Source organism: Petralouisia sp. (assembly GCF_056822245.1).
Genome location: NZ_JBQIOP010000007.1, coordinates 57,672 through 110,776, shown reverse-complemented (window position 1 = coordinate 110,776; position 53,105 = coordinate 57,672). Strand labels below are relative to the sequence as shown.

The 53,105-nt window shown below is 44.5% G+C and carries 54 protein-coding genes and 2 pseudogenes (1 of these 56 only partly in view); 3 read left to right on the top strand and 53 right to left on the bottom strand.

The window, feature by feature from the left end; genetic code table 11:
* The 19 genes and pseudogenes from ACTO17_RS04640 to ACTO17_RS04550 all read right to left on the bottom strand — a co-directional run.
* A partial coding sequence (locus ACTO17_RS04640; protein ID WP_482557058.1) for a helix-turn-helix domain-containing protein occupies nucleotides 1-107 on the bottom strand: 107 nt, incomplete at its 3' end.
* 42 nt (nucleotides 108-149) lie between these two features.
* Nucleotides 150-539, bottom strand: a pseudogene (locus ACTO17_RS04635) (sigma-70 family RNA polymerase sigma factor); the annotation flags it as partial.
* A gap of 87 nt (nucleotides 540-626) precedes the next feature.
* Nucleotides 627-758 (bottom strand): annotated as a pseudogene (locus tag ACTO17_RS04630) (sigma factor-like helix-turn-helix DNA-binding protein); the annotation flags it as partial.
* Between the two features lie 480 nt (nucleotides 759-1,238).
* On the bottom strand, nucleotides 1,239-1,424 hold the full coding sequence (locus tag ACTO17_RS04625; protein ID WP_482557057.1) for a cysteine-rich KTR domain-containing protein: 186 nt from the start codon (nucleotides 1,422-1,424) through the stop codon (nucleotides 1,239-1,241).
* A gap of 28 nt (nucleotides 1,425-1,452) precedes the next feature.
* Complete coding sequence (ilvN, locus tag ACTO17_RS04620; protein WP_172536625.1) at nucleotides 1,453-1,953, bottom strand: acetolactate synthase small subunit; 501 nt, start codon at nucleotides 1,951-1,953, stop codon at nucleotides 1,453-1,455.
* 97 nt (nucleotides 1,954-2,050) lie between these two features.
* The gene (ilvB, locus tag ACTO17_RS04615; protein WP_482557051.1) at nucleotides 2,051-3,766 is read right to left on the bottom strand and encodes a biosynthetic-type acetolactate synthase large subunit; all 1,716 of its coding nucleotides are present in this window, start codon (nucleotides 3,764-3,766) and stop codon (nucleotides 2,051-2,053) included.
* An 85-nt stretch (nucleotides 3,767-3,851) separates the two neighbouring features.
* Nucleotides 3,852-4,427: a TetR/AcrR family transcriptional regulator gene (locus ACTO17_RS04610; RefSeq protein WP_172536623.1), complete on the bottom strand. Its 576-nt coding sequence runs from the start codon at nucleotides 4,425-4,427 to the stop codon at nucleotides 3,852-3,854.
* A 511-nt stretch (nucleotides 4,428-4,938) separates the two neighbouring features.
* Nucleotides 4,939-5,109 carry a hypothetical protein gene (locus tag ACTO17_RS04605; protein ID WP_482557050.1) on the bottom strand — a complete coding sequence of 57 codons (171 nt, stop codon included), beginning with the start codon at nucleotides 5,107-5,109 and terminating at the stop codon, nucleotides 4,939-4,941.
* 9 nt (nucleotides 5,110-5,118) lie between these two features.
* Complete coding sequence (locus ACTO17_RS04600) at nucleotides 5,119-5,343, bottom strand: DUF6718 family protein (RefSeq protein ID WP_482557049.1); 225 nt, start codon at nucleotides 5,341-5,343, stop codon at nucleotides 5,119-5,121.
* Nucleotides 5,315-5,938: a nucleotidyltransferase family protein gene (locus ACTO17_RS04595; protein ID WP_482557048.1), complete on the bottom strand. Its 624-nt coding sequence runs from the start codon at nucleotides 5,936-5,938 to the stop codon at nucleotides 5,315-5,317. Before ACTO17_RS04595 ends, ACTO17_RS04600 begins: the two co-directional genes overlap by 29 nt.
* Nucleotides 5,939-6,094: 156 nt before the next feature.
* A complete protein-coding gene (locus ACTO17_RS04590; RefSeq protein ID WP_482557047.1) occupies nucleotides 6,095-8,176 on the bottom strand; it encodes a restriction endonuclease in 2,082 nt (693 codons plus the stop codon).
* Nucleotides 8,177-8,578: 402 nt separating this feature from the next.
* A complete protein-coding gene (ppdK, locus tag ACTO17_RS04585; RefSeq protein WP_172536607.1) occupies nucleotides 8,579-11,206 on the bottom strand; it encodes a pyruvate, phosphate dikinase in 2,628 nt (875 codons plus the stop codon).
* Nucleotides 11,207-11,602: 396 nt separating this feature from the next.
* Complete coding sequence (locus ACTO17_RS04580; protein ID WP_172536605.1) at nucleotides 11,603-13,000, bottom strand: glycine--tRNA ligase; 1,398 nt, start codon at nucleotides 12,998-13,000, stop codon at nucleotides 11,603-11,605.
* Between the two features lie 123 nt (nucleotides 13,001-13,123).
* Nucleotides 13,124-13,744 carry a hypothetical protein gene (locus ACTO17_RS04575; RefSeq protein WP_172536604.1) on the bottom strand — a complete coding sequence of 207 codons (621 nt, stop codon included), beginning with the start codon at nucleotides 13,742-13,744 and terminating at the stop codon, nucleotides 13,124-13,126.
* Nucleotides 13,745-13,811: 67 nt separating this feature from the next.
* Nucleotides 13,812-14,600: a DNA repair protein RecO gene (gene recO / locus ACTO17_RS04570; RefSeq protein ID WP_482557046.1), complete on the bottom strand. Its 789-nt coding sequence runs from the start codon at nucleotides 14,598-14,600 to the stop codon at nucleotides 13,812-13,814.
* A complete protein-coding gene (locus tag ACTO17_RS04565; RefSeq protein ID WP_172536602.1) occupies nucleotides 14,539-14,739 on the bottom strand; it encodes a hypothetical protein in 201 nt (66 codons plus the stop codon). Before ACTO17_RS04565 ends, recO begins: the two co-directional genes overlap by 62 nt.
* Before the next feature lie 198 nt (nucleotides 14,740-14,937).
* A complete protein-coding gene (era, locus tag ACTO17_RS04560; RefSeq protein WP_172536601.1) occupies nucleotides 14,938-15,840 on the bottom strand; it encodes a GTPase Era in 903 nt (300 codons plus the stop codon).
* A gap of 8 nt (nucleotides 15,841-15,848) precedes the next feature.
* Nucleotides 15,849-18,761, bottom strand: coding sequence for an insulinase family protein (locus tag ACTO17_RS04555; RefSeq protein ID WP_482557056.1), 2,913 nt, complete (start codon nucleotides 18,759-18,761; stop codon nucleotides 15,849-15,851).
* Nucleotides 18,762-18,838: 77 nt separating this feature from the next.
* Nucleotides 18,839-19,762, bottom strand: a complete 924-nt coding sequence (locus ACTO17_RS04550; protein WP_172536600.1) for a mechanosensitive ion channel family protein — start codon at nucleotides 19,760-19,762, stop codon at nucleotides 18,839-18,841.
* Between the two features lie 145 nt (nucleotides 19,763-19,907).
* Here ACTO17_RS04550 and ACTO17_RS04545 point away from each other — a divergent pair, with 145 nt between their 5' ends.
* A complete protein-coding gene (locus ACTO17_RS04545; RefSeq protein ID WP_172536599.1) occupies nucleotides 19,908-21,179 on the top strand; it encodes an HD domain-containing protein in 1,272 nt (423 codons plus the stop codon).
* 54 nt (nucleotides 21,180-21,233) lie between these two features.
* Here ACTO17_RS04545 and ACTO17_RS04540 read toward each other — a convergent pair whose 3' ends face one another.
* From ACTO17_RS04540 to tgt, 6 genes are all read right to left on the bottom strand, one after another.
* Complete coding sequence (locus ACTO17_RS04540; RefSeq protein WP_482557045.1) at nucleotides 21,234-22,397, bottom strand: phosphoglycerate dehydrogenase; 1,164 nt, start codon at nucleotides 22,395-22,397, stop codon at nucleotides 21,234-21,236.
* 1 nt (nucleotide 22,398) lies between these two features.
* Nucleotides 22,399-23,478 carry a 3-phosphoserine/phosphohydroxythreonine transaminase gene (gene serC / locus ACTO17_RS04535; protein ID WP_482557044.1) on the bottom strand — a complete coding sequence of 360 codons (1,080 nt, stop codon included), beginning with the start codon at nucleotides 23,476-23,478 and terminating at the stop codon, nucleotides 22,399-22,401.
* A gap of 87 nt (nucleotides 23,479-23,565) precedes the next feature.
* Entirely contained in the window at nucleotides 23,566-25,245 is a 1,680-nt protein-coding gene (gene ilvB, locus ACTO17_RS04530; RefSeq protein WP_482557043.1) for a biosynthetic-type acetolactate synthase large subunit, read from the bottom strand.
* Nucleotides 25,246-25,292: 47 nt separating this feature from the next.
* Entirely contained in the window at nucleotides 25,293-26,399 is a 1,107-nt protein-coding gene (gene leuB / locus ACTO17_RS04525; protein ID WP_482557042.1) for a 3-isopropylmalate dehydrogenase, read from the bottom strand.
* Between the two features lie 288 nt (nucleotides 26,400-26,687).
* Nucleotides 26,688-27,005, bottom strand: a complete 318-nt coding sequence (gene yajC, locus ACTO17_RS04520) for a preprotein translocase subunit YajC (RefSeq protein WP_482557041.1) — start codon at nucleotides 27,003-27,005, stop codon at nucleotides 26,688-26,690.
* A gap of 295 nt (nucleotides 27,006-27,300) precedes the next feature.
* On the bottom strand, nucleotides 27,301-28,449 hold the full coding sequence (gene tgt / locus ACTO17_RS04515; protein ID WP_482557040.1) for a tRNA guanosine(34) transglycosylase Tgt: 1,149 nt from the start codon (nucleotides 28,447-28,449) through the stop codon (nucleotides 27,301-27,303).
* Between the two features lie 268 nt (nucleotides 28,450-28,717).
* Here tgt and aroC point away from each other — a divergent pair, with 268 nt between their 5' ends.
* Nucleotides 28,718-29,851, top strand: a complete 1,134-nt coding sequence (gene aroC, locus ACTO17_RS04510) for a chorismate synthase (protein WP_482557039.1) — start codon at nucleotides 28,718-28,720, stop codon at nucleotides 29,849-29,851.
* A gap of 50 nt (nucleotides 29,852-29,901) precedes the next feature.
* Here the strand turns inward: aroC and ACTO17_RS04505 are convergent, their stop codons facing one another.
* From ACTO17_RS04505 to ACTO17_RS04425, 17 genes are all read right to left on the bottom strand, one after another.
* A complete protein-coding gene (locus ACTO17_RS04505) occupies nucleotides 29,902-30,957 on the bottom strand; it encodes a lactonase family protein (protein WP_482557038.1) in 1,056 nt (351 codons plus the stop codon).
* Nucleotides 30,947-32,194 carry a peptidase U32 family protein gene (locus ACTO17_RS04500; RefSeq protein ID WP_482557037.1) on the bottom strand — a complete coding sequence of 416 codons (1,248 nt, stop codon included), beginning with the start codon at nucleotides 32,192-32,194 and terminating at the stop codon, nucleotides 30,947-30,949. Before ACTO17_RS04500 ends, ACTO17_RS04505 begins: the two co-directional genes overlap by 11 nt.
* Before the next feature lie 47 nt (nucleotides 32,195-32,241).
* Nucleotides 32,242-32,889: an O-methyltransferase gene (locus ACTO17_RS04495; protein WP_482557036.1), complete on the bottom strand. Its 648-nt coding sequence runs from the start codon at nucleotides 32,887-32,889 to the stop codon at nucleotides 32,242-32,244.
* The gene (locus ACTO17_RS04490; protein ID WP_172537969.1) at nucleotides 32,886-33,269 is read right to left on the bottom strand and encodes an endolytic transglycosylase MltG; all 384 of its coding nucleotides are present in this window, start codon (nucleotides 33,267-33,269) and stop codon (nucleotides 32,886-32,888) included. Before ACTO17_RS04490 ends, ACTO17_RS04495 begins: the two co-directional genes overlap by 4 nt.
* Before the next feature lie 48 nt (nucleotides 33,270-33,317).
* Complete coding sequence (locus tag ACTO17_RS04485; protein ID WP_172537970.1) at nucleotides 33,318-33,653, bottom strand: YlbF/YmcA family competence regulator; 336 nt, start codon at nucleotides 33,651-33,653, stop codon at nucleotides 33,318-33,320.
* A 12-nt stretch (nucleotides 33,654-33,665) separates the two neighbouring features.
* Nucleotides 33,666-35,330, bottom strand: coding sequence for a ribonuclease J (locus tag ACTO17_RS04480; protein ID WP_172537971.1), 1,665 nt, complete (start codon nucleotides 35,328-35,330; stop codon nucleotides 33,666-33,668).
* Nucleotides 35,327-35,824, bottom strand: a complete 498-nt coding sequence (locus tag ACTO17_RS04475) for a Fur family transcriptional regulator (RefSeq protein ID WP_482557035.1) — start codon at nucleotides 35,822-35,824, stop codon at nucleotides 35,327-35,329. Before ACTO17_RS04475 ends, ACTO17_RS04480 begins: the two co-directional genes overlap by 4 nt.
* Before the next feature lie 82 nt (nucleotides 35,825-35,906).
* The gene (locus tag ACTO17_RS04470) at nucleotides 35,907-36,167 is read right to left on the bottom strand and encodes a DUF1292 domain-containing protein (protein ID WP_482557034.1); all 261 of its coding nucleotides are present in this window, start codon (nucleotides 36,165-36,167) and stop codon (nucleotides 35,907-35,909) included.
* A 12-nt stretch (nucleotides 36,168-36,179) separates the two neighbouring features.
* Nucleotides 36,180-36,626 (bottom strand): Holliday junction resolvase RuvX, encoded by a 447-nt coding sequence (ruvX, locus tag ACTO17_RS04465; protein WP_482557033.1) that lies wholly within the window; start codon nucleotides 36,624-36,626, stop codon nucleotides 36,180-36,182.
* Between the two features lie 11 nt (nucleotides 36,627-36,637).
* On the bottom strand, nucleotides 36,638-36,901 hold the full coding sequence (locus tag ACTO17_RS04460) for an IreB family regulatory phosphoprotein (protein ID WP_172537975.1): 264 nt from the start codon (nucleotides 36,899-36,901) through the stop codon (nucleotides 36,638-36,640).
* 186 nt (nucleotides 36,902-37,087) lie between these two features.
* Nucleotides 37,088-37,999, bottom strand: coding sequence for an RluA family pseudouridine synthase (locus tag ACTO17_RS04455; RefSeq protein ID WP_482557055.1), 912 nt, complete (start codon nucleotides 37,997-37,999; stop codon nucleotides 37,088-37,090).
* Between the two features lie 39 nt (nucleotides 38,000-38,038).
* Nucleotides 38,039-38,563, bottom strand: a complete 525-nt coding sequence (lspA, locus tag ACTO17_RS04450; protein WP_172537976.1) for a signal peptidase II — start codon at nucleotides 38,561-38,563, stop codon at nucleotides 38,039-38,041.
* A 13-nt stretch (nucleotides 38,564-38,576) separates the two neighbouring features.
* Complete coding sequence (gene aroB / locus ACTO17_RS04445) at nucleotides 38,577-39,671, bottom strand: 3-dehydroquinate synthase (RefSeq protein WP_482557032.1); 1,095 nt, start codon at nucleotides 39,669-39,671, stop codon at nucleotides 38,577-38,579.
* A gap of 86 nt (nucleotides 39,672-39,757) precedes the next feature.
* A complete protein-coding gene (locus ACTO17_RS04440; RefSeq protein ID WP_482557031.1) occupies nucleotides 39,758-40,585 on the bottom strand; it encodes a YlmH family RNA-binding protein in 828 nt (275 codons plus the stop codon).
* 12 nt (nucleotides 40,586-40,597) lie between these two features.
* Complete coding sequence (locus tag ACTO17_RS04435; protein WP_172537979.1) at nucleotides 40,598-41,116, bottom strand: cell division protein SepF; 519 nt, start codon at nucleotides 41,114-41,116, stop codon at nucleotides 40,598-40,600.
* Complete coding sequence (locus ACTO17_RS04430; RefSeq protein WP_172537980.1) at nucleotides 41,103-41,810, bottom strand: YggS family pyridoxal phosphate-dependent enzyme; 708 nt, start codon at nucleotides 41,808-41,810, stop codon at nucleotides 41,103-41,105. Before ACTO17_RS04430 ends, ACTO17_RS04435 begins: the two co-directional genes overlap by 14 nt.
* A gap of 13 nt (nucleotides 41,811-41,823) precedes the next feature.
* A complete protein-coding gene (locus ACTO17_RS04425) occupies nucleotides 41,824-43,209 on the bottom strand; it encodes a biotin/lipoyl attachment domain-containing protein (RefSeq protein WP_482557030.1) in 1,386 nt (461 codons plus the stop codon).
* A 159-nt stretch (nucleotides 43,210-43,368) separates the two neighbouring features.
* On the opposite strand from ACTO17_RS04425, the gene ACTO17_RS04420 reads away from it, so the two are divergent.
* Nucleotides 43,369-43,581, top strand: coding sequence for a DUF378 domain-containing protein (locus ACTO17_RS04420; RefSeq protein ID WP_016214887.1), 213 nt, complete (start codon nucleotides 43,369-43,371; stop codon nucleotides 43,579-43,581).
* Between the two features lie 82 nt (nucleotides 43,582-43,663).
* Here the strand turns inward: ACTO17_RS04420 and ACTO17_RS04415 are convergent, their stop codons facing one another.
* From ACTO17_RS04415 to ACTO17_RS04365, 11 genes are all read right to left on the bottom strand, one after another.
* On the bottom strand, nucleotides 43,664-44,083 hold the full coding sequence (locus tag ACTO17_RS04415) for a twitching motility protein PilT (protein ID WP_172537982.1): 420 nt from the start codon (nucleotides 44,081-44,083) through the stop codon (nucleotides 43,664-43,666).
* A gap of 135 nt (nucleotides 44,084-44,218) precedes the next feature.
* A complete protein-coding gene (locus ACTO17_RS04410; RefSeq protein ID WP_482557029.1) occupies nucleotides 44,219-45,217 on the bottom strand; it encodes a D-alanyl-D-alanine carboxypeptidase family protein in 999 nt (332 codons plus the stop codon).
* Nucleotides 45,201-45,596 carry a methylglyoxal synthase gene (gene mgsA / locus ACTO17_RS04405; RefSeq protein WP_172537983.1) on the bottom strand — a complete coding sequence of 132 codons (396 nt, stop codon included), beginning with the start codon at nucleotides 45,594-45,596 and terminating at the stop codon, nucleotides 45,201-45,203. The genes ACTO17_RS04410 and mgsA overlap by 17 nt, the downstream gene beginning before the upstream one ends.
* Before the next feature lies 1 nt (nucleotide 45,597).
* Nucleotides 45,598-46,722, bottom strand: a complete 1,125-nt coding sequence (locus ACTO17_RS04400) for an FtsW/RodA/SpoVE family cell cycle protein (protein ID WP_172537984.1) — start codon at nucleotides 46,720-46,722, stop codon at nucleotides 45,598-45,600.
* A 57-nt stretch (nucleotides 46,723-46,779) separates the two neighbouring features.
* A complete protein-coding gene (gene minE, locus ACTO17_RS04395; RefSeq protein ID WP_135989069.1) occupies nucleotides 46,780-47,061 on the bottom strand; it encodes a cell division topological specificity factor MinE in 282 nt (93 codons plus the stop codon).
* A gap of 12 nt (nucleotides 47,062-47,073) precedes the next feature.
* Nucleotides 47,074-47,865 carry a septum site-determining protein MinD gene (gene minD, locus ACTO17_RS04390; protein WP_172537985.1) on the bottom strand — a complete coding sequence of 264 codons (792 nt, stop codon included), beginning with the start codon at nucleotides 47,863-47,865 and terminating at the stop codon, nucleotides 47,074-47,076.
* 21 nt (nucleotides 47,866-47,886) lie between these two features.
* The gene (locus tag ACTO17_RS04385) at nucleotides 47,887-48,579 is read right to left on the bottom strand and encodes a septum site-determining protein MinC (protein WP_482557028.1); all 693 of its coding nucleotides are present in this window, start codon (nucleotides 48,577-48,579) and stop codon (nucleotides 47,887-47,889) included.
* An 11-nt stretch (nucleotides 48,580-48,590) separates the two neighbouring features.
* Nucleotides 48,591-51,479: a penicillin-binding transpeptidase domain-containing protein gene (locus ACTO17_RS04380; protein ID WP_482557027.1), complete on the bottom strand. Its 2,889-nt coding sequence runs from the start codon at nucleotides 51,477-51,479 to the stop codon at nucleotides 48,591-48,593.
* Nucleotides 51,472-51,996 carry a rod shape-determining protein MreD gene (gene mreD, locus ACTO17_RS04375; RefSeq protein WP_172537988.1) on the bottom strand — a complete coding sequence of 175 codons (525 nt, stop codon included), beginning with the start codon at nucleotides 51,994-51,996 and terminating at the stop codon, nucleotides 51,472-51,474. Before mreD ends, ACTO17_RS04380 begins: the two co-directional genes overlap by 8 nt.
* A 1-nt stretch (nucleotide 51,997) precedes the next feature.
* A complete protein-coding gene (gene mreC / locus ACTO17_RS04370) occupies nucleotides 51,998-52,870 on the bottom strand; it encodes a rod shape-determining protein MreC (protein ID WP_172537989.1) in 873 nt (290 codons plus the stop codon).
* 14 nt (nucleotides 52,871-52,884) lie between these two features.
* A protein-coding gene (locus tag ACTO17_RS04365; protein ID WP_172537990.1) for a rod shape-determining protein crosses the window boundary here: on the bottom strand, nucleotides 52,885-53,105 show its 3' portion. It continues 799 nt past the right edge of the window; the window shows 221 of its 1,020 coding nt (coding positions 800-1,020); the start codon falls outside the window, past its right edge; it ends in the stop codon at nucleotides 52,885-52,887.

The following is a 53,105-nucleotide window of genomic DNA, read 5'->3' as shown; positions in this document are numbered from 1 at the left end:
TTGATAGGGGAAAGCTGCTTTACCCAACCGCTAATCGTACTCCGATTTACGCCATATTCACGTTCCAGTTGTGGATACGAGGTTCCTCCGGCATGATACAGCTCCACGATCTGCTGTTTAAATTCCGGAGTGTAAGATTTTTGACTTTTCACCCTTGCATAGACAGCACCCGTCGTCAAATGCACAAGCGGGGCAATTTCCTTTGTGGAATACCCCTGCATTTTCAGCACGACGATTTGTAATGTACGCCTGTCCACTGTGACTAACGCAAGATACAGAGTTTCGTTCTCAATCTCATCCAGTAAATCCATTACCGACCTTATCTCTGCCTGTTTCTCCCTGCCCGCTATTTCCTCAAGGGATTCTCCGAAGTCGCTTGTCCATCGGTAAAACCGCCTGTTGGAATTAAAATCTGCCCTGTCGTCTGTGCGGATTTGCTCAATGACCCTTTCATCAACGCCGCACTCATGCAGAATCTTTTCCTCGGCTTCTTTCCAGATATGCCATTTCCTGTCCTCCCGTCCGTGGTTGTATGCCATCCTTATTTCCTCCAATCAGAATTGATTGAGAGGGCAGACAAAAGCCCCCTCATTTTCCCAAAGGAAAAAACAAGGGTGCTGAATGCCTTAAATTTTGTTTTCCATTATCTTCCTCAGCTTCGCAAGAATTTTGGCTTTGCGTTTATTGACAACGCTCTGCGTTATGCCTAACCGCAATCCGACTTCTTGCTCGGATAGTTCTTCAAAGAAGATTGCTTTAGCAGCTGTAAAACCAATCCAGATGGAGAGGGCGGGGAGCGGCAATGAACCCAGAAACAGCCCAGCGGCACATTCCGATAAAAAACGACAAAAGAAAAACCGCAAAGGCACTGTGACCTCTACGGTTATAGGATATATATATTCTGTTAAGTGGAGATTCTACTTCTGGTTTCATGGTGAGAAGTAGCGTTGCATAAGCAGGGATTTTTTTAACTGGCTTCCTACCATTCCTCGATATGCTATGTATAAGTCAAATCTGCATTGCATGAGCAGATAGATTACTGCCCGAAAAAAGAACATAAAAAACCCTCCAAACTTTAATACATGTCTGGAGAATGTCTGTTAAGTCTTTTTGGGCATAGCAATACCGCCCACCGAACCTCGTTTTTTTATTTGGTGGGCGTTTGCCTTAAAACCTTATGAAATAAAACAGAACCGATAAACTGTGATTTCTATTCCACAAATTTATCGGCTCTGCGTCTATGCGTCTGGCTCTTTAATAATTGAGATATTCCATCTCTCTGCATTAATTAGGGTTTCCTGCCTGCACTTCGGGCAAAATAGTGGGAAATATTTTAACATCGTATTTTTTCGTAACTTCAACCTTGTCTTATTATTGCAGGCAGGACATAAAACCCACTTTTTTATTTCTTTGTTCTGTTTCATTTCTATCTGGCATAAAACATTACAGCCGTTATCTTTCTGAAATACTGACTGATTCAACTGCAACACTTCCCCCTCTTGTTACTTCAATTCTATTCACAAACTTTCTTTTCAACAGGATGATTAAATCATCATTCTTGTTCTCTGTCTGCGTACATTCCAGAAGAACCGTTGAACCATCGTAATCAATGACTGTAATTCCAAATACTTTTGAAATACGAAATAATTCCGATATATCTGCATCCGAACAATAATTAACTTTAACAAATAAAATTTCCTTCACGTGGAGCGGCGTATCGGTATAATCTACCACTTTAATCACTTCAACGCTCCTGCTTAATTGTTTTTTTATCTGTTCAAAAGTCCTGTCATCGCTGGTTAGGCTGATTGTCATCCGTGATATTGTGTTGTCCTCGGTAATCCCAACGGTCAAGCTGTCCAAATTATAAGACTTTCCAGAAAACAAGCCTGTGATACGGGCAAGTACACCTATTTCATTTTCTACAAATAGACAAATCCATCTCTTTTTCATTCTGTACTTTCCTCACTTTCCAAAATCACCTCGACTAACGTCTTGGTGCGTTCATGCGCCTTATGTTGGCTTGTGCAAGCACAACCCACCGCAAGGCTTATTTTATCATGTCATTAAGGGAGTTCCCTGGCGGAACAATCGGCATAACATTGATTTCTCTGTCTATGATAAATTCAATAACCGTAGGCGTTTTCGTATTCTGCTTTGCACTTATCAAAGCTGTTTTTATATTCTCTGGTTTTGTAACACGGATGCCTTTCGCCCCGTAGCTTTCTGCCAATGCTATAAAGTCAGGCGTATATTCTGGACAGTAGCGATTCGGAGTATTACATCCTGTTTCACAACTTCTACGATAACGCATACAGGTACTCGAATAACGCCTGTCATAAAACATCTCCTGCCATTGCCGCACATTCCCCAAATATCCATTATTCAATATACAGATAATAATAGGCAATTCATAAACAATGGCAGTCGCCATTTCTTGAATGTTCATCTGCATACCGCCATCGCCAGAAATAGCAATTACATCTTTATGGGGATTGCCAAGTTTCGCCCCGATTGCGGCGGGAAAACCATATCCCATCGTTCCCAAGCCGCCAGATGTCAACATTTGCTTATTCTCGTCAATATCAAGAAACTGCGTTGTCCATAACTGATTCTGACCTACATCGGTGGTGATAACAGCGTCTTCAAAAAGTTCATTGATCGATTGTATAACCCTCTGGGGTGTCAAACCGCTTTTTTCCATGTCAATTGGATATTCCATTTTCCATCGGTTTATTTCATCTGTCCATTCTGAAATATGTAGTGGCTTTGCCTTTTCAAGCAAAGCACATATTGCCTTTTTCGCATCAGCTACGATTGGAACGTCAACAATAATATTACGGGAAATAGATGCTGTATCAATATCTATATGGATAATCTTTGCGTCTGTTGCAAATTCTTCGATTTTCCCAGTAATACGGTCATTGAACCTTGTTCCTATTGAGAAAAGGACATCACATTTACTGATTGCAGAATTGGCTGCATAACTTCCGTGAATGCCTATATTTCCAACATATAAATCATTTGTCGTCGGAATTGCCCCTTTTCCCATAATAGTTGTAATAACGGGAACGCCCGTCATTTCTACAAGCTGTGTCATTTCTTTATTTGCATGGGCAATATTAACTCCACCGCCTATCAAAAAAGCAGGCTTTTTCGCATGGCTCAAAATATCCAATGCTTTATTTAATTGCCCCATATGGACGGAAGTATTCGGCTTATAACCTCTTACAGTAATTTCCTTTTGATAGCTGTCGCTGCCATATGCTTTCTGGACATCCTTTGGCAAATCAACAACAACAACTCCCGGCTTTCCTGTTTTTGCAATATAAAAAGCTTTTCTGATTGTTTCTGCCAAATCCTCTCTTTTTCGTACAGTTACCGCATATTTGCTGATGCTTCTTGTAATGCCTACGATATCTACTTCTTGAAAAGCATCATTCCCAATAAGGCTGGTTGGCACTTGCCCCGTAAAGCATACAAGCGGAACACTGTCATAATTTGCAGTGGCAATACCAGTAACAAGATTGGTGGCTCCCGGTCCGCTTGTCACAAGGCAGACACCCACTTTTCCTGTGGAACGGGCATATCCGTCTGCCGCATGGACTAAACCCTGCTCATGGCGTGGCAAAATAACGTCTATTTCCTTTTCTCCATATAACGCATGAAACAGGTCTATTGCCTGCCCTCCTGGATAAGCAAATAAAGTTGTAACAGATTCCTCTTTTAATGCTTTCACAAATAATTCAGCTCCTGTTATTTCCATAAATAACATTCCTCCTTTCGTATGCGTGTACTTGCTTGCATTCAGTCTATTTTTTTCGGTACTACCATAAGGGCAGTACCGATTTTTATTGTTCCAATCCCTTTATGAACATTTGCACACTGCTTTTTATGTATTCATCTTTTTCTACTTTAGATAATTCATTGCCAAAAGACGCATTTAAAAACGCATAGCCAAATGTTGATGAAAAGACTGTCAGAGCCAGAGCATCAAAATCTGCTTTTGGTATTTTTCCCAAATCAAACATTTTATTAAGATACTGCGTAAACGATGATAAAAAAGCCTGTGGAACTTTCATAATGAGGGCAGACGTTTCCTCATATAATTGAGGCGCTCTCAGACCGATAGATAAATTTACAAAATCTGGCGTCATCCTGTCCATATATGCTTTCATAAACATCTCTATGTCTGCCTGCAAATCCCACTGCACATTTTCAAAAATTTCTGGTGTTATATTTGCCCTCCATCCCGCTTGGTTTACACCTTGCAGCACAATATCTTTCTTGTTCTTAAATTTCCGAAACAGGGTACATTCATTTACACCTGCAGCTTTTGCAATCGCTTTCGTTGTCGTAGCAACGTATCCATTATCTCTTACCAGCATCATTGCAGCATCTATAATTTTTTGACTTGTTTCATCCAAATTATCACCTCCATGCAAGTGAACACTTTCATTTTAACAAAAAAATACATTAAAGTCAACAAATATGAGTTCTTTTTCTCTCCAGAAACAATCCTCAGAAACCCCAGTTTTTCCAATGGACTGGAAGGAAGAAAAGAATACTCTTTTTCAGTCTTTTAGAAACTGTCTTTCTCTCTCTAGAAAAAGAAAGAAATCCAGTGTTTTCAAGGAAAGGAGAAGGGAAAGAAGGTGAAGTGCTTGGCTTTGAGGATGGGATTTTTAGGGGAGGTTAGAGGAAGGGGAAGAAGGAAGAAGACCTTGCAAGATGTGTGTCTCAAAAGGTCCTCTGTTTACTCTTTTATTCTGTTTTTGTAGCCCTGTCAGGATAAATTATAATCTGCCAGCAGGATATAGAGCTTCTGCTGTGACAACAGCTACCAGTGTATTACTTGCTGTTAATAGCCGCCTGTGCGGTATATCGCGGTCAGTGAGACACTCTATACCGCTAATTTATTCTGTGGTACTGAAATGATTATAAGGCTTTCATTTTCTCTAATTTTTTCTGAACTTCTCTTCCTCGCTTATTGTAGTAATTCATTCGTTCCTCGTCTGTCATATGCTTTGTCACTTCATAATTATATTCTCTTAACTTATGAATATCTTCTATAGTAAAATCAGGACTCAAAACAGTTTTTTCCATCATTGCCCCTTTCTACAGACTCAGAACACGCTCCTGAAACTTTTCCTCACTTTCCATAATCTCATAAGGTTCGTATTCTCCATAGGCACTGGGGCGGCTGATCGTCACCAACTGCACACCGTTCTCTCCTATCTGTTTTTGTAACTTTTCGGTAAAATCCGCCAATGCTTTACCATGCCTGGTTTTTACTGCAATACAGCCCTTTTTATTAAATTCTTTCGCAATGAGATAACACATAACTTAGCACCTCCTCAAATTGTTGCTCGCTTAAAATTTTACCATTTTCGTACTTACTCCGCATTATCCCGCCTACAGAATCAGGATATTCCCTTTTATACAGATATTTATGCAGCCAATTATTCAACTGTCTGTCATAGTAAGTATTTGCCTGAATTTCTATCGGATAATGGAAGTGATCAGGCTGAAAATAAATATGCACTCCTCGATAGCCATCATCTTTCGCTTTTCCATGACTCATATCGACAATCCGTACTTCTTCCGGCATTTCCCCCTCTAACAAACTTGCATAACTGTCTGTCAGCATACGAAACCCTAAAATATCATTAAAGACTTTTTCTAATCGCATATCAGGATAGAATTTATTGTACTTGCGTATACAGGAATCCTCACTTTTAATCCGGTAATCCAAATCCACTATATCCAAAATATCTGCTTCCTGATAAAATCTAATCATTTCGGAAACCTCCTGAAATAAGGTTTCTTTATTGAATTTCCTCAGGCTATTGACAAGACTTCTTTCCATTTTGCTTTTGTAAGACAATTCTCGAAGAATTTGAACAGATAAGCTATTTTTCTCTAATTCACGTAACAAACGATATCCTCCAAATGATTTTAGTATTTATCATTGCAAATACATATACTGTTTTATTCCATCACAGACATATTACCTTCAACTTTCTTATGCTAATCATAAAACATTATTGAACTGATTGAACTTAGTTCCCTTAAACTGCAAAGACCATTTCTCCTATTCCTGAATTCCCCTTTCAATAGCTGACGCCAATGCTTTTAACCGATTAATTGTCTTTTCTACACCTCTTAACATGTATCTCATATTTTCAGGAGAATCTTTTCCATCAGCCTTTTGTAAAATTCCAATTTCCTCTCCGGCAAGCGTTTCAAATACATTGATTAACTCGTCTAAGGATGGGGACTCATTCGAACTTCTTAATAGCAAAAATAAGTCTCGTGGAGAAAGACCGTCTAACAGCTCCTGTTCACCCAAAAATTTCGAAACAACTTCTGATATTATAGCAAGTTCTCTTTTTTTCGTGGAAATGATATCTTCCAATTGAGATAATCCATCAGGTACTTGAAATGTAAGTGCAATTTCCTGTAAATTCAAGCCAAGTTCCTTAGACGCCCTTGCAATTTCTGTTAGTTGATTTTCAGTAACAAGTGAAAATCCTTTTTTTCTGGCATGAGTTCGAATAGTACCATCACTAAATCCTGGGCCGACAATTGCCACATAATCTGCATTGTTCTTTTCTTTATGTGTATCTAATGCAATATCGCTTATATCATTATGTGATACCCGACCCCCAGATTTAGATTTTCCATCTATAATTGCAACGACATACTTATCTTCCTCATCCTTCCATTTTACAACGACATCCGTATCACCGGATCCGCCGACTCTCTCAGCTTTAAAACCCATAAAACAAAATATATCTGCAATGGCTTCTTCGAAGGCAACCCCTGAACCTTTTCCTTCTGCACTGGGATCCATTGATGTGTTATGTAATCGATTGCAGACTTCTTCAAGCTTACTGGGTGAGTGACTAACCACCACTTTCATTTCATCAGATGTATTCTTTTGTTCAGATACTTCTCCATATGCTTCTGCCAAAGGCAGGTCAGCAATAAAACACTTTCCTATATGTGTTGCTTTCAAATGGAGATACTGAGTTTCTTCTAATAAACCTGCTTCCCGCAAAAAACCTGCAATCCAACGTGCCTTTTCTGAATTCAAACCATATAATTTTGCCTGAACATATAAATCATTACGAACAATATCACATTCAGCGGCTTTAACCATCTCTCCAACAAACCGCATATTTGCATGAAGAATCCTGATAAAATCTAAATCGCTTCCCGTTTCCAGCCATGCTTTTGCTGCTGGAGTTGCTACATAAATATTTCGCCCTACTTCTTCTAAAAGGCCAGATGCTTTTAGAAACGGCAGCATCGATTCAACACTGCTTAATTTCAGATTAAATTTTTTTGCTATAAATCCGAATAAATCTGTTTTAGTAATTTTATCAGAAGCACTTTGAATAATAATCCGCAAATTTTCTATACGATTCGGACTTGGAACCCATATATTATATGTACATCTCTTCTTATGCAATTCAGGTGAATCAGATAAATGCTGAAGCAATATAGCAATTTCTTCTGGAGGATCAGCAATTTCTATATCGTTCGACTCAAGATTCATAAGTTCTAGTACTTCTGGCTTAATCAAACACCACTCCTTTAGCGCCTCTCTCCCGGAATCAGTCACTTCCCATTTATAATTACCAATCGGTTGAATTAAACCCAGTACCTCTAGCCAATCCATGCGTTTGTGTATATTGCTCTTATTTTTCCAATGCAATCCATAATCATTGCAAAGCTGCTTATCTGCTTCTTCCACTGTTTTCGGTTCAGTCTCCAGAATGTCCAGCACTTCACCAAACAGCCGATATCTATCTTGTATCTGATCAGCCAATTTTCTCCGAGTTGGCGCTGCTAAAAACTTCATGCCAGCCTCCGACAACATCAACCGTCCTGCTTGATTTCTTACAAATCCTACCCCCTTTAGAAAAGCAGCATATGTGCGCCATGATTGCGGTTGTGTTATTTCATAAATATCTGGAACTGAATCTAAATCATATGCCTGCCCTGAATCCACTAATTCAACCAGTTTCTTTACCAGCGTGTACCATATTTGTTTTCCACCTCTAATATCAGGAATAGACCAACCTTTTTTTCTCCACTCATTTTTTTGTTTCTGAATATCAAAAATAACGGTCTTTGATCCATTGTCCATATTTTTCTCATTTTCCATGATATCTTCCTTTTCCTACATTCTATGATATTTCGCAACATACTGATATATTAAGCACTTTTTTCAATTCAGCTTTTCACATATCTTATTCTCGTCAAACACTAAGGGTTAAAACCACGCCATCTTTCAATGGCATATTTTCCTGCATTCGTCCGCAAATTTCTCTGACCATGGCAAAAGGTCGTCAGTTTTGCCTTACTCCACCACCATCAAAAAAGAAAAACCATTCTCTCATTCTCTCCTTCTCTTCTCCAAAAAAGAGAAAAAGAGGACCTTGAAAGTACAGTCTGTCAAGATCCTCTTTTTGATTCATTTCTATTGAGTTCTAGGTTCCGTCTCAGCAAAAAATAAATTTTGCGATGAAGAAAAATTTATTTTGCAAAATCATCCGCTACCAGTGTATTACTTGCTGTTAATAGCCGCCTGTGCTGCTGCCAATCTTGCAATTGGTACACGGAACGGAGAACAAGAAACATAATCCAGGCCAATCTTATGGCAGAACTCTACGGAAGAAGGATCTCCGCCATGCTCGCCGCAGATACCGATATGAAGATTCGGATTTACTGGTTTTCCTAATTTAATTGCTGTCTCCATTAACTTACCAACGCCAGTCTGATCAAGTTTTGCAAATGGATCATTCTCAAAAATCTTAGCATCATAGTATGCCTCTAAGAATTTACCAGAGTCATCACGGGAGAAACCAAAGGTCATCTGTGTCAGGTCATTGGTACCGAAGCAGAAGAAATCAGCTTCTTTTGCAATTTCATCTGCAGTAAGGGCAGCTCTTGGAATCTCAATCATTGTACCTACTTCATATTCTAATTCAATACCAGCAGCAGCGATTTCTGCATCAGCAGTCTCTACTACTACTTTCTTTACATATTTTAACTCTTTGATATCGCCGATTAACGGAATCATGATTTCCGGTTTCAAATTCCAGTCTGTATGAGCTTTCTTTACATTGATTGCCGCACGGATTACTGCGCTTGTCTGCATTTTTGCAATTTCCGGATAGGTAACTGCAAGACGGCATCCACGGTGTCCCATCATTGGGTTAAATTCATGTAAGGAATCAATTAAAGCCTTAATATCTTCTACTGATTTACCCTGAGCATCTGCCAGTTTCTTAATGTCTTCTTCTTCAGTAGGAACGAACTCATGCAATGGCGGGTCCAGGAAACGGATGGTAACTGGGTTTCCTTCCAAAGCTTCGTATAATTTCTCAAAGTCTCCCTGCTGATAGGGAAGAATCTTATCCAGAGCAGCTTCTCTTTCTTCTACAGTATCTGCACAGATCATTTCACGGAACGCAGCAATTCTGTCCTCTTCAAAGAACATATGCTCAGTACGGCAAAGTCCAATACCTTCTGCACCCAGTTCACGTGCTTTCTTAGCATCAGCAGGTGTATCTGCATTGGTACGAACCTTTAAGGTTCTGTATTTATCAGCCCATGCCATAATTCTTCCGAATTCGCCTGCGATCGTTGCGTCAACCGTAGGAATCAAACCATCATAAATGTTACCTGTCGTACCATCAATTGAGATCGGATCTCCTTCATGGTATTCTTTGCCTGCTAAGGTGAATTTCTTATTTTCTTCATCCATAGCAATGTCTCCGCATCCAGATACACAGCAGGTTCCCATACCACGTGCAACAACGGCTGCATGGCTGGTCATACCTCCACGAACAGTCAGAATACCCTGAGCAGCTTTCATTCCTGTGATATCTTCTGGAGAAGTCTCAAGACGTACTAATACAACCTTTTCACCCTTTTCTGCCCATGCCACAGCATCATCAGCAGAGAACACAACTTTACCGCATGCTGCTCCTGGAGAAGCGCCAAGTCCTTTACCAGCAGGTGTTGCCGCTTTCAATGCAGCAGCATCAAACTGAGGATGCAGTAAAGTATCAAGGTTACGCGGATCAATCATAGCAACTGCTTCTTCTTCCGTTCTCATGCCTTCGTCTACCAAATCGCAGGCAATTTTCAGAGCAGCCTGAGCAGTTCTCTTACCATTACGTGTCTGAAGCATATAGAGCTTTTCATTTTCAACAGTAAACTCCATATCCTGCATATCTCTGTAGTGATTTTCCAATGTAGCGCAAACTTCTGTAAACTGTTTGTATGCTGCCGGGAATTTTTCCTCCATCTGAGCAATTGGCATTGGAGTGCGAACACCTGCAACTACGTCTTCACCTTGTGCATTTGTCAGGAATTCTCCCATCAGTTTCTTCTCGCCAGTAGCTGGATCACGAGTAAATGCAACACCTGTACCGCAGTCATCGCCCATGTTACCAAATGCCATACTCTGTACGTTTACAGCAGTACCCCAGGAATAAGGAATATCATTGTCACGACGGTATACATTTGCACGAGGGTTGTCCCAGGAACGGAATACAGCTTTTACTGCTCCCATTAACTGTTCCTTCGGATCATCTGGGAAATCCTCACCGATTTTCTCTTTATATTCAGCCTTAAACTGAGATGCAAGCTCTTTCAAATCTTCTGCTGTCAGGTCAACGTCTTGTGTTACGCCCTTGTCAGCTTTCATTTTATCAATCAGCTCTTCGAAATATTTCTTGCCAACTTCCATAACTACGTCAGAATACATCTGGATAAATCTTCTGTAGCAATCCCATGCCCAACGAGCATTTCCTGATTTCTCAGCAATTACATTTACAACAGTCTCATTCAGACCCAGATTCAGGATGGTGTCCATCATACCAGGCATGGAAGCTCTTGCGCCGGAACGTACAGATACCAGAAGTGGGTTCTCTTTATCGCCGAATTTCTTTCCTGTAATCTCTTCCATTTTGCCAATGTACTCATTGATCTGTGACTGAATCTCATCATTAATCTGACGTCCATCTTCATAATACTGAGTACATGCTTCTGTTGTGATAGTAAAACCCTGTGGTACCGGAAGACCTAAGCTGGTCATTTCAGCAAGGTTCGCGCCTTTTCCTCCAAGAAGTTCACGCATGCTTGCATTTCCCTCTTTGAAGAGATAAACCCATTTGTTTGCCATTTGAATTCCTCCTAAAATTTACTTTGGTTTATTGTTATGCAGATATGGACGGTTGGCCGGAAATATCTTTGCCTTGTTATTCCGCATCTGCCATTACACAATGAGACAGTGGATGATTTCTCTATTCTTATCATTCCACAATAAGACGGTGCACGACTCTAAAGCGCACATATATATTCTAACATATTTTGGAATAATAGCAAGTCTATTTTTTCGTTTTTTTGTTATTACTCCGGCGGTTAAATATCGCAGCAGATGAGACAGAACAAATTTTCATATAAGACAGAAGATGAAACTGCAGCAGCAGCTGCCAAAAAAACAGGACTGCCCGTTTCTTTTGAAAAAGGGCAATCCTGTTTTTTGGTAACTGTTGCTGCAGCGCCAACTCTATGATAATTAAAATTCAAACTTATCTGCAAAATATGCATCCAGTTCTTCTATCTTCACTCTTTCCTGCTCCATGCTGTCGCGGAACCGTACGGTTACTGCACCGTCATTTTCTGATTCAAAGTCATAGGTCACGCAGAACGGCGTTCCGATTTCATCCTGTCTCCGGTAACGCTTTCCGATATTTCCTCTGTCGTCAAATTCACAGTTATATTTTTTGGATAACTGTGAGAAAATTTTCTCTGCGCCTTCATTCAGCTTTTTGGAAAGGGGCAGAACACCGATTTTTACCGGAGCGAGAGCCGGATGGAAATGAAGCACCGTCCTCATATCCGGTTTTTCTTCTGTTCCGATATTTTCCTCATCATAGGCAGAGCAGAGGAACGCCAGAACCACACGGTCTGCGCCCAGAGAAGGCTCAATTACATAAGGAATGTATTTTTCCTTCTTTTCATCGTCAAAATAGCTCATGTCCTGGCCGGAAGTTTCCTGATGACGGGTCAGATCATAATCGGTACGGTCTGCAATTCCCCAAAGCTCGCCCCAGCCAAAGGGGAACAGAAATTCGAAGTCTGTGGTGGCCTTGCTGTAGAAGGACAGTTCTTCCGGATCATGGTCGCGCAGACGCAGCTCTTCTTCTTTCATGCCCAGGTTTAAAAGCCAGTCGCGGCAGAAACCTCTCCAGTATTGGAACCACTCCAGATCCGTTCCGGGCACGCAGAAAAATTCCAGCTCCATCTGTTCAAATTCCCTTGTACGGAAAGTAAAGTTTCCGGGCGTAATCTCATTACGGAAAGATTTTCCAATCTGGCAGATGCCGAAAGGAACTTTTTTGCGGGAAGTCCGCTGTACATTTTTAAAGTTTACAAAAATACCCTGGGCTGTTTCCGGACGCAAATACACGGTATTCTTCGCATCCTCCGTAACTCCCTGGAAGGTTTTAAACATTAAGTTAAACTGGCGGATATCCGTAAAGTTGTGTTTGCCGCAGGAAGGACATGGAATCTGATGCTCTTCAATGAAATTCACCATCTGTTCCTGGCTCCAGCCGTCTACGGTTCCATCCAATGCAATGCCTTTTTCTTCTGCATAATCCTCAATGATTTTGTCTGCCCTAAACCGCTCATGGCATTCCCGGCAGTCCATCAAAGGATCGGAAAATCCTCCTAAATGCCCGGAAGCCACCCAGGTCTGCGGATTCATCAGGATGGCACAGTCCACGCCTACGTTATACGGGTTTTCCGTCACAAATTTCTTCCACCATGCCTGCTTCACATTATTTTTCAGCTCCACGCCCAGATTGCCGTAATCCCAGGTATTTGCAAGGCCTCCGTAAATCTCGGAGCCTGGATAAACAAAACCTCTTGCCTTTGCCAGTGCCACGATTTTTTCCATGGTTTTTTCCATATTGCTACCTCTTTCTTATTATACTTTTGCTCTTTGCTGTCATTTCATTCTGTCCGCTGCCAGTCAGGCGGCATGATTCTTCTGCCGGATTCGTTTTGCGGCATGATTCTTCTGCCGGGCCCGTTATTCATATATCACATATACCAGCGCAGACTCTTCCCCGTCCTCTGCCTCCTCCGGAAGCTGAATGGATACAGTATCCTTTGCTTTCATCGTTGTATACCGGGAAGATACGTACTGAATGGCGCCGTCTACTTTAACGTCAACCTTTTCACTTAAAATAATCACTTTTGCATCAAGATCTGCAACCGCGTCTTTCTTTACGCTTCCGGCGGCTTCCCCGTCCTTAATCTCTGTAAAATCTTCCTCGAAGCTATAGCCTTCTGCCAATGCTTGGGGAATGGTTCCGGAAAATAAGGTAACATCATTGAAATTCTGATATTCTTCCGTGCTGCCGTACTTGATGAACAGCCGGGCAACGCCGTCTTCTACGGAAAATTCATCAATGCTCACTGTATTTTTTCCATGCTCCTCCTGATAATCCGATACCCTTTCCTCAATATAATTCTTAAGTTCTTCTTCGTCATAATAATCTTTGTCAAAATCTGCGATAGCCGCACTGACTACATTGCCTTTTTTCTGTATGTACACGGTATCACGATCTGCCTCCAAAGATTTCCCACATCCTGTCAAAAGCCCGGCTGCCACAATCAGAACCAGACTGATGGAAATAAATTTTTTCATGCTCAACCTCCTCAAAGTCTAATACGTGAATCGCACATATTATACTCTTTTCTGGCTGTGATTGCAACTATTGATTTCCGGATTTGGAAGAAATTCCCCTAATCTGGGCGGCAAATCCTTCGTTTTCTTCCAATATCTGAAGGGAATGAAACTTCTGATCGATGTAAAATGCCATATATTCATTCATAATATCCTCCAGATTCTCCAAAACGGCTTCTGAGACTGTGAACGTATACAGTTTTTCAATGGTGGAGGTTATGATATACTGCATGGCATAGAGGGTGGAATCATCCACGGCTCTGCTGTTTTCCTGCCCTTTACAGTTCTTGCAGAGCATACCGCCGGCCTTTGTGGAAAACCAGTGAAGATTTTCTTCTGTTTCACATGACATGCAGGAAAATACATTGGGGTATTCTCCGTTTACCACCATGGTTTTCAGCTCAAAAATCCGGCGTACCAGCCGGTTGTCTAAAGTCTCCTTTTCCAACGCTCTGAGAGACTGGTAAAGGAGTTTTAACATATGTATTTCTTCTGTGTTTTCTCTGGCGTAATAATCTGCCAGTTCCAGAAAATAAAATCCGTAACAGGCATTTTCCATATGCTCTGCCAATTCCCGGAAATAATTGGTGATCTCCGCTTTGACAATAGTATAAGAGCTTCTCCCTTCGTATGTCTCAAAACTGCCGAAGGAAAAAGGGCTGACCGCCGCCATCAGCTGATTGCCCGGCCGCCTTGCGCCTCTGGCAAAGGCGGAAATCTTGCCTCTTTCCTTCGTCAGCAGCATGACTCTTCGGTCATATTCTCCCACCGGGGCCGCAGATAAAATCATACCTGTCAGCGTTATGGTCTGCCCCATCTCTTCTCACACTCCCGCCTTTCTCTTCTCGCTCTGCCATCATTGAGAGGGCTGCTTCCCTGCTCCCATGACCTTTGTAAGTTAAGTAATCCTGAATGCTTCCTGTGCTTGCAAATTTCGTCCATTCCTGCGCTACCATCTGGATGCCCCCTTGTTCTTCGTTTGCTTCTTACAGTCTGCCAGATTCCGAAATGCCTGCGCAACGGCAAGTGATGCAAAAGGCAAAAGAAAACAGCCTGCAACTGTAATTAATATTAGGGTATCCGTTCGGTTTCCAGATATACCAGATAAATTCTGGCAGAACCGGAGCTTCCTTATTCCTCAAAGCCGCAGTATTTTATTCCTCTTCCCGGTAACCGAAATTCTTAATCAGGAAATCACTGTCCCGCCAGTCTTTTTTGACCTTCACCCATAACTTTAAGTTCACCTGACGTTCCAGCATTTTTTCAATTTCAAACCGGGCGTTGCTGCCTATTTTTTTCAGCATTGCGCCGCCTTTTCCTATAATAATTCCCTTGTGGGAATCCCGTTCGCAGATGACGGTGGCCTCAATATCTGTAATTCTGCCGTCTCTGCGCTCCTTCATCCGTTCGATGGTAACGGCAATTCCATGGGGAATTTCTTCATTTAAAGCATGAAGTGATTTTTCACGGATAATTTCCGCCACAATCTGACGCTCCGGCTGATCGGTAATGGTGTCCTCGTCATAGAACATCGGGCCGTAGGGCAGGTATTTGAAAATCAGCTCTGTTAAAATGTCCGTATTTTCTCCCCGCAGGGCTGACAGCGGAACGATTTCCGCAAAGTCATATTCCCTTCGGTACGTGTCGATGGCGGCAAGCACTTCCTCTGGCTTGACGGTATCGGTTTTATTGATAATCAAAAGCACCGGCGTAGTGATTTTACCCAGCTTTTCTATAATATGCCGTTCTCCGGCACCGATAAAGCTGGTCGGTTCCACCAGCCACAGCACGGCGTCCACATCCTGCAGCGTCCGTTCCGCCACATTTACCATATATTCTCCCAGCTTGTTTTTGGCTTTGTGAATGCCTGGCGTGTCTACAAATATAATCTGGCCCTTCTCCTCCGTATACACCGTCTGGATACGGTTTCTGGTGGTTTGGGGCTTCTTGGAAGTAATGGCAATCTTCTGTCCGATTAAATGATTCATCAGCGTAGATTTCCCCACATTCGGCCTTCCTATCAATGTTACAAATCCTGATTTTATATTCTGCTCCATATTTTCTCCTAAAGATTCTTCAGCTCCAGAAACAGTCCTTTTTCTTCTTTCAGTTTCTCTTCGTTTCCAATCACGCAGAATGCGTTTTCTTTCAAAATTGCCCTTACAATGCCGGACAGGCTTCTGATATCCTCCTGCGTAGCCTTGAGAATTTCCTCCCGCTCTTTCTGAAGCGTTTCTTCTGTGATTCCTGTAAGGTAAGCCGTGGCGCTTCTTCCCGTTTTTCCTGCCGGCGTCAGCGGCGCGTCTACGCTGCTGAAGGTTCCTAAAATATAGCCGGTCATTTCCTTCTCCGTTGCCTGGAACTGATCTAAATATTCCGGAATCCCTTCATAAACTTCATTGGTTTTTGACAAATTGGGGTCCCGGTAGGAGGTAAAATAGCCGTCCCCTCTTCTGGTAAACCCGCTCATGCAGCCGTAAGCCCCGCCCTTTACCCGGATGTTAAGCCAAAGGTAATCATAGCTTAAAAGGACTTTCAGTATCCGCAGAGTTCCCGTATATTCATATCCTGCCCGCTTAAAATTCCCGGCCCTGGAAACATACTGCACCTGAGACGCATCCAGAAAGCCTTCGTTTTTCTTTTCCAGGGAAATGGAAGGCTCTGATTTTTCCGGTATCTGTTCCGAAAGGACTGCTTTGACAGCGGGAAGCTCCTGTTCCAATGCTTCCATTCCTTCCGGTTCTGCGCCGATGCTGATCATCAGATTGTCTCTGCGGAAAATAAACGGCATCAGGGCTTCCAGTTTTTTGCTGATGAAATCTTTTTTCTCAGAAAAATGCTCTTCCAGATCTTTCACTAACTGATAAAATTCAATTCCCTGAACCATATCGGTATAGCGGGCGCTTTCTGAAAAATAAGACATGGCCCGTATGGAGGATACAGAATGCCCGCTGGAGCTTAAAGATATCTGCAGTCTGGATTTTAACTGGGCTAAAATCTCATAGAGCCGTTCGTATCTGCGGAAATTGCTGCCGGAGAGAATCTCCCGGACAATCTCAGCGGTTTTTGGAATCTCATGGTACAGGGTTTTTATTTTTATCTCATATTTCAGGAGAATGCGGTTTTCCCGGGCATGGGGATAAATGCCGATTTCACTGAAAATGCCTCCGGTATGGAGATTAATTTCATTGGCAAGCTCCTGAAAACTGTGGGAAGCGGTGTCCACATAGCCAAGCACAGACTTTAAAATGCCAAGCCATGGAATATCCTCTCTGGCAATTTCACCCACATCAAAAAGCAGGCTGAAGTACGCAATTCCGTTGGTATCAATATCATGGCACAGCATCAGGGTATCATCGGTTCTGTGTTCCCGGATATATAATTTTTCTCCGGTCTTTTTGATATCCTCTCTGGAAAGCATGGGGATTGTGTCCAGAGCCTCCGGCGCAGAAGGCTCCTCCTGATATTGTTTCAGATGATGAGTAAAATCAACTACCGCCTGCTGTTCCTCTAAAGACAGAGAAGCTTTGTACTCTGCTAATTTTTTCGCCAGATCCTCTTCTCTTTTTGCATTCAGCCCGTATTCCGGCTTTGCCAGAACCACAGAGGCATGAGGATTTTCCAGAAAATATTTCTGAAGCAACTGCTCAAAATATCCCGTTTCTGTCTGGGATTTTAAAAATTCAATAATTTCCAGTTCCTCCAGGTGTAAAAACGGCTGATTTTCATCGTAAATCCAACTGTCCAGACACTTGATTCCTAAAAGGAGCCCTTTGGGGAAGGAACCGTAATCGGCCTCCCTGTACCGGAATTCGAAACTGTTGATCCCGGCCATAAGTGATTTCCGGTTAATGCCCTGGCTTACCTGATCCTTCAGCACCTTTTGGATGATATTCAAAAATTCTTCTTTCCGTTCCGGATTGCTGTTTTTTACGATGATAGAAAACAGGGGCTGCAGGCTGCTGCAGTCAAAGGAGGCCATAATGTCCTTGCCGATTCCGGCGTCTAAAAGAGCCTGCTTTAAGGGAGCCCCCGGCGCGCTGAGCAGTGCGTAATCCAGAATGTCAAAGGCTACGTACAGTGTTTTGTCCAAAATAGTTTCAATGCTCACATTATAAGACAGATAAGTGTTGTCTTTTAATTCCTCGCCGCTGGCTATATGATAGGGTATGACAAGTTCCCTGGGCTGTTGGAAGGGCTTCTGGATTTTTATCTCAGAATCTACGAAAATCCTGTCGTATTTGCTGAGATATTCCCGGTCAATCCAGTTTAATTTTTCCTCCATATCCATATCCCCGTAAAGATAAAAATAAGAATTGCAGGGATGGTAATATTTCTGGTGGAATGCCAGAAATTGTTCATAAGTCAGCTCCGGAATATTTTCCGGATTTCCGCCGGATTCAAAGGCATAGGAGGTATCAGGATAAAGGCTGTTTAAAATCTCCCGCTCCAACACGCCGTCAGGGGAGGAAAAAGCGCCTTTCATTTCATTGTATACTACTCCGTTGATGGTAAGGGGCGCGTCCAGGCTTTCCATTTCATAGTGCCATCCCTCCTGGCAGAAAATTTCCCTGCATTTGTAAATATTGGGATGAAAAACCGCGTCCAGATAGACTTCCATTAAATTTTGAAAATCCTTGTCATTGCAGCTTGCAAGGGGATAAATTGTTTTATCCGGATATGTCATGGCATTCAAAAATGTATTTAGAGAGCTTTTGGCCAGCTCCACAAAAGGATCTTTCACCGGATATTTCTCGGAACCGCACAATACGGAGTGTTCTAAAATATGGGCCGCCCCGGTGCTGTCTAAAGACGGAGTGCGGAATCCCACATAAAATACCTTGTTGTCGTCCTCATTGGAAATCAGGCAGATTCTGGCCCCGCTCTTTTTATGCTTCAGCAGGAAACCTTCGGACTTGATGTCCTCTAAGTGCTTCTCTTCCAACAATTCATACGCGCTACAGTTTTTCAGATTCATTTTCATTGTTCCTTTCTGCTTCTTCTTGATTCTATTTTCTGTCTGATATATCTATTCCCCGTTCCAGATAAAGGCCGTTACTGTTTCAGCTCCACCGTCAGATGGTTGTAGGGAATTTCAATCTGATTTTCATCAAAGACCTCTTTGATGCGTTCATTCAGCCGCCATTTTACCTGCCAGTAATCAGCAGCCGCCACCCAGAGCCGGCAGCCCAGCCTGACGCTGCTGTCTCCCAGTTCATCCACGAACACTTGCCAGTCCTCTTCTTCCATCCGGGACGGTTCTGACAAAAGAATTTCTGACAAAAGCTTTTTGGCGCGGCGGATATCTGTGTCATAGGAAACGCCCACATATACATCCACTCTCCGCCTGTCCTGCTGTGTCACATTGGTCAGACTGGCATTGGCCAGCGTTCCGTTGGGGATCACCACCGTCCGGTTATCCGGCGTTGACAGCTTGGTGTAAAAAATCATAATTTCTGCCACTGTTCCTTCATTCCCATGGGTATCTTCCATAATATAGTCCCCCACTTTAAATGGTTTAAACAAGAGAATCAGAACGCCGCCGGCAAAGTTGGACAGGCTGCCTTGAAGGGCCAGACCCAGGGCCAGGCCCGCCGAACCCAATACCGCCACGATGGAAGTGGTCTCCATGCCAAGCTCATTAATTACTGCCATTGCCAGAATCAGATACAGTGTAATTTTGGCGCAGGAATCCAGAAACTGCTTCACTCCTTCGTCCACTCCGGAACGTTCCAATGCCCGCCGCAAAAGCCTCCGCAGCCACCCAATGATTTTTCTGCCGATGAAATAAATCAGAACTGCAAGGACAGCCCGGAAGGCAAAATTAACCAGATGCGGAACCAGGTCATCCAGGTAACTTTTCAGAAATCCCGGTTCTGCAACTTTTTCCAACTGCTGAAGCTCCGCCAGATTGTCTGTGATGGATTCTGCCAGCAGGATTCTCTCTGTCAGATAATTTGCTGTATTTGTCAAAAACATTTCGCTTCTCCTTGTTTCAGGCGCCAGTCTCCATATTGTTCTGTTGACACCTGCATATAAATTCACTATAATTATTATAGTATAATATTTGCGCTGCAAAGGCAAACAATATTTTCAAATGAAAGATAAAAAGGAGGTAATGTACATGAGCAGTTCCCAACTAATTAACATCGTAGACGTCATCAGCCATTCGTTCCGGCATCTTGACCCGCGTCTGATTGATCACGGTGAACGCGTTGCATATATTCTGATGAAAATGCTGACAGATACCAGTTACTACACGAAGCAGGAAAAGCAGGACATCTTTATGCTGGGGCTGCTTCACGATATCGGCGCATACAAAGGGGAAGAGATTGACTCCATGCTGAGCTTCGATATGAACGATTCCATGGAGCATTCTGTGTTTGGATATCTTCTGCTTCAGAATTTCTCTCCTTTATCAGATTATGCAGATATTGTTTTGTATCATCACCACTGCAATGCCCAGTATTATCCGGTTCCCATCGGCAATTATCACAGAGATATGGCCAAACTGATTTATCTGGCAGACCGGATTGATATTTTCTGCGTGCTGAACAATGCAGAGAATCTGAATTCATTTTTAGGCAGATACAGTGAAGCTGTATTTCCGGATGCCGGAATCCGCTGGTTTTATGAAGCGGATAAGAAATATCGGATTTTGGAACATCTGCAGAACAAAACATACCAGGAAGAAGTTGCCTCCTATACCAAAGAACATCTGCTCCTGTCGGAAGAGCAGATACGCAAGTACCTGATGACTTTTATTTTTTCAGTGGATTTCCGGAATGAATATACAGCGCTCCACACCAGTTATGCCGTGTATTTAACGGAAAATCTGTCCCATACGCTGCATTTGCCCGACGCATCTGCCAAGCCGGTACAGCTTGCCGCCATGCTGCACAATATCGGAAAAGTGGCGCTGTCCTCGGATCTGGCCAGTGCGGATGATTATGACTGCTACCTAAAAGAATTATATCAGAATTCCACCATGGACGTGACCAGAAAAATACTGTCCGATACGGTAGACGCTCAGATTTTGAAGATTATCACAGAATCCTTCCAGATTATAAAATGCTGGTCCAGAAACGAGCCTCTCACGTTCACTCCCTCCCCGGCAGGAGAGATTGTGGCCCTTTCTTATTTTATCAGCAATATGATGATTCCGGGCGGGCATATTTCCTATCGTCCGAACCTGACTGATTTTTTAAAAGAACGATATAAGAGCTGCAATATGGACAGTACCATCCTGATGACGCTGGAAAAATATTTTCCGCAGATTATGGAACAGACCAGGGTCTCCTGTGAATCCATGTTCCGTATTTATCATCATGTGATGGATGAATTTCACTATCTGAATACGATACTGCTTCATTACAATACAAAGTACCGGCAGTAATGAGAACAGGAGGAAACTGACTGTGAAACACAGACGTTTCCCCCTGTAATTTTATTATTTTACAATTCTGACTTTCAATACGCTGTCAATCTTTTTCAGCTGCTCCACAGCCGCTTCCGTTACCGGAGAATCAATATCCAGAAGGGAATAGGCAAAATCGCCCCGGCTCTTATTGGTCATATCGGAAATATTGATATTGTTCTCTCCCATAACGGCAGTGTATTTTCCGATAATGCCTTTGACATTTTTGTGAAGAATAGCCACCCGGCCTGCCCCGGAGCAGACACCCATGTCACAGTTGGGGTAATTGACGGAATTGCGGATATTTCCGTTTTCCAAAAAATCCCTGACTTCCTGTACAGCCATTACTGCACAGTTATCTTCCGATTCTTCCGTGGACGCGCCCAAATGGGGAATCAGGATACATCCTTCCTGTCCTGCAGTGGCGCTGTTGGGGAAATCGGAAACATATTTCTTTACTTTTCCTTCTTTGATGGCCGCTAAGATTGCTTCCTCGTCCACCAGTAAATCCCTTGCAAAGTTCAGTATCACAACGCCTTCTTTCATCTGCGCGAAGGCTTCTTTGTTCAGCATCTTTTTCGTGCTCTCAAGCAGCGGAACATGGATCGTAATATAATCGCATTCCCGGTAAATGTCTTCCACATTGCTGATATGTTTGACATTCCTAGACAGGCTCCAGGCCGCATTGACCGAAATAAAGGGATCGTAGCCGCATACTTCCATCCCCAGATGGGTAGCGGCATTGGCCACCTTGACGCCGATTGCGCCCAGGCCGATAACGCCTAATTTCTTACCTGCGATTTCGCATCCTGCAAAGGCTTTTTTGGCTTTTTCCACATCCTTACTGATGGTTTCGCTTTCTTTATTTTCCAGTACCCAGTTAATTCCTCCGGTGATGTCCCGGGAAGCCAGAAGCATTCCTGCAAAAACCAGTTCTTTGACGCCGTTTGCATTGGCTCCGGGTGTATTGAATACCACAATTCCCTGCTCTGCGCATTTTTCCAGGGGAATATTGTTCACGCCGGCGCCTGCCCGGGCAACAGCGCAGAGCCCTTCCGGAAATTCCATGTCATGCATGGCTGCGCTTCTCACCAGGACAGCCTGGGCTTCGTTGATGTTTTCGGTTTTTTTATACTCCTGGCTGAATAAATCCAGTCCCACATTGGCAATGGGATTTAAGCAATGATATTGGAACATTTTAATTCTCCTCTTCAAATTTTTTCATAAAGGCCACTAATTTCTCCACGCCTTCTTTCGGCATGGCATTATAAATACTTGCCCGCATTCCGCCTACGGTTCTGTGGCCCTTTAAGTTTACAAATCCTGCAGCCTCCGCCTCTTTTACAAATTTAGCGTCCAGCTCCTTGTCTCCTGTAACAAAGGGTACGTTCATCAGGGATCTGTCCTGTTTTCTTACGGTTCCCCGGAACATTTTGCTTTCGTCCAGGAAATCATACAGAATTTTGGCTTTTTCCTCATTGCGCTGCTTCACAGCCTCTAAACCGCCCATTTTTTTCAGCCATTGGAATACTTTTCCGCAGATGTAAATGCCGTAAGCCGGCGGTGTATTGTAAAGGGATTCCGCGTCTGCATGGGTTTTGTATTTCAGCATGGTAGGCGTGCCGGGCAATGTATCATCGGTGATCAAATCTTCCCGGATAATGACAATTACCACGCCTGCAGGGCCGATATTTTTCTGAACGCCGCCGTAGATAATGCCGTATTTGGATACATCCACCGGCCCAGATAAGAAACAGGAGGACACGTCTGCCACCAGCGTATGGCCTTTGGTATTGGGCAGCGTTTGAAACTTTGTTCCGTAAATTGTATTGTTTTCACAGATATAGACATAATCTGCATCCTCTGGAATATCCAGATCAGAGCAGTCCGGAATATAGGAAAAAGTCTCATTCTCAGAGGAAGCCACTTTTACTGCCTCTCCGTAAATCTGCGCCTCCTGAAATGCCTTTTTCGCCCACTGGCCGGTTACGATGTAAGCGGCTTTTTTATGTTTCATCAGATTCATGGGGATCATGGCAAACTGTTGGGAAGCTCCTCCCTGCAAAAACAGTACTTTATAGTTATCGGGAATATTCATCAGTTCCCGCAAATCAGCTTCTGCTGTTTTGATGATGCTGTCATATACCTTGGAGCGGTGGCTCATTTCCATTACGGACATGCCGCTGCCCTGATAATCCAGCATTTCATCTGCCGCCTGCTGTAAAACCTCCTCCGGCAGAACCGCCGGTCCTGCGGAAAAATTGTAAACTCTGCTCATTGTTTTCCTCCTCTTTCTTACCTGCACAATTCTTTCTATGTCAATAGTAACATTTCACAGTTTTAAGCCTCTGTTCGTGTATTGCTTTCAGCTCTGCTTCATATCTCCTTCATCAAATGCCTCGCTGATGGCAGCTCCGGGCGCCACCATGGGCCACACCTTGTCGTCGCTGTCAATGATACAGTCAATGACTGCGGGCATCTCACAGGCGAGAGCCTTCGCAAAAGCTTCTGCAAATTCTTCTCTGGTGGAAGCGCGGTATGCCTTCGCGCCCAGGGCTTCCGCCAGTTTCACAAAATCCACACTGTCATTTAAAACGGTGGCTGAATAATGCTGTTCATAAAATAAAGTCTGCCACTGACGCACCATGCCCAATACATGGTTATTGACCACTACCTGTATCAAAGGAAGCTTCTGCCGCACTGCCGTGGCAATTTCATTCATATTCATGCGGAAACAGCCGTCCCCGGCAATGTTTATCACCTGTTTCCCCGGATTGGCAATCTGCGCCCCGATGGCCGCCCCCAGGCCATAGCCCATGGTTCCAAGCCCTCCGGAGGTAATCAGGGTGCGGGGTTTCTTGTAACGGTAAAACTGAGCCGCCCACATCTGATGCTGTCCTACTTCAGTTACCATAATGGCGTCGCCTTTGGTCTGCCTGTAAATTTCTTCGATAAGATAAGGGCCGTTCAGACCGTTTTTCGGATATTTCAAGGGATAGGATTCTTTGTACTCCATAATCTTTGAGATCCATTCCTCATGATTCTGCTGCTCCAAACGCTGATTTAACCGTATTAAAATTTCTTTGATATCTCCGATGACATGAGCGTCGGTGACGATATTTTTATTGATTTCCGCCGGGTCCACATCAAATTGAAGAATCTTGGCATGTCTGGCAAATTTTCTGGCATTTCCGGTCACCCGGTCACTGAATCTTACGCCGACTGCAATCAGCAAATCACATTCGCTGACGCCGTAATTGGAGGTTTTCGTTCCATGCATCCCAAGCATTCCCGTGTATAAGCTGTGGTTTCCGTCAAAGGCCCCTTTTCCCATCAGGGAATCGGTAACCGGCGTTTGTACTTTTTCTACAAATTTCAAAAGCTCCTGACTGGCTTCGGAAATCACGGCGCCTCCTCCTACAAACAGATAAGGCTTTTTGGACCTGCGGATCATATCCACCGCCTGGTTCAAGGCTTCTTCTGTAATGTTCTCGCAGCACCGTTTCTCCGGCTGAATTGTAACCGGGTGAAATTCTGTCTGATTGGCAGTGACATCCTTTGGGATATCCACCAGAACCGGCCCCGGCCGGCCCCGGCCGGCAATCCGAAAGGCCCTGCGGATGGTATCGGCCAGTTTTTCTACTTCCTTTACAATAAAGTTATGCTTGGTAATGGGCGTTGTGATTCCCGCAATGTCAATTTCCTGAAAACTGTCTTTTCCGAGCAGCGGAACTGTAACATTACAGGTAATGGCTACCATGGGAACGGAATCCATATAGGCTGTGGCAATTCCGGTTACCAGATTGGTGGCTCCCGGCCCTGAAGTTGCCAGGCACACGCCCACTTTACCGGTGGAGCGGGCATATCCGTCGGCCGCATGGCTTGCGCCCTGTTCGTGGGAGGTCAGAACATGTTTTATCTCATGTCTGTGTTTATATAATTCATCATACACATTTAAAATGGCTCCTCCCGGATAACCAAAGACAGTATCCACACCTTGCTCTTTCAGACATTCTATCACAATCTGTGCTCCTGTCAGCTGCATATTTTCCTCTCTTTCCGGGCAGACGGACGCCGCCGTCTCCCTTCCTGTTATTTTTGAATCCTTTCTGCAATCAGGTCTCCCATTTCACTGGTTCCTACCTGAGTGACAGAAGATTTTTTCTCTTCCTCCTGAGGCATAATGTCAATGGTACGGTAACCCTCCTTCAACACCTGTCTGACTGCCGACTCCACTGCGTCCGCCTCCTGGTCCAGATCCAGGGAATAACGCAGAAGCATTGCGGCGCTTAAAATAGTTGCAATGGGATTGGCAATTCCTTTTCCAGCAATGTCCGGCGCAGAACCGCCGCTTGGTTCATACAGGCCGAATTTGGTATCGTTTAAGCTTGCCGAGGACAGCATCCCAATGGAGCCGGTTACCATGCTTGCCTCGTCTGATAATATATCACCAAACATGTTCTCTGTCAAAATCACATCAAATTGTTTCGGATCTTTTACCAACTGCATGGCGCAGTTATCTACCAGCATATGCTCTAAGGCAACTTCCGGATAATCCGCTGCCACTTCTTCCACTATTTTTCTCCAGAGCCGGGAGGAGTCAAGCACATTTGCTTTATCTACGCTGGTTACTTTCTTCCGGCGCTTCATGGCAATGTCAAATCCCCGTTTGGCGATTCTGCGTATTTCCTGTTCGTTGTAAGTCAGGGTATCCTCAGCGGTCATAAGGCCCTCCCGCTCCTCGGTTACCCGTTTTCCGAAATAAAGCCCTCCGGTCAGTTCCCGCATAATCATCATATCGAATCCGTCTCCGATAATATCTTCTCTGAGGGGGCAGGCTTCCTTTAACTCTTCATACAGATATGCAGGCCGCAGGTTGGCAAACAGATTCAGGGATTTGCGCAGCTTCAGCAATCCGGCTTCCGGTCTTAATTCCGGCGGAAGCTGATACCAGGGGGAGGTGCTTGTATTTCCGCCGATGGAACCCATCAGAACTGCCTCCGCCGCTTTCGCCTGGGCAATGGCTTCGTCTGTCAGAGGAACTCCTGTGGCGTCAATGGAAACGCCGCCCATCAATATCTCATCATAGGAAAAGGTATGTCCGTATACCTGTCCTGTTCTATCTAATATTTTCTTTGCTTCCTTCACAATTTCCGGCCCGATTCCATCTCCGGAAATTACTCCAATTTTATAATTCATTCCCGTTCTCTCCTTTGCATCTGTGGGATTTGACAATCAATAGTACTACTATAGTATATTTGCCATGGGATTTCAACTGGAAAAGATATTTTTCTTTTTTATGGTTTTTATAAGTTGAAGTTATGGTATTGTGGGATTATATTATTTTTTGATATAGGACATTCTTTAAACATGGAATTAGGGGCTGTCGGATGGCCATGCGGCCCGCCGGACGGCAGGCTGAGCATGATTAGGGTTACTATCATATAAAAAGGACACTCTCCGGTCCAGCCTGAGAATGTCCTTATATTATTTGCTCTCTTTTTCTACTGCATCTTCCGGCTTCTCTACCATTGCAATGGACGCTTTCTGCATTGGGATACGACAGTTCTTGTTATTTCCAAATTCCATAATAACAGTATCTTCTGTGATATCAATGACCATTCCATAAAAGCCGCTGGTAGTTAACACGGTATCTCCCACCGCCAGTTCTGCCAACATTGCATTCTTTCTCTTGGTTTCCTTTTGCTGCGGACGTATCATCATGAAGTAAAGAGCTACCAACATGATCAAGATCCAGACGATGGAAAATCCGGCCGCCGCTTCTGTTTGAGCTAAAATAGACATTTGTTTTCCTCCTTATTGTCCATGCTTTTTGGACATATGGGATGCCCTTGGGCGCTTCCTCCTTATTGTCCATGCTTTTTGGACATATGGGATGCCCTTGGGCGCTTCCTCCTTATTGTCCATGCCTTTTGGACATATGGGATGCCCTTGGGCGCTTCCTCCTTATTGTCCATGCCTTTTGGACAGACACTTATTCTATTGTACACAAAATAGCAGGCAAGAGCAAGTGGTTTTCCAGGATTTATAAAAATTTTAGCAATTAACCGGTAGAAATTCCGGGCAGGCCATATGATTCTCATGATACTGCACTGTCATCTTCCCTCTGCTTCATGCCATATAATTTTTCTTCTTTATATGCATGGAACCGCCCCTGATCCAGCGCATCCCTGATTTCTTCCATCATGGTATTGTAAAAATACAGGTTATGGAGCACGCACAGTCTCATACCCAGCATTTCTTTCGCCTTTAACAGATGGCGGATATACGCCCTGCTGTAGTTTCTGCACGCCGGACACTGGCACCCTTCTTCAATGGGCCTTTGATCCTTTTCATATTTTCGGTTAAACAGGTTGAGTTTTCCCTGATTGGTGTACAGATGGCCGTGGCGCCCGTTTCGGCTGGGATATACGCAGTCAAAAAAATCCACGCCCCGTTCCACTCCCTCCAATATATTTGCAGGAGTTCCCACTCCCATCAGATACGTTGGCTTCTCCAGTGGGAGATGCGGCACCGTCACATCCAGAATATGGTACATCTCCTGGTGGCTCTCTCCCACTGCCAGTCCGCCGATGGCATATCCGTCCAAATCCAGTTCGGAAATCTGCTTTGCATGTTCAATACGGATATCGTCAAAAATCGCTCCCTGATTGATGCCGAACAGCATTTGATGACGATTGATGGTGTCCTCCTGCTGATTTAACCTTTTCATTTCCTTTTTGCAGCGTTTCAGCCAGCGCGCAGTTCTTGCAACGGATGCTTCCACATAGGAACGTTCCGCCACACTGGAAGGACATTCATCAAAGGCCATGGCTATGGTGGAAGCTAAATGGGACTGAATCTGCATACTCTCTTCCGGCCCCATAAAAATTTTCCTGCCGTCAATATGGGACTGGAAATATACGCCTTCTTCTTTGATTTTCCGAAGCCCTGCCAGGGAAAACACCTGAAATCCGCCGGAATCAGTGAGAATGGGCTTGTCCCAGACCATAAATTTGTGCAGTCCCCCCAGTTCCCAAATCAGCTCGTCCCCAGGGCGCACATGAAGGTGGTACGTATTGGAAAGCTGCACCTGTGTTTTAATCTGCTGTAAGTCCTGGGTGGATACTGCGCCTTTGATGGCCGCGGCGGTGCCCACATTCATAAAAACCGGAGTCTGAATCACTCCATGTACCGTATGGAATTCTCCGCGTTTGGCGCGGCCTTCCTGTTTTAATAATTTATACATAACAATTCCTTTCTGTTATTGAAATTTACAGGGTGTTATCTTATATTCAGATACAGCGGCAGCTTATTGGCCGTCTGCGTTTAAAAATATAAATCACGGAACGAACGGTATCAGTATAACAGAATTTTTCTCTGTTCTCAACAAAATACTTTTCTTTTTTGCACAGGTTCGCTATAATGAAGCAGAATCGCTGTTAGGCTTGCAGCGTTTTAGAATATTTTTCAGGCAGTACCGCCTGGAAATCCAGTATCCAGTTCAGGAGGTTATTATGGCAGGTTCAACATTCGGAAATCATTTTAAAATCACTACCTGGGGAGAGTCCCACGGCCGGGGCATCGGCGTTGTAATCGACGGCTGTCCGGCGGGGCTTTCCCTGGATGAAACAGACATACAGAAATTCTTAGACAGGCGGAAACCGGGGCAGTCAAAATTCTCCACCCAGAGAAAAGAAGCTGACTCCGCCGAGATTCTTTCCGGCATCTTCGAAGGGAAAACCACGGGAACTCCCATCAGCCTGTTGGTGTTTAACAAAGATCAGCATTCTAAGGACTACGGGGAAATTGCAAACTATTACCGTCCCGGACATGCAGATTACACCTTTGACATGAAATACGGGTTCCGGGATTACCGGGGAGGCGGCAGATCTTCCGGCAGGGAAACCATCGGCAGAGTTGCGGCAGGCGCCGTCGCCGCCAAGATTTTAAAGCAGCTGGGCGTCACCTTTTTGACCTATGCCCGTTCCATCGGCCCTGTTTCCATCTCCAGCTCCCCCCAGGAGCTTCTGTCAGGCGATTTATCAGAGCTGTCCGAAAAAATACAGTCCAGTCCGCTGTACATGCCGGAAGAACTGCCCTGCCAACAGGCGCAGGAGTTTCTGCAAACCTGTATGGCAGACAAAAATTCTGCCGGCGGAATCATTGAATGCATCATCACCGGCGTGCCGGCAGGAATCGGGGAACCTGTTTTTGAAAAATTGGACGCAAATCTGGCAAAAGCTGTTTTTTCCATCGGAGCGGTAAAGGGCTTTGAAATTGGAGACGGCTTCGCCGCCGCTGCCGCTCTCGGGTCTGAAAATAATGACTCTTTTGATAGAAAAGACGGAGAAATCAGAACTGCCACCAACCATGCCGGAGGCATCCTGGGGGGGATCAGCAACGGAATGCCCATTATATTCCGGGCGGCTGTAAAGCCCACCCCATCCATTGCTTCCCTGCAAAATACCATCACCCGAAACGGAGAACCTCTGGAAATCTCCATTCACGGCCGCCACGATCCGATTATTGTTCCAAGAGCTGTAGTTGTGGTGGAATCCATGGCCGCATTAACGCTGCTGGATTTGATGATGGAGCAAATGGGAAGTCGGATGGAATCTCTGGAAGGATTTTATAAAACCAGAAGCTAAACAAATACAGCACTTGCCGGACTTGAATTACGGCAAGTGCTGTCTCTTTTTTATGATAATTTATGGATATGAATGCAATTGGGCTGATCGATGGCAATGGGCCTGCCTTTCATCAGAAAATACTTTTTCTCATAATCCACATGGAATGTCATTATCTCATTGGTATCATGGTTCAGACTCAGAAAATACTGGCCGTCCGGAAAGATTGCGATAGATTTCGGATAGTCCCCGCTGATTTTGGAATCACAGATCATCGTAAGTTCCCCGGTTTCTTTGTTAATGGAGTAAATTATCACAGAATTGGCCCCTGCATTGGAGCAGAACAAGTATCTGCCGTCTTTGCTGACTTCCATACCGGAGGCTCCGCAGTTCATTTTTTCCTCTTCCTCCACTGTTGGAATGCTCTGCAGTCTTTCAAATTCCGGTCCCTGGGGCGTACATTCGTAACTGTATACATCCACTTCATTGCTCTCTTCACATAACACATAGGCAAATCTTCCGTCAGGAGTGAAACGGATCATTCTGGGAGAAGACTCCAGATGCTCCCGCAGAATATCCGCAATCTTTAACTTGCCCTTTTCATAGTCAATCTGGTATATTTTCACCTGATCCAGACCGCCGTCCACCGCGCAGAGAAACCGCTGCTGAGGAGTCAATTTGACACAGTTCACATGAGGGCGGTAATTGCGCTCCGCAATACTTCTGCCCATACCTGTATGGAAAATTCCGTCTGCAATATCCCCAATGCTTCCGTCTTGATTCAGGCGCATCATAGTCACTCGGCCGTCGTGGTAACCGCCTACAAACAGATAGCGGTTTTCCTTGTCCACATCCACATAGCAGCCGCGCATTCCGCCGATCCATTTTTCATTCATGGCTTCCAGATCACCGTCCGGAAGGATTTTAAACGCAGCGACGCCCTCGTCTGCTATGGAATAAAGGAATTTTCCATTCGCAGAAACGGTCAGATGGGAAGGATTGTTAATGGGAATCACCTTGCGTTCTGCCATGCTTCCCCCTTCCACATCCAAATCATAAATATGAATTCCTACACTGGTTCCGTGGGTGTAAGTTCCCACATATGCAACATATCTTTCATTGCTCATCTGCCTGCTCCTCCTTTTCCTGTCTGCGCAAAATATCAAATTTTGCCAACGGCTGTCCTAAATCAATATATAAGATTTGTTTTGGATGGGGCGCTGACTCCATCTCATTACCGTCCTGATCCTGAATCCGTTTCACAATGACCGGAATATCGGTTCCGTCCGGTTTCATTACTTCAATTGTCTCTCCAACGGAAAACTTATTCCGCTGTTCGATCCGGCAGAACCCTTCTTCATTGATTTCCCCCACAATTCCAAGATAGGTATATTCCTTCACATAAGTGTTATTATCATAAATCTGTGAAGATTCATCCGGTTTTCCAAAGAAAAATCCAGTGGTAAACTGCCGATATGTACAGTTTACGATCTGATCTAAATACCAGGGCATATTGGCCCGGTAAGTTTCTTCTGAAACAAAATAATCGTCAATGGCCCTTCGGTAAGTTCTTGCCACAGTAGCCACATAGAGGGCTGTTTTCATTCTTCCTTCTATCTTAAAGCTGTCAATTCCCGCATGCACCAGCTCCGGAATATGTTCTATCATGCATAAATCCCGGGAATTAAAAATGTAAGTTCCCCGTTCATTCTCATACACAGGCAGATATTCTCCCGGCCTTGTCTCCTCCACTACCGCATATTTCCACCGGCAGGGATGGGTGCAGGCCCCCTGATTGGCGTCCCGCCCGGTAAAGTAATTGCTGAGCAGACACCGGCCGGAATAGGAAATGCACATAGCTCCGTGAATGAAGGTTTCTATTTCCAACTCATCGGGAATATGGCTGCGAAGTTCTGAAAGCTCAGTCAGGGACAATTCCCTTGCAGAAACCACCCGCTTTGCGCCCAGTCTGTGCCAGAACCGGTAAGTTTCATAATTGGTATTGTTTGCCTGGGTGGAAATGTGCACCTCCACCTCCGGGCATACTTCCTTTGCGAGAGTAAATATCCCGGGATCTGAAATGATCAGCGCATCCGGCTTTATTTCATTTAGTTCTGTAAAATATTCTCTGACTCCCGCAAGATCCTGATTATGCGCCAGAATATTGGCAGTCACATAAACTCTGACCTGGTGTTGGTGGGCAAACTGAATTCCCTCTCTCATGTCATCCAGAGAAAAATTCTTTGCTTTTGCTCTCAATCCAAAGGCCTCTCCGCCGATATACACCGCGTCAGCGCCAAAAATCACTGCAACTTTCAGCACCTCCAGGCTGCTGGCCGGTATTAGCAACTCCGGTTTCTTCATTCCCTGTTCCCTTCTTTCACTCCCGCTGATCCTTTCAGACTGCAATGCTAACTCCTCTTTTTCACACTGACCGTCACGCCGTCTCCCACCGGAAGAACAGACGTTGTCAGAGCTTCTGAATGGGTCAGCTGGTAGAGATATTCCCGCATCCGCTTGTGAATGGTACGGTTTCTTCTGGTAACGGCAAAACGCGATTCTATAATATCGCCGTCCTGCAGCACATTGTCTGATACCAGAATTCCTCCCGGTGCAAGCAGACGCATCACGTCCGGAAGAAAATGGATATACTGGCCTTTGGCCGCATCCATAAAAATAAAGTCATAGCTTTCAGTCAAATCTTTCAGGATCAGACTGGCGTCTCCTTCTAATAATTCTATCACATTTTCCTTCCCTGCACGCAAAAAATTTGCTTTTGCAAGGGGAATTCTTTTTTCATAATTCTCAATGGTTGTAATCCTGCAGGGAACCGGATTGCCGTCTGCCATCAAAAGGGCGGAAAATCCGATTGCCGTCCCCACTTCCAGAATCCGTCCGGGACAATTCATCGCAAGCAGAACCTTTAAAAGCTGCTGTGTCTCCTTTCGGATTACCGGCACAGAGGTGCGCTGCGCCTCTGCTTCTATTTCTTCCAACAGCGGGGAATTGCCGGCGTCCAAAGAGTTAATATACGTAATCAGGCGCTCATTTCCGGTCATTCTTCTGCTTCCTCTGTCTCTTCTCCTGCCAAAATCTGTATCATTTCTTCTGCTGTCTGGGAGGTATTCAGCACATAATCCCCTGATTTTAATTTATCGTCAAAGGAGGACAGATAAAGCTGTATGGAAAAAAGAACGCCGTTATCCACAAGCCCTTTTTCTTCCAACAGGCTGCCCAGTTCTGTGGCGGATATTCCCTTCTGAATCCGCACCGTCACATCTTTTCCAGGCTCTTTGTCCACGGAAGGTTCTGTAAAGACACGGTAACCGAGGTTATAGGCTGCTTCTCCTGCTTTCAAAGTCACAAACAGGATCAGAACCATAATCAGAATCCCCAGTACGCTATTCAGAACACTCAGTGCCATTTTGCTGCTTTTCATAGCCTGCCCCTCCCCTGTCTTTCCACAACCTGGATCACATCCAATCCATTATTCAAATCCCAGATCAAATTCTATTTCTTCCATCAGACGATAATTGATACGCTGTATCATCCGGCACACAGCCAGTTCCGCTGAAAGATATTCATTGACGTAAGGCTCTGCCCGCAAAGGGGCAAATTCTTTTTCCAGGCGATCCATCTCAGAATACAAATCCACATCTCTCTGCCGCTGCAATTCGAAGCTTCTTCTCCGGAACTCATGAATTGCCTTTTCTTTTTCCGGTTCTAAATGTACCAGATTCCGCACTTTTTGATATTCCTTGTATTCCGTGCTTTCTTTTACTGCATAGATCAGAGCTTCTATCTTTTCATCAATGTAACTCATACCAACCTCAATTTAAACTTCCATAATAATGGGCATAATCATGGGCCTTCTCTTGGTTTTCTTCCAGACAAATTCTCCCAGCTCGTCTTTGATTTCCGTCTTGATCCTGCCCCAGTCTGTAATGTTCTTGCCCATACAATAATCCATTGTCTCATCCAGCAGTTTCCGGGCCTCGTCCATCAGGCTCTCAGCTCCCCGCACATATACAAAACCGCGGCTTACAATGTCCGGTCCTGCCAAAACCTGTCCGCTGCCGGATTCCAGGGTCATCACTACAATTATAATTCCGTCCTCCGCCAGGTGCTGCCGGTCCCTTAAAACGATGTTTCCCACATCGCCTACTCCCAGTCCATCTACAAGAACAGTGCCCACCGGAACCTGTCCGGTAATCTCAGCGCCGTTATCATCCAGTTCCAGTACATTTCCGGAGGAAAGGACAAATATATTATCTTTATGAAACCCAAGCTCTTCTGCAATGGTGGCATGAGCCCGCAAATGCCGGTATTCTCCGTGAACCGGAATGGCATATTTGGGCTTCACCAGAGAATAAATCAGCTTGATTTCTTCCCGGCAGGCATGTCCGGACACATGGGCATCCTGGAAAATCACTTCTGCGCCCTTCATAAACAGCTCATTGATAACATTTGACACGGCTTTCTCATTTCCCGGAATGGGATTGGAGCTGAAAATAATGGTATCGCCGGGTTTAATGGTGATTTTCTTATGAAGGCTTGCCGCCATCCGGGACAATGCCGCCATAGATTCTCCCTGGCTTCCTGTAGTAATCAAAACCGTCTGTTCATCCGGATAATTCTTAAGCTGCTCAATATCAATTAAGGTATTCTCCGGAATCTGCAGATAGCCCAGTTCTGTGGCGGTGGAGATAATATTGACCATGCTGCGGCCTTCCACCACTACCTTGCGGCCGAATTTGTAAGCGGAATTGATAATCTGCTGCACCCGGTCCACATTGGATGCAAACGTTGCAATGATAATCCTGGTATTGGGATGATCTGCAAATATATTGTCAAAGGTCTTTCCTACGGTGCGTTCCGAATTAGTAAATCCCGGCCGCTCTGAATTGGTGCTGTCACACATCAGCGCCAGTACGCCTTTCTTTCCGATTTCTCCAAACCGCTGCAGGTCAATGGCATCTCCGAATACCGGCGTATAATCCACCTTAAAGTCGCCGGTATGGACTACAATGCCCGCCGGCGAATAAATTGCCAGGGCGGCAGCGTCCTGTATACTGTGGTTGGTTTTGATAAATTCTACCCTAAAGCAGCCCAGATTAATGTGCTGTCCGTATTTTACCACTTTCCGCTTTACCTTAGAAAGCATGTTGTGCTCTTTCAGTTTATTATCTATAATGCCGATGGTCAGTTTCGTTGCGTAAATAGGCACGTTGATGTCACGAAGGACATAGGGAATGGCGCCGATATGATCCTCGTGGCCGTGGGTAATAAAAAATCCCTTTACTTTCTCAATGTTGTTCTTAAGATAAGTGGTGTCCGGTATTACCAAATCAATGCCGAGCATATCGTCTTCCGGAAAAGCCAGACCGCAGTCTACTACAATAATACTGTCTTCGTATTCAAAGGCAGTAATGTTCATTCCAATCTGCTCTAACCCGCCTAAAGGAATGATTTTCAATTTTGAGTTATGTTCTTTCTTCAAATTGCACCTCCAAATGCTTTGCAGGTTTCCTGTTCTCCTTTCTGGCTCTCCTGTTCCTGTTTCAGACATGATTTACAATAGCCATAGAGCTTTACTTCATGGTTGATGACCTGAAAAGAGACTGATTCTTTAATCCGTTTCTCCAATTCGTCTAACAAATCATCCCAAAAAGATATTACTTTTCCGCATCCCAGACATATTAAATGGTGATGGTGGTGCGCTCCCTGTCCCCCAATTCTTCCAATTTCATAACGCACATAGCCATCTCCTAACTGAATGCTTTCCACCAAGTTCAGCTCCAGGAGCAATTGTATGGTCCGATAGACAGTAGCCAGTCCAATTTCCGGAAACTCTGCCTTTACTATTTCATATATTTCTTCCGCAGTCAGATGCCGATCCCCACAGGATGCCAGTGTCTCTAATACCATAATTCGCTGTTTGGTCTTTTTCAATCCATGTTCTTTTAAAATTTTTTCAAAATCATCCTGGATCATCGCAACACCTTTCTGTAAAATTCTTATTTTTGTTCCTTTAAAATCTGTTCAAATGTATCCCGCCAGTTGCAGAGGGCAGAATTTACATAGTAAAATCAACATCTTCCAGTATTTCTCCGAATATTCTGGATATATATTCCAATTCTTCCTCAGATTCCACCATTTCATACATGGCGTCCTCCTGTTCTTCCTGTGACAGCTCCTTCAAAATAAAAGCGTCGCAGTCTCCTTCTTCCTCCTCTGTCACCAGAAGGTAATTCTGACCATTGATTTTGGTCTGCTCCAACACGTAAAATTCCACAGACCCTCCGTTTTGGGGAGCCTGAAATACAATTTTTTCCATTCTGTTATCCTTTTATTCCTCCGAATGATTCTCTTTCTGAAATGCCGTCAAATCCAGATAATTCTGCAGGATCAGCACTGCGGCAATTAGATCGGAATGCTCTTTCCGATTCTCTCTGCGCACACCGCTCTCTATCATAGTCCTGGTTGCTGCGGCAGTTGTCAGCCGCTCATCCTGCAGGATGACGGAAATCTGGCACCGTTTCTCCAGCAGCTCTTTAAATTCCAGCGTTTTCTGGCAGCGCTCTCCCTCTGTGTTATTCATATTCTTGGGGAATCCAAGCACAATTTTGTCCACCTCGTATTCCCCTGCCAGCGCTTCAATCCTAGCAAGTGTCTGACGAAGCTTTCCTGGTGACTTCCGCCAAATGGTTTCCACACCCTGGGCAGTCATCAGCAAAGCGTCGCTTACGGCAACGCCCACTGTTTTAGAGCCGAAATCCAGGCCCATAATCCGCATAAAATGTCCTCCTAACCCCAGGAATTGCTCTGAATATACCGGCGCAGTATCTCCTCCACCAGCTCGTCCCGTTCCACTTTCATAATCAGGCTTCTGGCATTGCGGTGACTGGTAATGTACGTAGGGTCTCCCGACATGATGTAGCCCACAATCTGATTCACCGGATTGTAGCCCTTCTCCCGCAGGGCGCCATAGACAATTTCCAGAACATCGTCCACTTGTATCTGCTGTTCTTTTTCCACTTTAAAGTATTGAGTATTGTTTTTATCCTGCATTTTTCCCGTCCTTGTTGTATACAGCCGCTCTACCCACGCTCCATCTCAACGCTGCACTGTGTCTCTTTGAACATAAACACTGTAGATGCAGGTGGGCATAAGTGACTGCGTGATTGCTCTTTCGTTCTTAAAATATTTCTTCTATCTATTCTAATACAAATGTTCGGAAAATTCAATCTATATTTTTTACAAATTTTTTTTCAGAAGTTCTGAAAAATATTCCGGCAAAGGCGCCGTCACCTCAAGATACGCCCCCGTAACAGGATGAATCAGGCCAAGGGTGGCTGCGTGCAATGTCTGTCCCTGCAGCTTCCAGGGTGTTTTTCCATTGCTGTAAAGATCATCGCCGAGAATCGGGTGGCCGATGCTTGCCATATGAACGCGGATCTGGTGTGTCCGCCCGGTTTCCAGTTCAAACTCCATATAGGTATGCTTTGAAAAACGCTGAAGCACCTTGTAATGGGTAACCGCCCGCTTGCCGTTTTTCACATTTACCGCCATTTTCTTTCGTTCCACAGGATGCCTGCCGATGGTTCCCTCAATGGTTCCGGCCTCCTCCTTTACCAGTCCCTTCACGATTCCAAGATACCGCCTGGTCACGGAATGGGCCTTAATCTGCTCTGCAATTTTCACATGGGCATTGTCATTTTTGCACACGGCCAGGGCCCCGGTGGTATTCATATCAATGCGGTGCACAATGCCGGGACGGATTTCCCCATTGATGCCGGAAAGACTGTTTTTGCAGTGAAACAGAACTGCATTCACCAGCGTGCCGGAATAATGGCCCGCCGAAGGGTGCACCACCATGCCTTTGGGCTTATTTACAATTAATAAATCTGAATCTTCATAGAGAATATCCAGTGGGATATCCTCAGGCAAAATCCGGATTTCCTGGGGCGGCGGCACCTTTAATGCAACCATATCCTTTTCATTGACCCGGTAATTCACTTTCTGGACTTTCCCATTCACAAGCGCACAGCCCTCTTTCACCAGTTTTTGCAGAAATGACCGGGAGCAGTCCGGACAAACCGCCGAAAGAAATTTGTCCAGCCGTTCTCCGACATGCTCTGGCCCGGCGCAATATTCCAAAAATTCCAATTCACTCACGTTTTGCTCCTTTTGGGCAGAACAACAATCTTACCCGTTCTGCTCTTTTTTGTGAAAAGGCCAGAGAACCTCCAGCTCCTCTTCCTTATAATAGAAAAATACCAACACCATCAATAACGCCATTCCAACAGTTACATAAATATCCGCCACATTAAAAATCGGAAAATTAATCAATTCAAAATAGAAAAAATCTATCACATAATTCAGCCGCAGGCGATCGATGAGATTTCCCATTGCGCCTGCAGTCAGAAGCGCCAGAATAACGCGCATCCAACGATACTTTTTTTCCAGGGGGATACGGTAATACACCATAAGCATCATTGCAAGCATAATCACTGTTATGGCGACAAACCACAATTTCCGCCCCTGCAGCAGCCCGAAGGCCGCGCCTCGGTTCTCCAGATAATGCAGTTGAAACACATCCCTGATAAGAATAATGGAAGAACCGTCCTTTAAATAAACCGACGCCAGATATTTGGTCCATTGATCCAGAATCAGCAAAAACGCCGCGCCAAATATGTAACACAGATAGCTGTTTCTTTTTTTTGTTCCCATACGCACACTCTTTCTACTGCAAAATATACCGAATTCCGGCCAAAATTTCAGAATCCGTCACTTCCTTTGTGATATATGCCTCTCCGGGCTGCTTCAGCAGGATAAACTTAATTTTCCCGGATTCCATTTTCTTGTCTGACCGGGTGGTTTTAAGAATCTCTTCCGGCGTATGGGCAAACCCCTTCAGCCTTGTGGGAAGTCCGTAGCTTTCCAGAATCCTCTCTGTTTCATCCAGTGTTTCCTTTGTGATATTTCCCCGCTGACAGGAAATATATCCGGCGCTTATCATGCCGAGAGCCACGCATTCCCCGTGAAATAATGTAAAATCTGATAATTTTTCAATGGCATGGCCGATGGTATGGCCGAAATTCAAAAGCGCCCGCTCTCCCTGCTCTTTGGGGTCCGCTTCCACCACGGCCTGTTTAATCCGGCAGCTTCGGTAAATCATCTCTTCCATTGTCTCATACTCCTGGGCCATAATTGCTTCGCTGCGGCTGCTGATAAAGTCCGTATAATCCCGGTCTTTGATAAATCCATGCTTGATTAATTCAGCGGTTCCGGAAGAAAACTGACGCTGCGGCAGCGTTTTTAAGGCAGATATATTCATATATACCAGCTTGGGCATGTAAAACGCTCCCACCATATTTTTAAATTGTAAAAAATCCACCCCTGTTTTCCCGCCAATGCTGCTGTCTGTCTGAGCCAGAAGCGAGGTGGGCGCCTGAACAAAATCAATGCCCCGCAGGTAGGTGGCCGCCGCAAAACCCGTTAAGTCTCCCACTACGCCGCCGCCTAAGGCAATCAGCACATCTTTGCGGTCAAAAGAGTTCTGTATCAGATGCTCATAGACCTTTCCCACTGTATCTGTGTTTTTGCTGGCTTCCCCGGCTTCAAATACAAAAGAAATGCAGCAGGAAAACATGGGAGACAGCAGCCCTTTCACTTCTTCTAAATATAACTTTCCAACGGTAGTCTCTGTGATGATGCATGCCCGGTTCCCGCCGTACCCCAGCTCTTTTAATTTTTCCGGCAGAAGGCCGAAATCCCTTTGAATCTCAATCTGATAAGAAGGTTTTCCCTCATATGATACTGTAATTGTTTTTCCCATAACATTTCCCGATATGCTGCCATATCGTTCCTTTCTGTCTTATTTTTGAGCCGATTCCCAGTACTGCAGCGTGCTTGAAAGCTGCTTTAGAGATACCGCTCATACTGTATTTTCAGACGGCCTTTTTTCGTCTCTCCCCGGCAGTCCAGGAAACGGAACCGCCCCACGGAACGAACTGAAATCAAATCCCCCGGCCTGCATTCACAGGTCACCTGCAGCGTCTCTTTATTGTCAATAAACACTTTGCCGCTCCGAATCCACTGGCTTGCCTGGGAACGGGAGATTTTGCAGAGGCAGGCAACCACGCTGTCCAGCCGGTTAGAGGTGATAATTCCTCCCGCTACTTCCAGTTTGGGCTCAATGTGAACCTCGTTTGGCGCGGCCGGTTCTACAAGAACTGTGGTGTTTCGTATCCTTGTCAGGTTTTCTGTCAGATATTCCGCCAGATTCTCCTGGCAGAATACATAGCTTTCCGTGTCATCCACCAGAATATCCCCAACCCTGGAGCGTTCCATTCCAAGATTCATCAGGCTTCCCAACACATCCCGGTGGCTGAGCTTTTCTGCAAATTTCCGATTCACCGGCGAGATTTTCAGGCAGGAAATAGGGAATTTCCAGGTATAACAAAGAGCATCAGGCAAAAATGCAATCATCTGACGCTCACTTAATTCATATCCGCCGTACAGTTCAAATCCGGAATACAGCTCTGAACTCTGCCGGTGAAAAATATTCAATTCATTTAGATTTAGAAAATCACTGAATAAAACAACGTTTTTTTGCTGCGCCTGTCTGGACAAATCAATCAAATGTCTGGCAAACAGGGTATCCTGATACTCTCCCTGCCCTTTGGCCGGCCGGTTTCCCGTGTCTGCTGCGTCAGAAGAGGTTCTGTGTAGTAATCTGTCTCTTGCCATATCTTTCATTCCTTAAAATTCCGTCTTAATGGGAGGTACATCAAACGCATCCATAATATTTGCGAAATCACCGGAAATATCCACGCTGGGCGGAGTGATAATAAATATGTAATTGGAAATCTTCTGCAGATTACCGTTGATGGCAAAACAGGAGCCTGAGGTGAAATCTATAATTCGCTGGGCAATATCTACATCCAGTCCTTCCACATTCAGCACAACGGTGCGGTTTAACAGCAGCGTCTCTGTAATCTCCCGGGCATCCTCCACATTGGTGGGCTTAATGACACACACTTCCATGCCGTTTCCCTGTTTCTTGTAAGAACGCATCGGCGTTACCTTCTGGGTCTTTACCGGACGGGGACGCTTTTCCTCAAACTCTTCTTCGTCTTCCGAATCCTTATCTTTTAAAATACTCTTCCGTTTGGGTTTTTCTTCTTCGTAGTCGTCGTCATCATAGTAATCATCGTCATAAAAATCATCATCATCCGAATTCAATCTCATGACATCTAAGAATTTATCAAGCATTCCCATAATAATCTCCCTTGTTTCTTTCTCCAAAAATGCCGGTTCCAACCCGAACCATTGTGGCACCCTCTTCGATTGCTACCATATAATCGCCTGTCATGCCCATGGACAGCACAGACATATTTACATTATCAATGTTTTTCTGCATTATGTCAACAGATAATTCTCTGATTTGGCGAAAATATTCCCGATTATCTTCCGGGTTTTCCACAAAGGGCGCAATTGTCATAAGCCCCTGGATGTGTATGTGGGGAAGCCTGGCAATTTCTTCCACCAACCGGACGGCTTCTTCTCTGGAAGTCCCGAATTTGCTCTCTTCTTCGGCAATGTTAACCTCCACTAAAATATCCATTTCCACCTGCTTTTTTTCCGCCTGGCTGCTGATTTCTTCTGCCAGACGCAGCGAATCCACCGAATGAATCAGACAGACTTTGTCTATCACATATTTCACTTTATTACGCTGCAGATGGCCAATCATATGCCAATGGATATCAGCGGGCAGCGCCGGATACTTATCCATAATTTCCTGGGCTTTATTCTCTCCGAACTCACGGCTTCCCGCCTGGTACGCCTCTTCTAACATGGGAACCGGCTTCGTTTTGCTGACCGCAATCAATGTGACCTCCTTTGGGTTTCTTCCTGCCTTCTCACAGGCTTTTCTGATATTCTCATGCACTTTTGCCAGATTTTCTTTTATCATGTCAGGTTACCTCCTACCGTATAATTTCATTTTCTTTAATCGCAGAGGAATCCAGCGCAATATGGTCATACATGGAAATTCCATAATTGGTTCCAGTATCCACAATGGTGTACTCCTGATTCTGAAATAATATTTCCACCTTGCGGAACACGGCATATCCTCTGTTGATATTGTAAACTCCCTGCAAAGACGCCGTTTCTTCCAGGCTGTATTTCTCATTGGAATCCGGCTTAATCACCAAATCCCCTTTTTCCAGTCCTTTTCCGGTGATATAGTACTTGTCCTCCGTCTCCTCCGCCACGGAAACCGGGGTGAATTCCATCACGGTTTTGCCTTTTTCATCCTCATACTGGCGGGTAACACCGTTGGTATTGTTATCTCCTCCTTTGGTGAGGAATTCTTTGGGAATCAGGAAAAAAGATTTTTTCGTCAACGCCGTATTGGGAATCTTAAGGCCGCTGGTATCCGACAGCAGCAATTCCACATCCAGATACCGGTCAGTGGCAAATCTGGATGCCGAATTCTGAAAGTTAAGAATCAGATACCATTGCTCCCCCTGATTTAAAATACGGGAAGCTCCCCATGCCGTGGAATTGTCTTTTTTAAATTCCACCTGGATATTGCTCTCCTTGGCCAAATCCTCCGCCAGCTTCTTGTCAATGGGAATCACCAGATCCCAGATTTCACTGGTGATCAGTTTAAAGGCAGGCTCTCCTGCGGTCACCTGCTCCCGGGACACCAGATTATTCTTCGTATGGGCGGATGCATTGAAAATATCCGCCGTAAAATTATCGGCGGTCACTTGTTCCAGACCGTCTGTGTTGTATACCACAATGCCTGGTTCCGGCGCCAGATAAGAATGAAAACCAGAAGAGCCTCCGGTATAATTATCCAGATTTGACAGAGCGTTTGAGCCGATGGCTTCCATCAATTCCGCTTCCATATCGTACTGAAAGGTATAGACCTGGTAAAAATTTACATCGGAATAATCCAGCACATAATTTGCAGCCGTTTTCTCCAGTTCATCATAGGAACCTTTTTCCTTAAAAAGCTGTCCGTCGTTCTGACTGGTAATTTCCTTATAAAAGTCTCCTGTTTCGTCAATGGAATACACATAAGAGTTGACGCTGACTTTGGCAGCGTCCTTGCTGTAATAATTGATGTATCCGGACTTCTCTGTCTGAAACACTTTTTCCTCCCGCAGAACCACTCCGGTAAAGGTATTATTCTGCGTGATGGTTCCCTGGGTCACCTCATACACTGCCACCTGCTTGGCGGTAAAATACTGAAAAATGTTATAAATCATATACACAAAAATAATAAGGAATACCAGTACTCCTATATTAAAATGCGACGTTCTGTGAAATTTTACAACTTTTTTATTTTTTTTATTTGCCATATCATTCAAGTCCTGTCTTTTTGAATATCACTATTCCAAGGAAACTGACCGTTCTATTCTAACACTTTAAAAGCAGAAACTCAATACTGCTTCCAGAAACTTCCAACATGATTTCATCCCTGTTGGAAATACTAAATTCATGTAAAAGGAGGAATGCATATGAATACCAAAGGCTTAGATTACACACTACTGGCACTGGTGATTATTGGCGCTGTCAACTGGGGATTGATTGGATTATTCCGTTTCGACCTGGTATCATTTTTATTCGGCGATATGAGCTGGCTCACCCGGATTATCTATGGAATTGTAGGAATCGGCGGTCTGTACCTCTGCAGTGTATTCGGACGTATCCGTTCCATCAACGAAGCTTAGTACCATTTGAACGCAACAGAGAATGGGGCTATCGAACACTGCGATAACCCCTTTTCTTAAACGTAACTATCTGCTCTTTGGCTTATAAAGATACGAGAACCTTCCCTTTGGTACACTCCGGCAAATCACTTTCGTTCCTGGAAATGCTTAAAATAAAATTAACATGGAACTTCTCACTGATAGCCTCCAGCTTTGTGATTGCGTGGCTGATATCGCCGTCTTCCAATTTGGCAATGGTAAGGAAACTGTCTAAATACATCTCTTCCAAATCGTGATCCTGGGAAATTATTCCAGAAAGAAATCCTAAAAATTCATCACAATTTGAAACCATATAATCTGAAACATTGATCAGGCGAACTTTATTGCTTAATTCGTACATATGCTTCTGGCTCTTATCCAGGTATACGATATTACCGGTAGCTGATTTAACCGATTCATTCACCTTCTCCAATAAATGTTTTGTTTTTCCTTTTCCCTTTTCTCCAGCTATAATTTGTACCATGACAATCTCCTCCTAGTCTCAACCGTATTTGTACAAAATAGATAAATGCTGTCTGTAAATTCTCCGCCTCATTCCCTATTTTGCATGACAACAGTAATTTTCATACCGTAATTATAGTATATATTCACGAATAATTCAACTGTTATTTGAAATTTCTTTCAGCAATTGTGTCATTTCCTCGTAAAGCCCGTCTGCATGCTCCGCTTTAAAAACTATGGAAATATAAGGGTCCTCCCCCTTTTTGCTGTACAGAACCAGACAGGAACCCGCATCGCTGGTGGTACCTGTTTTTCCGCCGATAACCTGAATTCCTTCCGGCTGATCTTTCTCGCCGGTCAGATATTTGTTGGTGGTGATCCACTCCTTGGTCACTGCCTCACCTGCAGAATTGGTAAGTTCTGCCGTGTGGGACCGGGTGCTGATAATTTTCTCAAATTCCTCATTCTGAATGGCAGTATTAAAAATCAGGTACATATCATACACCGTAGTGTAATGGGCCTCATTCTGCAGACCATGAGGATTCACAAAATTGGAACTGGTAGCCCCCATGGCTTTCGCTTCCTCATTCATCAATTTTGCGAATTCTTCGGAGCTTCCGGAAACCAGATCCGCGATGACATTTGCCGCATCATTCCCGCTGCAGAGAATCAGTCCATAGAGTAAATGCTCCAAAGTGGTCGTATCTCCCACAGCAAGGCCGCAGACCGAAGAGCCCGCTTCTAATTGAAGCTCCGCTTCCGTCACAGTTGCAGAAGCCTTTAAGTCTCCGTGCTTGATTGCCACATAGGCAGTCAGGATCTTGGTGGTGCTTGCAGGATAGAGACGTTCATGAACATTCTTGCCGAATTTCATATTCTTTGCCTTCAAATCGAACAGGCCGGCGGCCTGGGAAAGAGAATCGGTCACATTCTCGCTGAGTATATTTTCATTTCCTGCAACGCAGAGCTCCTTTGCAAAAAAATCATACTCCGCCTGTTCTCCGCTTCCTCCTGCTGCAGTCAAACCGTATAATCTGGCGCTCTCTGTGATATGATAGGCTTTGTCAACTTTTACCGGTTCCCCGCAGCCGCAAATCAGCGAAAACGACAGAATCAGGCAGGCTGAGCACGATAATAATTTATTTATACATTTCACGCCACTCTAAATCTCCTCTGTCCAATGATTTAATTAACAATTCTGCTGTGGCAAGATTGGTTGCCAGCGGAATATTATGTGTATCGCATAAATGAACCACGTTGTTCACATCCGGTTCATGGGATTTCGGTGTTAAGGGGTCCCGCAAAAAAATCACAAGGTCAATCTGATTGTGTTCAATCTGCGCCCCAAGCTGCTGGGCGCCTCCCAGATGCCCGGCAAGGTATTTGTGAATTGACAGATTTGTCACTTCCTCAATTAATCTTCCGGTAGTGCCTGTGGCATACAAATCGTTTTTACAGAGAATTCCCCGATAGGCAATGCAAAAATTCTGCATCAGTTTTTTCTTTGAATCATGTGCAATTAATCCTATATTCATTTTAAAAACCCTCCATTCTGTACTTCAGCGGCTGAAGCCCCACATTTAATACAAGTCCTACTCCAATAAAAAGACTTACAAGCGATGTAAGCCCGTAACTGACAAAGGGCAGCGGTAATCCGGTATTGGGCATCATTCCGGTTACCACACAGATATTGACAAATGTCTGAAAGCCAATCCAGACAGCAACACCGCCGCAAATCAGACGGCCGGATAAATCCTTCGCTTTTCTTCCAATCAGAATACATTCGATCACAATCAGCAGCAGCAGCGCCAGAATTACTGCGCTTCCCACAAATCCCAGTTCTTCTCCCGCAACTGCGAAAATAAAATCTGTCTGAGGCTCCGGTATATAATTGCCGTTTTTCACGGAAAATGCGGTATCATTATTCAGCCCCTTACCCCATAACTGCCCGGAGCCGATTGCCATAATCGAATTCTGCTGCTGATACGCATCCTTCGCATATTTCTCCGGCTGCAGCCAGGCCATAATACGCCGCCACTGATATCCATCGAGAATTTTCTGATTTGGCTGAAGGATCAAATAAATAAACAAACTTCCGGCAGGCACCAAAACTGCCAGCACGCCTATAATTATTTTATAACTTAATCCGCTTAAAAACAAGAGTGCAATGAAAATTATTGCAACAACAATACTGGTAGACAAATCCGGCTGTTCCTCAATCATAATCCAGGGAACAAAAATCAATACGCCGGAACCCAAAATCACAGGCAGGGTATTTATTTTTTCCTGATATTTTCCAAAAAACCAGGCAAAAAACAGAATCAGCAGCACTTTGGACAGCTCAGAGGGCTGAAAGCGAAATCCGCCTATGTCAATCCAGCGCCCGGCGCCGTTGGCATCGCTTCCGAATACATGGAACGTAATCAGGGAAAGCAGCCCTATATTGAAAATATAAATCAGCCAGTTAAAACGCAATATAAAAGAATAATCAATCAGAGAAACCACTGCCATGACAAAAAGCCCCAGCAGCAGGCCAAGCACCTGTTTGCTCTGCACAGATTTCTGCGCGCTTCCAATGACGCTGATTCCCAGCATGGTAAGCGCAATCACATAGACAATCAAACGAAAATTGTAATTTTTAATCTGATATTGTTTTAACATAATCACTGTTCCTTATACCTATTGTCCTTCATAGTCAGCCTGCCTGTACTGCATGGTTTATCGGGAAGCATTGGGATGTTTCATGTCCTTAATGGGAATGTTTGCATACAGCGCAGGCACATTCCCGTTATTTCCCTCAGATTCCGTCTGGGTAATCTGAATATCCAGACCTTCCGCATCAATTTCCATATATTTTGAAATAACCTGGATAATATCATTTTTAATCATTTCCATCACATCCGGAGAACAGTTTGCACGGTCGGAAACCAACACTAATTTTAATCGGTCTTTGGCGATGTCCCCGGAGGATTTTCTTTTAAATAAATCCATTAAACCCATAGCGGCTTCCTCCTAATTTTTCTTAAAAATCTCTTTCAGTTTCCCCCATACGCTGGATTTAATTTCCAAATCCAGAAACGGCACCTCTTCTCCTAATATTCTGTGGCAGATATTTTCAAAGGCTTTTCCTGCCAGACAGTCGGAGCCCACTAACGGTTCTCCCTGATTGGTGGAAATTACAATCTGTTCATCATCCGGTACTGCGCCGATAAGATCAATGGCAAGGATGTCGGTCACATCATTGATATTCATCATGTCGCCCCGCTTTACCATATCCATGCGCAGGCGGTTGACAATCAGTTCTGTCTGCTTTACTTCATGGGCGCAGAGAAGGCCGATAATGCGATCTGCATCGCGGATTGCGGAAACCTCCGGCGTAGTTACCACCAGCGCCCGGTCGGCCCCTGCAATTGCATTTTTAAATCCCTGCTCAATTCCCGCCGGGCAGTCTAACAGAATATAGTCAAATTCTTCCCGCAGCTCCTCAATCAATTTGATCATCTGCTCCGGTGACACGGCAGATTTGTCTCTGGTCTGGGCAGAAGGCAGCAGGGAAAGATTGGGATAACGCTTATCCTTGATCAATGCCTGTTTCATGCGGCAGTTTCCTTCAATCACATCCACCAGGTTATACACAATTCTGTTTTCTAATCCCATTACCACATCCAGATTCCGGAGACCGATATCTGTGTCAATCAGAACCACCTTTTTATTCAGCTGCGCAAGACCTGTCCCAACATTCGCTGTGGTGGTAGTCTTACCCACTCCACCTTTTCCTGACGTTATAACAATTACTTCACTCATCCTACCATATCCTCCTGATTTTTATATACTATTCAAAAGACCCTTTGTAATCGGTTCAATATAAATATTCCCGTCTTTGACAATGGCTACCTGAGGTTCTGCCGCTGCCTGCTGTTTTCTGCCCCGCTTTTTTACGGCAAGAGGCGCCTTATCCGCGCTTCTTCCAATGACATCTCCGATTTTGATCTGAATGGGGTCCATGTCCAGTGCAGCTACAAATGCCTGTTCATTTCCGTTTGCCCCCGCATAGGCATTGCCTTTCAGCGCGCCCAGCACCACAATATTTCCCTTGGAAACCACCTTCGCCCCCGGATTGATGTCTCCCAAGATAATAACGCTGGTCTCACAGTCCAAAACCTGTCCGGAACGAAGGGTCCCTTTGTAAAACTCTCCGGTCCTTCCGGCCTGCTCCTCTTCAAAACGCTCAATTTTCTGCCGGATCAGCTCTTCTTTCAAGGCGTCATTGTCTAAAATGCAGATAATGTTCACCGCAGTATTGTCTGTAATGGTTTCCACAATCCGAAATTCCTCCTCCTGAGTCAGTTTCCTGCCCTCAAAAGAAATGGCCATTTTCGCATTCCTGAAAAACCCTTCCGACTCTTTAAAACGCTCCAACACGCAGTTCAGCAGTTCTTCAAACTCCATACTGCTGTCCAGTATCAGATTAATGCCGTATTTATTGCTTTTTAACATGACTGGCTTCGACAAATTCATCCCTCCAAATTCTAATCTGTAAATCCGTTGGCAGTGCTTTCAATCTCTTCTGCCTGTCCATTTAACAGAGTTCCTTCATCCACAAGTTTAAAGTAATATTTCAAGATATTACTGGACACTTCCGCCGCATTGGCAGATGTATATCCATAGGCAATACGGGTTGCAATGGCAATTTCAGGATTGTCAAAGGGCGCATACCCGATAAATAACGCATGGTTTGCCCGGGTTGTAATCTGCTGGGCCGTACCTGTTTTGCCTGCAACTGCAATGGGGAAATCCTTAAAGGATCTGTTGTTTTCCGCCACCATACGCATTCCATTGTGAATCGCATCCCAGGACACAGGGGCCACCTCTGTAATCTCCCGGATAATCTCCGGCTTGAATTCCTTCACCAGCGTTCCGTCCGAAGTAGTTTCTTTGTCTAACAGGGTTAATTTATAAATCTTTCCGCTGCTTGCTACTGCCGCCAGGTATCTGGCAATCTGCGTAGTGGTAAAGTTGTGGTTACTCTGTCCAATGGATGAAGTAATCGGATATTCATCTGCTATATGGGGCTCATTCTCCGGGATCTCAATTCCGGTTTTCTCATTCAGCCCGAACAGCTCTGCATATTTCTGTATGGTGGCAATTCCCTTGTTCTCGTTATAAACGCCGCCGGCAGAACTCATACGGTATCCCAGTTCGTAGAAGAAATAGTTGCAGGAATCCCGGATGGCTTCCGAAACATTGATGGAACCATGGGTGCTTCCCGGATAAATCCAGCATTTGGGCGACGGATTGATTTCTGTAAATTCTCCCTTGGTGGCAATGGGCTCGCTGACGCTGAGCACGCCTTCTGCAAGGGCCGCTGCCGCCGTTACCGGTTTAAAGGTAGAGCCCGGAGCCGTCTGCTGCTGAGTGGCATTGTTATACTGGGGAATGGACAAGTCACTCTGCAGACTTGCAAAATATTCTGAATCTACAGAATTGGCAAGCCGGTTGGTATCATACCCGGGATAAGTCACACAGGCCAGAAGCTCCCCAGTTTTGGGATTTATCATAACGCAGCTTGCCGTACAGGGATCTAACGCAAGCTGTGCAGGCGTAATCTGAAGATTTTTGATTTTATCCTTCATAAAGTTATAAGCGCTTAAATTCCCAGTCTGTAGAGCGGTCAGGTCACCTTCGCTTTCCTGCAGAACTCCCTGCTCAAACAGCAGCAGGCAGATCTGGGTGCCGGAAATCAATTCCTGATTTATCATGTATTTATAAATCTTTTTGCTGAACTCCCGGTCTTTTTTTAATTCTTCTGTAATATAATTTACAAGCGCATTGTATATTTCTGTAGAGTCAGAATATCTGGATTCCGTGTCAAACTTTGTAATGTCAATCCAGTCCATGGAAATGGCGCGCCTGAGATATTCGCACAGGCTGACAGTGTCATTTTTCCATCCTTTATAAACTTCATCTTCGGTATCTACCTTGTCAGACAGAAAAATTTCATTCTGATCCAGCATGGAAAGAATGTAGCTCATATACATCTGCTGTTCTTCGTCCAGTTCACCGTAAGGGGTGGGGGAAGCAGAGGCAAACTGCTGCTGCAGGCTGCTGATTACAGAGGCCTGCTTGCTCAGAAACGTCCCGTATACCTGCTGCTCCACTTCTTTGGCGTCTTTCTCGCTCAGATGGCTGATATTGATAATATTATTATTAATCAGCGCAAAATAAACATCATCAATGGGTATCTTAATGTCAGACGCAGAGCCTGTACTGGTATCATATTCCTTGATGTTTTCTATGGTGGCATATAAGATGCCGGCCAGCTCCTGCTCCAGCATACAGTAAACGGCTTTCTGCAGATCTGCATCCAGAGACAGATACACATCATTTCCGGAGGAAGCGTCCACCTGCTCTATCATCTCGGTAATCCTGCCCACACTGTCTGCATAGAACTTCTCCGTTCCCTTTGTCCCCTGCAGCTCCTGATCCATAACCTGTTCAATGCCGGATTTGCCGATAACATCATTCAGGGTATAGGAATCATTTTCTTTGGAAAGGTCGTCATACTCTGTCTGGGATATTTTACCGGTATAACCGATAATATGGGAGAAATAAATACTGTCCACATATTCGCGGATGCTGTCCTCCACCACGTCAATTCCCTGCAGGTTCTCAGAATTCTCCTTAATAACTGCCACAGTCTCCTCGCTGACATTCTGGGCAATGGTAGTCAGCACATACCGCTGAAAGCTGTTCTGGGAAATGGCATACCGCAGAATCATAATCTTGTATGCTTCCTCTTCTGTATAAAAATCAGGTTCTCCCTCTATTTTCTCTTTATATTCTCTGCCTTCCACATAGATGGCAAATTTCCCCTGCAGGTACTCCATCACCTGCTCCGGCTTGGCAGAACCTTCGTTATAGCCTAATTTTTTATTATATTTCAGTTCATCTGTTTTGTTATGTCCGTAAACGTCGGCCAGAAAACGCTTTAACGCCTGGCCGGATACCACAAAATCATAGACTCCGCTTTCATTTTTCTGAATCCCGAAGGTATTGGTAATGGAGTCGCCTTTATCTTCAATCATGTGAATCACGGTGTTCAGTTCCTGATTCAGCATTTTATTCTTCTGCCGGTTGCTTTCATAGATTCCGTTGTCCTCAATGGTAACAGAATAAGAAAGCTCGTTGTAGGCCAGCAGCTTCCCGTTGCGGTCATAAATACTGCCCCTGGTTCCGGAAGTCACTCTTTCCTTCTGAATCCGCAGGGTATAATTATCCATATATTCTTCCCCGTTGATAATCTGCAGTACAAAAATCCGCTGTACCAGAATGCCGAAGAGCCCAATTAAAACCACGCTGAGCACAAATAACCTGGAACCTATTAACTTTTTCAGAAAATTCTTGATAAACTCAAACAAACTTACTTGCACTCCTTCTCTCAATGCTCTCTAATTTCTGATTGATTCTCAGAATGATAAAATAGAGAATAATGGTTACCAGAATCGTATACACCAGTTCCGGCAGAATAATGTGTATCAGATAATAGTCAAACCGGAACTTTCCCCGCAGGAAAAATAAAAACAGATACACTAACAGGTTGTAAGAAAAGTCGCTGACTGAAATCAGTATCAGCGGCAGCTTAATATCATCCGGAAAAAACATTTTGCGGAAAAATCCGTTGATATAGCCCAGATATGCATAAATCAGGGCATAAAATCCAATGACGCTGCCGAAGAAAATGTCTAACAGAAGCCCGCAGAAAAATCCCGTCCACATCCCCTCTTTTCTCCCCCGCATAAATCCGAAGGCGGAAGTCACCACAATCAGAAGATTGGGTGAAATGGAGGCGAGAGACAAGGTTTGAAACAATGTGGTCTGCAGCAGAAAGCAGACGGTAATTATCACAAACACAGAAAATTTACGTCTCAGCTTCATCTTATTGCTCCTTCTTTTCTTCCTGAATCGTCTTTTTATCCAGAATCACCAGAACCTCCTGCAAATGCCTGAAGTCCACTGCCGGCGTAATGGTGCCGGAATAAGTCAGGTTATTGGCGTCCCGCTCAATCTCACTGACATATCCAATCAGAATCCCCTCCAGATATTTGTCGCTGATATGGGAGGTTACCATCTGTTCCCCGGAGGCCACTGCGTCATCCTCACACTTCAAATCAGAAAATTCAATGACCTGATGTTCGTTCATCTCAGCCAGGTTTCCATTGATAATGCAGCGATCCGCCGTGGAAAGGGACATGCCGCTGACATTGCTTGCGTCATCAATAATAGAACGCACCTTGGCGTAATTAGGGCCTGTGTCAATGACAATTCCCACCAGTCCGCTTCCAGCGATGACATTCATATCCTTCTCAATTCCGTCGTTGCTGCCTTTGTCAATGGTGAAAATATTGAACCAGTTTCCTCCGTCGCTGCCGGTTACCCGGGCCGCAACTTTCTCATAACTGGGATATTTCTGATCCAGCTCCATCAGCTCCCGGAGATTCTCCAGTTCATACTGCTCCAGTTTGATATTATTTATCTCCTGGGTCAGCCGGTCCACTTCCTCCTGCAGCTCTTTGTTTTCCGCCATCACATCCCGCAGGGATTTCAAATCGTCCGCTTTCGACAAAAACCAGTTTCCAACGGTATTGATCCCTTTCTGCATGGGCACAAACACGTATCCTGCCACTGTATTCAAGGGGCCTCCTGACAGATTCAGCGTAAAACTTACGAACATGACAATCACACAGAAAACCGTTAAAAACAGCAGCGTGTATTTGGTTGGAATCGAATGTTTTGTTGATTTACGTCTCATAAATGATTACACCTTTATTTATAAATTCTGCTCTTCATGCTAAACGCCAGTTTCCGGAATTTTTCATCGGAAACAATCTTGTTCAAACCTCTGACCGCGCTCTCTTCCGGCAACTCACAGGTGTTTACCTTTATATTGGTAATCTGTGTAAACAGTTCGTCCAGCCGTTTGATCTTAGAAGAGCCTCCGGTAATATAGATGCCGGAATGAATGATGTCCCGGGCCAGCTCCGGCG

Coding starts and splice junctions, on each gene's coding strand:
- leuB (WP_482557042.1), bottom strand. CDS start 26,399: ATGAATTATAAAATTGGAGTAATTTCCGGAGATGGAATCGGGCCGGAA.
- ACTO17_RS04625 (WP_482557057.1), bottom strand. CDS start 1,424: ATGAAACAGAACAAAGAAATAAAAAAGTGGGTTTTATGTCCTGCCTGC.
- ruvX (WP_482557033.1), bottom strand. CDS start 36,626: ATGCGGATTATGGGCCTGGATTTCGGCTCTAAAACAGTGGGCGTTGCC.
- ACTO17_RS04580 (WP_172536605.1), bottom strand. CDS start 13,000: ATGGAAAAAACCATGGAAAAAATCGTGGCACTGGCAAAGGCAAGAGGT.
- ACTO17_RS04470 (WP_482557034.1), bottom strand. CDS start 36,167: ATGGAAAAAATTGTATTTCAGGCTCCCCAAAACGGAGGGTCTGTGGAA.
- ilvB (WP_482557043.1), bottom strand. CDS start 25,245: ATGCAGCTGACAGGAGCACAGATTGTGATAGAATGTCTGAAAGAGCAA.
- minD (WP_172537985.1), bottom strand. CDS start 47,865: ATGAGTGAAGTAATTGTTATAACGTCAGGAAAAGGTGGAGTGGGTAAG.
- ACTO17_RS04605 (WP_482557050.1), bottom strand. CDS start 5,109: ATGATGGAAAAAACTGTTTTGAGTCCTGATTTTACTATAGAAGATATT.
- era (WP_172536601.1), bottom strand. CDS start 15,840: ATGGAGCAGAATATAAAATCAGGATTTGTAACATTGATAGGAAGGCCG.
- ACTO17_RS04500 (WP_482557037.1), bottom strand. CDS start 32,194: ATGAAGAAACCGGAGTTGCTAATACCGGCCAGCAGCCTGGAGGTGCTG.
- recO (WP_482557046.1), bottom strand. CDS start 14,600: ATGGGGCAGACCATAACGCTGACAGGTATGATTTTATCTGCGGCCCCG.
- ACTO17_RS04575 (WP_172536604.1), bottom strand. CDS start 13,744: ATGAAAAAATTTATTTCCATCAGTCTGGTTCTGATTGTGGCAGCCGGG.
- mgsA (WP_172537983.1), bottom strand. CDS start 45,596: ATGAATATAGGATTAATTGCACATGATTCAAAGAAAAAACTGATGCAG.
- serC (WP_482557044.1), bottom strand. CDS start 23,478: ATGAGCAGAGTTTACAATTTTTCCGCAGGACCGGCGGTTCTGCCGGAG.
- ACTO17_RS04420 (WP_016214887.1), top strand. CDS start 43,369: ATGAATACCAAAGGCTTAGATTACACACTACTGGCACTGGTGATTATT.
- ACTO17_RS04485 (WP_172537970.1), bottom strand. CDS start 33,653: ATGAGTTACATTGATGAAAAGATAGAAGCTCTGATCTATGCAGTAAAA.
- ACTO17_RS04590 (WP_482557047.1), bottom strand. CDS start 8,176: ATGGAAAATGAGAAAAATATGGACAATGGATCAAAGACCGTTATTTTT.
- minE (WP_135989069.1), bottom strand. CDS start 47,061: ATGGGTTTAATGGATTTATTTAAAAGAAAATCCTCCGGGGACATCGCC.
- ilvB (WP_482557051.1), bottom strand. CDS start 3,766: ATGGAAATAACAGGAGCTGAATTATTTGTGAAAGCATTAAAAGAGGAA.
- ACTO17_RS04460 (WP_172537975.1), bottom strand. CDS start 36,901: ATGCAGGATAAAAACAATACTCAATACTTTAAAGTGGAAAAAGAACAG.
- ACTO17_RS04495 (WP_482557036.1), bottom strand. CDS start 32,889: ATGACCGGAAATGAGCGCCTGATTACGTATATTAACTCTTTGGACGCC.
- ACTO17_RS04555 (WP_482557056.1), bottom strand. CDS start 18,761: ATGAATCTGAAAAACTGTAGCGCGTATGAATTGTTGGAAGAGAAGCAC.
- ACTO17_RS04600 (WP_482557049.1), bottom strand. CDS start 5,343: ATGTGTTATCTCATTGCGAAAGAATTTAATAAAAAGGGCTGTATTGCA.
- tgt (WP_482557040.1), bottom strand. CDS start 28,449: ATGTATAAATTATTAAAACAGGAAGGCCGCGCCAAACGCGGAGAATTC.
- ACTO17_RS04490 (WP_172537969.1), bottom strand. CDS start 33,269: ATGAAAAGCAGCAAAATGGCACTGAGTGTTCTGAATAGCGTACTGGGG.
- mreD (WP_172537988.1), bottom strand. CDS start 51,996: ATGAAGCTGAGACGTAAATTTTCTGTGTTTGTGATAATTACCGTCTGC.
- ACTO17_RS04545 (WP_172536599.1), top strand. CDS start 19,908: ATGAGCAGTTCCCAACTAATTAACATCGTAGACGTCATCAGCCATTCG.
- aroB (WP_482557032.1), bottom strand. CDS start 39,671: ATGGGAAAAACAATTACAGTATCATATGAGGGAAAACCTTCTTATCAG.
- ACTO17_RS04550 (WP_172536600.1), bottom strand. CDS start 19,762: ATGTTTTTGACAAATACAGCAAATTATCTGACAGAGAGAATCCTGCTG.
- ACTO17_RS04565 (WP_172536602.1), bottom strand. CDS start 14,739: ATGGTAGCGCAGGAATGGACGAAATTTGCAAGCACAGGAAGCATTCAG.
- ACTO17_RS04440 (WP_482557031.1), bottom strand. CDS start 40,585: ATGGCAAGAGACAGATTACTACACAGAACCTCTTCTGACGCAGCAGAC.
- ACTO17_RS04415 (WP_172537982.1), bottom strand. CDS start 44,083: ATGGTACAAATTATAGCTGGAGAAAAGGGAAAAGGAAAAACAAAACAT.
- mreC (WP_172537989.1), bottom strand. CDS start 52,870: ATGAGACGTAAATCAACAAAACATTCGATTCCAACCAAATACACGCTG.
- ilvN (WP_172536625.1), bottom strand. CDS start 1,953: ATGAAAAAGAGATGGATTTGTCTATTTGTAGAAAATGAAATAGGTGTA.
- ACTO17_RS04505 (WP_482557038.1), bottom strand. CDS start 30,957: ATGAGCAATGAAAGATATGTTGCATATGTGGGAACTTACACCCACGGA.
- ACTO17_RS04475 (WP_482557035.1), bottom strand. CDS start 35,824: ATGATCCAGGATGATTTTGAAAAAATTTTAAAAGAACATGGATTGAAA.
- ACTO17_RS04430 (WP_172537980.1), bottom strand. CDS start 41,810: ATGATAAAAGAAAATCTGGCAAAAGTGCATGAGAATATCAGAAAAGCC.
- ppdK (WP_172536607.1), bottom strand. CDS start 11,206: ATGGCAAACAAATGGGTTTATCTCTTCAAAGAGGGAAATGCAAGCATG.
- lspA (WP_172537976.1), bottom strand. CDS start 38,563: ATGGGAACAAAAAAAAGAAACAGCTATCTGTGTTACATATTTGGCGCG.
- ACTO17_RS04435 (WP_172537979.1), bottom strand. CDS start 41,116: ATGGGAATGCTTGATAAATTCTTAGATGTCATGAGATTGAATTCGGAT.
- ACTO17_RS04425 (WP_482557030.1), bottom strand. CDS start 43,209: ATGGCAAATAAAAAAAATAAAAAAGTTGTAAAATTTCACAGAACGTCG.
- aroC (WP_482557039.1), top strand. CDS start 28,718: ATGGCAGGTTCAACATTCGGAAATCATTTTAAAATCACTACCTGGGGA.
- ACTO17_RS04400 (WP_172537984.1), bottom strand. CDS start 46,722: ATGTTAAAACAATATCAGATTAAAAATTACAATTTTCGTTTGATTGTC.
- yajC (WP_482557041.1), bottom strand. CDS start 27,005: ATGTCTATTTTAGCTCAAACAGAAGCGGCGGCCGGATTTTCCATCGTC.
- ACTO17_RS04540 (WP_482557045.1), bottom strand. CDS start 22,397: ATGTTCCAATATCATTGCTTAAATCCCATTGCCAATGTGGGACTGGAT.
- ACTO17_RS04385 (WP_482557028.1), bottom strand. CDS start 48,579: ATGAATTTGTCGAAGCCAGTCATGTTAAAAAGCAATAAATACGGCATT.